This window comes from Massilia sp. Masssp93, from assembly GCF_059491295.1.
Map to the genome: position 1 here is coordinate 4529361 of NZ_CP168502.1, position 57671 is coordinate 4587031.

44 protein-coding genes and 1 pseudogene (2 of these 45 cut by a window edge) are annotated in these 57671 nt (G+C 65.8%); 13 read left to right on the forward strand and 32 right to left on the reverse strand.

Features of this window, described 5'->3' with window-relative positions; all coding sequences use genetic code 11:
* From ACEN9Q_RS18585 to ACEN9Q_RS18600, 4 genes are all read left to right on the forward strand, one after another.
* Window positions 1-1005 carry the 3' portion of a YjgN family protein gene (locus tag ACEN9Q_RS18585; RefSeq protein WP_495625591.1) on the forward strand. The gene continues 105 nt to the left of window position 1, outside the view, so the window shows 1005 of its 1110 coding nt (coding positions 106-1110); the start codon falls outside the window, past its left edge; it ends in the stop codon at window positions 1003-1005.
* Window positions 1006-1015: 10 nt separating this feature from the next.
* Window positions 1016-2065, forward strand: a complete 1050-nt coding sequence (locus ACEN9Q_RS18590; protein WP_056443092.1) for a M48 family metallopeptidase — start codon at window positions 1016-1018, stop codon at window positions 2063-2065.
* A gap of 252 nt (window positions 2066-2317) precedes the next feature.
* Complete coding sequence (locus ACEN9Q_RS18595) at window positions 2318-4012, forward strand: methyl-accepting chemotaxis protein (RefSeq protein ID WP_495625592.1); 1695 nt, start codon at window positions 2318-2320, stop codon at window positions 4010-4012.
* 102 nt (window positions 4013-4114) lie between these two features.
* Window positions 4115-4516, forward strand: coding sequence for a PRC-barrel domain-containing protein (locus ACEN9Q_RS18600; RefSeq protein WP_495625593.1), 402 nt, complete (start codon window positions 4115-4117; stop codon window positions 4514-4516).
* A gap of 14 nt (window positions 4517-4530) precedes the next feature.
* Here the strand turns inward: ACEN9Q_RS18600 and ACEN9Q_RS18605 are convergent, their stop codons facing one another.
* Genes ACEN9Q_RS18605 through ACEN9Q_RS18615 form a run of 3 tightly spaced genes read right to left on the reverse strand, consistent with a single transcriptional unit; the run spans window position 4531 to window position 11203 of the window.
* Complete coding sequence (locus ACEN9Q_RS18605) at window positions 4531-7188, reverse strand: molybdopterin-containing oxidoreductase family protein (protein ID WP_495625594.1); 2658 nt, start codon at window positions 7186-7188, stop codon at window positions 4531-4533.
* Entirely contained in the window at window positions 7188-7916 is a 729-nt protein-coding gene (locus ACEN9Q_RS18610) for a 4Fe-4S dicluster domain-containing protein (RefSeq protein WP_056443103.1), read from the reverse strand. The genes ACEN9Q_RS18605 and ACEN9Q_RS18610 overlap by 1 nt, the downstream gene beginning before the upstream one ends.
* A 56-nt stretch (window positions 7917-7972) precedes the next feature.
* Window positions 7973-11203, reverse strand: a complete 3231-nt coding sequence (locus tag ACEN9Q_RS18615; RefSeq protein WP_495625595.1) for an error-prone DNA polymerase — start codon at window positions 11201-11203, stop codon at window positions 7973-7975.
* A 78-nt stretch (window positions 11204-11281) separates the two neighbouring features.
* On the opposite strand from ACEN9Q_RS18615, the gene ACEN9Q_RS18620 reads away from it, so the two are divergent.
* Both ACEN9Q_RS18620 and ACEN9Q_RS18625 read left to right on the forward strand, forming a co-directional pair.
* A complete protein-coding gene (locus tag ACEN9Q_RS18620) occupies window positions 11282-12064 on the forward strand; it encodes a PhzF family phenazine biosynthesis protein (RefSeq protein WP_495625596.1) in 783 nt (260 codons plus the stop codon).
* Between the two features lie 46 nt (window positions 12065-12110).
* The gene (locus ACEN9Q_RS18625; protein WP_056443108.1) at window positions 12111-12494 is read left to right on the forward strand and encodes a VOC family protein; all 384 of its coding nucleotides are present in this window, start codon (window positions 12111-12113) and stop codon (window positions 12492-12494) included.
* 2 nt (window positions 12495-12496) lie between these two features.
* On the opposite strand, the gene ACEN9Q_RS18630 is transcribed toward ACEN9Q_RS18625, so the two are convergent.
* Window positions 12497-12895, reverse strand: a complete 399-nt coding sequence (locus ACEN9Q_RS18630; protein WP_495625597.1) for a VOC family protein — start codon at window positions 12893-12895, stop codon at window positions 12497-12499.
* Window positions 12896-13095: 200 nt separating this feature from the next.
* On the opposite strand from ACEN9Q_RS18630, the gene ACEN9Q_RS18635 reads away from it, so the two are divergent.
* Window positions 13096-14424 (forward strand): IS4 family transposase, encoded by a 1329-nt coding sequence (locus tag ACEN9Q_RS18635; protein WP_495625598.1) that lies wholly within the window; start codon window positions 13096-13098, stop codon window positions 14422-14424.
* Window positions 14425-14492: 68 nt separating this feature from the next.
* On the opposite strand, the gene ACEN9Q_RS18640 is transcribed toward ACEN9Q_RS18635, so the two are convergent.
* Window positions 14493-15461 (reverse strand): threo-3-hydroxy-L-aspartate ammonia-lyase, encoded by a 969-nt coding sequence (locus tag ACEN9Q_RS18640; protein ID WP_495625599.1) that lies wholly within the window; start codon window positions 15459-15461, stop codon window positions 14493-14495.
* Window positions 15462-15587: 126 nt separating this feature from the next.
* Here ACEN9Q_RS18640 and ACEN9Q_RS18645 point away from each other — a divergent pair, with 126 nt between their 5' ends.
* A complete protein-coding gene (locus ACEN9Q_RS18645; protein ID WP_495625600.1) occupies window positions 15588-17972 on the forward strand; it encodes a TonB-dependent receptor plug domain-containing protein in 2385 nt (794 codons plus the stop codon).
* 181 nt (window positions 17973-18153) lie between these two features.
* Here ACEN9Q_RS18645 and ACEN9Q_RS18650 read toward each other — a convergent pair whose 3' ends face one another.
* The 4 genes from ACEN9Q_RS18650 to ACEN9Q_RS18665 form a co-directional block, all read right to left on the reverse strand.
* A complete protein-coding gene (locus ACEN9Q_RS18650) occupies window positions 18154-19473 on the reverse strand; it encodes an ATP-binding protein (RefSeq protein ID WP_056443115.1) in 1320 nt (439 codons plus the stop codon).
* Between the two features lie 7 nt (window positions 19474-19480).
* Complete coding sequence (locus tag ACEN9Q_RS18655; protein WP_056443118.1) at window positions 19481-20143, reverse strand: response regulator; 663 nt, start codon at window positions 20141-20143, stop codon at window positions 19481-19483.
* A 170-nt stretch (window positions 20144-20313) separates the two neighbouring features.
* Window positions 20314-21831, reverse strand: coding sequence for a Do family serine endopeptidase (locus ACEN9Q_RS18660; RefSeq protein WP_056443120.1), 1518 nt, complete (start codon window positions 21829-21831; stop codon window positions 20314-20316).
* An 82-nt stretch (window positions 21832-21913) separates the two neighbouring features.
* Window positions 21914-22069 carry a hypothetical protein gene (locus tag ACEN9Q_RS18665; RefSeq protein ID WP_495625601.1) on the reverse strand — a complete coding sequence of 52 codons (156 nt, stop codon included), beginning with the start codon at window positions 22067-22069 and terminating at the stop codon, window positions 21914-21916.
* Between the two features lie 89 nt (window positions 22070-22158).
* On the opposite strand from ACEN9Q_RS18665, the gene ACEN9Q_RS18670 reads away from it, so the two are divergent.
* Window positions 22159-22284: a hypothetical protein gene (locus ACEN9Q_RS18670; RefSeq protein ID WP_495625602.1), complete on the forward strand. Its 126-nt coding sequence runs from the start codon at window positions 22159-22161 to the stop codon at window positions 22282-22284.
* 184 nt (window positions 22285-22468) lie between these two features.
* On the opposite strand, the gene ACEN9Q_RS18675 is transcribed toward ACEN9Q_RS18670, so the two are convergent.
* The 3 genes from ACEN9Q_RS18675 to ACEN9Q_RS18685 form a co-directional block, all read right to left on the reverse strand.
* Window positions 22469-23905: a glycoside hydrolase family 30 protein gene (locus tag ACEN9Q_RS18675; protein WP_495625603.1), complete on the reverse strand. Its 1437-nt coding sequence runs from the start codon at window positions 23903-23905 to the stop codon at window positions 22469-22471.
* An 86-nt stretch (window positions 23906-23991) separates the two neighbouring features.
* A complete protein-coding gene (ppk2, locus tag ACEN9Q_RS18680) occupies window positions 23992-24912 on the reverse strand; it encodes a polyphosphate kinase 2 (RefSeq protein ID WP_495625604.1) in 921 nt (306 codons plus the stop codon).
* 148 nt (window positions 24913-25060) lie between these two features.
* Window positions 25061-25540 (reverse strand): Hsp20 family protein, encoded by a 480-nt coding sequence (locus ACEN9Q_RS18685; RefSeq protein WP_495625605.1) that lies wholly within the window; start codon window positions 25538-25540, stop codon window positions 25061-25063.
* A gap of 222 nt (window positions 25541-25762) precedes the next feature.
* Between ACEN9Q_RS18685 and ACEN9Q_RS18690 the strand changes: the two genes are divergently transcribed.
* Window positions 25763-27670 carry a M61 family metallopeptidase gene (locus tag ACEN9Q_RS18690; protein WP_495625606.1) on the forward strand — a complete coding sequence of 636 codons (1908 nt, stop codon included), beginning with the start codon at window positions 25763-25765 and terminating at the stop codon, window positions 27668-27670.
* Window positions 27671-27748: 78 nt separating this feature from the next.
* The gene (locus ACEN9Q_RS18695) at window positions 27749-28519 is read left to right on the forward strand and encodes a UCP032817 domain-containing protein (protein ID WP_495625607.1); all 771 of its coding nucleotides are present in this window, start codon (window positions 27749-27751) and stop codon (window positions 28517-28519) included.
* Window positions 28520-28587: 68 nt separating this feature from the next.
* On the opposite strand, the gene ACEN9Q_RS18700 is transcribed toward ACEN9Q_RS18695, so the two are convergent.
* Together ACEN9Q_RS18700 and ACEN9Q_RS18705 are read right to left on the reverse strand one after the other, a co-directional pair.
* Complete coding sequence (locus ACEN9Q_RS18700) at window positions 28588-29223, reverse strand: CatA-like O-acetyltransferase (RefSeq protein WP_495625608.1); 636 nt, start codon at window positions 29221-29223, stop codon at window positions 28588-28590.
* On the reverse strand, window positions 29216-29992 hold the full coding sequence (locus ACEN9Q_RS18705; protein WP_056443148.1) for an alpha/beta hydrolase family protein: 777 nt from the start codon (window positions 29990-29992) through the stop codon (window positions 29216-29218). Before ACEN9Q_RS18705 ends, ACEN9Q_RS18700 begins: the two co-directional genes overlap by 8 nt.
* A 134-nt stretch (window positions 29993-30126) precedes the next feature.
* On the opposite strand from ACEN9Q_RS18705, the gene ACEN9Q_RS18710 reads away from it, so the two are divergent.
* Together ACEN9Q_RS18710 and ACEN9Q_RS18715 are read left to right on the forward strand one after the other, a co-directional pair.
* The gene (locus ACEN9Q_RS18710; RefSeq protein WP_495625609.1) at window positions 30127-30321 is read left to right on the forward strand and encodes a YqaE/Pmp3 family membrane protein; all 195 of its coding nucleotides are present in this window, start codon (window positions 30127-30129) and stop codon (window positions 30319-30321) included.
* A 139-nt stretch (window positions 30322-30460) separates the two neighbouring features.
* Window positions 30461-31420: a hypothetical protein gene (locus ACEN9Q_RS18715; protein WP_495625610.1), complete on the forward strand. Its 960-nt coding sequence runs from the start codon at window positions 30461-30463 to the stop codon at window positions 31418-31420.
* A 20-nt stretch (window positions 31421-31440) separates the two neighbouring features.
* Here ACEN9Q_RS18715 and ACEN9Q_RS18720 read toward each other — a convergent pair whose 3' ends face one another.
* From ACEN9Q_RS18720 to ACEN9Q_RS18805, 18 genes and pseudogenes are all read right to left on the reverse strand, one after another.
* The gene (locus ACEN9Q_RS18720) at window positions 31441-32082 is read right to left on the reverse strand and encodes a hypothetical protein (RefSeq protein ID WP_056443156.1); all 642 of its coding nucleotides are present in this window, start codon (window positions 32080-32082) and stop codon (window positions 31441-31443) included.
* A gap of 68 nt (window positions 32083-32150) precedes the next feature.
* Entirely contained in the window at window positions 32151-32984 is an 834-nt protein-coding gene (locus ACEN9Q_RS18725; protein ID WP_056443160.1) for a carbohydrate ABC transporter permease, read from the reverse strand.
* A complete protein-coding gene (locus ACEN9Q_RS18730) occupies window positions 32981-33853 on the reverse strand; it encodes a carbohydrate ABC transporter permease (RefSeq protein WP_229412728.1) in 873 nt (290 codons plus the stop codon). The genes ACEN9Q_RS18725 and ACEN9Q_RS18730 overlap by 4 nt, the downstream gene beginning before the upstream one ends.
* 2 nt (window positions 33854-33855) lie before the next feature.
* The gene (locus ACEN9Q_RS18735) at window positions 33856-35148 is read right to left on the reverse strand and encodes a sugar ABC transporter substrate-binding protein (protein ID WP_495625611.1); all 1293 of its coding nucleotides are present in this window, start codon (window positions 35146-35148) and stop codon (window positions 33856-33858) included.
* A 139-nt stretch (window positions 35149-35287) separates the two neighbouring features.
* On the reverse strand, window positions 35288-37510 hold the full coding sequence (bglX, locus tag ACEN9Q_RS18740) for a beta-glucosidase BglX (RefSeq protein ID WP_495625612.1): 2223 nt from the start codon (window positions 37508-37510) through the stop codon (window positions 35288-35290).
* Window positions 37511-37570: 60 nt separating this feature from the next.
* A complete protein-coding gene (locus tag ACEN9Q_RS18745; protein ID WP_056443171.1) occupies window positions 37571-38875 on the reverse strand; it encodes a sugar MFS transporter in 1305 nt (434 codons plus the stop codon).
* A gap of 15 nt (window positions 38876-38890) precedes the next feature.
* On the reverse strand, window positions 38891-39865 hold the full coding sequence (glk, locus tag ACEN9Q_RS18750) for a glucokinase (RefSeq protein WP_495625613.1): 975 nt from the start codon (window positions 39863-39865) through the stop codon (window positions 38891-38893).
* Window positions 39862-42360 (reverse strand): glycoside hydrolase family 3 protein, encoded by a 2499-nt coding sequence (locus ACEN9Q_RS18755; RefSeq protein ID WP_495625614.1) that lies wholly within the window; start codon window positions 42358-42360, stop codon window positions 39862-39864. Before ACEN9Q_RS18755 ends, glk begins: the two co-directional genes overlap by 4 nt.
* 143 nt (window positions 42361-42503) lie before the next feature.
* Entirely contained in the window at window positions 42504-44024 is a 1521-nt protein-coding gene (locus ACEN9Q_RS18760; protein ID WP_495625615.1) for a tryptophan halogenase family protein, read from the reverse strand.
* A gap of 76 nt (window positions 44025-44100) precedes the next feature.
* Entirely contained in the window at window positions 44101-47127 is a 3027-nt protein-coding gene (locus ACEN9Q_RS18765; RefSeq protein ID WP_495625616.1) for a TonB-dependent receptor, read from the reverse strand.
* A gap of 445 nt (window positions 47128-47572) precedes the next feature.
* Entirely contained in the window at window positions 47573-48601 is a 1029-nt protein-coding gene (locus ACEN9Q_RS18770) for a LacI family DNA-binding transcriptional regulator (protein ID WP_056443182.1), read from the reverse strand.
* A gap of 13 nt (window positions 48602-48614) precedes the next feature.
* Window positions 48615-50156: a tryptophan halogenase family protein gene (locus ACEN9Q_RS18775; RefSeq protein ID WP_495625617.1), complete on the reverse strand. Its 1542-nt coding sequence runs from the start codon at window positions 50154-50156 to the stop codon at window positions 48615-48617.
* 479 nt (window positions 50157-50635) lie between these two features.
* A complete protein-coding gene (locus ACEN9Q_RS18780; RefSeq protein WP_056443189.1) occupies window positions 50636-50968 on the reverse strand; it encodes an H-NS histone family protein in 333 nt (110 codons plus the stop codon).
* A gap of 168 nt (window positions 50969-51136) precedes the next feature.
* Window positions 51137-51328: pseudogene (locus ACEN9Q_RS18785) on the reverse strand (IS481 family transposase); the annotation flags it as partial.
* Window positions 51329-51440: 112 nt separating this feature from the next.
* On the reverse strand, window positions 51441-52916 hold the full coding sequence (locus ACEN9Q_RS18790) for a Y-family DNA polymerase (protein ID WP_056443192.1): 1476 nt from the start codon (window positions 52914-52916) through the stop codon (window positions 51441-51443).
* Window positions 52846-53556 (reverse strand): translesion DNA synthesis-associated protein ImuA, encoded by a 711-nt coding sequence (imuA, locus tag ACEN9Q_RS18795; protein ID WP_495628974.1) that lies wholly within the window; start codon window positions 53554-53556, stop codon window positions 52846-52848. The genes ACEN9Q_RS18790 and imuA overlap by 71 nt, the downstream gene beginning before the upstream one ends.
* A 570-nt stretch (window positions 53557-54126) precedes the next feature.
* Window positions 54127-55203: a porin gene (locus ACEN9Q_RS18800; protein ID WP_495625618.1), complete on the reverse strand. Its 1077-nt coding sequence runs from the start codon at window positions 55201-55203 to the stop codon at window positions 54127-54129.
* A gap of 31 nt (window positions 55204-55234) precedes the next feature.
* Window positions 55235-57671, reverse strand: the 3' portion of a protein-coding gene (locus ACEN9Q_RS18805) for a hydantoinase B/oxoprolinase family protein (RefSeq protein WP_495625619.1). 1235 nt of this gene lie beyond the right edge of the window; only the last 2437 of its 3672 coding nucleotides appear in the window; the start codon falls outside the window, past its right edge; it ends in the stop codon at window positions 55235-55237.

A 57671-nucleotide genomic window follows, 5' to 3' on the forward strand; every position in this document is an offset into this window, starting at 1 on the left:
GTGGCCACGCTGGGCATCTACTCGGCCTGGGCCAAGACGCGCCGGCTGCGCTATTTTTACCGCAACACCCAGCTGGCCGGCGCCGCCTTCGACTTCCGCGGCGATCCGAAAGCGATCCTGCGCGGGCGCGTCCTCGCCGTGGCGCTGCTGGCCGCCTACCACTACGCGTTCGGGTTCTCGCTCAAGGCCGGCGTCGTCACGGTCGCGCTGCTGCTGGCCGGCCTGCCCTTCATGATGCGGTCCGCGCTCCGGTTCCGCCTGGCGAACACGGTGTACCGCGGGCTGCCGTTCGGCTTCGCCGGCGGCATCAAGGAAGCCTATCTCGTGTACTTGCTGCCGGTGGCGATCTTCGTGCTGCCCGGCGCGCTGGTGGCGCTGATGCCCGGGCGCCCCATCGCCGGCTCGGTGTTCCTGCTCTACCTGTGCTGGCCGCTGATGCACGGCGCCATGAAGGCCTACCAGCACAAGCACCTGATGGCCGGCGACCAGCACGCCGCGTTCGCGCTCGGCACGGCGGACCTCGCCAAGCCGTACGTGCGCGCCTTCCTCTTCGGCCTGGGCCTGCTGGTGCTCATCGGCGCGGCCTTCGCCCTGGCCGTCGTCCTCCCGCGCGGCCACGGATGGAAGAATGCCGCCGCCTTCCTGCCAGCCATCATCGGCCTCGTGATCGGCTACGTCTTCCTGCTGCTGAGCGGCCCCTACATCATGGTGCGCATGAACAACCTGGCGTGGTCCGCGACGTCGTTCCCCGGCGTGCGCATCACGTGCGCGATGCGGGTCTGGCCCTACCTGCGCCTGCAGACGGTGAACGTGCTGCTGACCCTGTTGACCTTCGGCCTGTACCGCCCGTTCGCCGTCGTACGCACGTGGAAATACCGCGTGGCGCACGTGAGCATCGAGGCGCCGGACGGCTTCGAACAGGCCGTGCTGGCGGCGCGGCGTCGGCCCGTGGCGGCGGCCGGCGACGGCGTCGCCGATTTCCTCGGCGTGGACCTGTCGTGGTAAAGGGGCAAGCATGATCGCGGCACATTTTTTCGATGGGCACAGCGCCCGCCTGCAACCGGTCGGCCTGGACGTGCGCGCCGGCCACCTGCACGTCGACGCGCCGGGGTTCGAGCGCAGTTATCCGTTGGCGGCCGTCGTGCTGGCCGAACCGTTCGACAACGCGCCGCTGATGCTGCGCCTGGCCGATGCGACGTGCGAAGTGCCGTGCGGTCCGGATCGCCAGGCGCTGCTGGCCGCGCTCGGCTACCGCAGGAGCGGCGTGGAACGCTGGCAGGCGCGCTGGCCGGCCGTCCTGCTCGCGCTCGTCCTGCTGCTGGCGCTGCTCGGCGCCGGCTTCGTCTGGGGCGTGCCGGCCGCGGCGGACTACATCGGCGCACGCCTGCCGGCTTCGGTCGACACGACCCTCGGCCGGACCGCGCTCGCAGGCATGGAAGCGCAGCACATGCTGGCGCCGTCGCGCCTGTCCGACGACCGCATCGCCGCCGTCAAGGCCCTGCTGCCGCGCGCCCTGCCCGCGCACCCGCGCGTGCCCGTGCGCCTGCTCGTGCGCGCGTCCGATATGCTGGGCGCCAACGCGCTCGCGCTGCCGGACGGCACGATCATCGTCACGGACGGGATGGTGCGCCTCGTGCTGGACAAGGACAATGCACTCGACGACACCGGCAAGGCCCGGCTGCTGGGCGTGATCGGCCACGAAGTCGGCCACATCGAACGGCGCCACGCCACCCGCGCCATGACGGGATCGTCGCTGACGGCGGCCGTGTCGGCCGCCCTGTTCGGCGACTTCAGCGCCGTCGCCGCCGGCGTGCCCGCCGTGCTGACGCAGATGCAATACTCGCGCGCGATGGAACTGGAGGCGGATGCGTACGCGGTCACCGTCCTGCGCCGCAACGGCCTGGCGCCGGACTGTCTCGCGGACGCCCTGCGGGCGCTGGAGCGCCAGCAGCCGGGGCAGGACAAGCTCCCGCGCTGGCTGAAGCGGCCGATGACCTATCTGTCGACGCACCCCGCCACCGCCGAGCGCATCGCCCGCCTGCAGGCGGCCGAAGCCCGTCCCTAACGCCTGTTGTCACTCTCGCCACTGCGCCATATCACGCCTGCCGCACATTCTTAATTGTGATGCATGAAGCTGTCACCTGCCGACAACAATATAGCGGTAACAACCGTCCATTTCGGCTAAAAAATTCCCATAAGTAACAAATTTTGCCCCTCCATAAGTAGAATCCAAATCGGGGACAGTGACCGGAATGGCCCCCGGGCCGGGCCGCCGGCCGCGTACAACAATCACGCTTGATCAGTTAGGAAGAATCATATGGGCTTTCTCGCCAACATGAATATCGCGAAACGTCTCGGTGTGGGCTTCGCCCTCGTACTGGGCCTGACTCTCGTCATTGCGACCGCCGCCGTGTGGCGCCTGAATGCGATCGCGGACGCCACTCGCGCGATGATGGCCGTGCCGCTGGCCAAGGAACGCATGTTGACGGAATGGCATATGCAGACGTTCGCCGCCGTGCGCCGTACCGCCGCGATCGTCAAGAGCACGGACCCCAGCCTGGTCGAATTCTTCAAGGCCGACGGCGTCAAGACGGCCACCCGTTCGACCGAACTGGTCAAGCAAATCGAGCCGCTGCTCGACGGCCCGGAAGAGCACGCGCTGTTCAACCGCATCGTCGAACTGCGCAAGGCCTACACGGATTCCAAGGTCAAGGCGATCAAGGCCAGGGCCGACGGCGACGCCGAGGCGGCGGAGCGCATCCTGAACCAGGAATACGTCCCGACGTCGGATGCCTACGAAGGCAAGCAGGGCGAAATGGTCAAGATGCAGCAGGACCGCATCGACGCCATCGCCCGCAAGATCGACAACGCCAACCGCAACAGCGCACGCATGATCATCGTGCTGGCCGGCGTGGCCGTGCTGTTCGGCGCCATCTGCGCGTGGCTGCTGGCGCGCGCCATCGTCGACCCGATCCGCCAGGCCGTCGACGTGGCCGAGAAGGTCGCGGGCGGCGACCTCACCCAGCGCATCGACGCCACCGGCACGGGCGAAACGGCCGCCCTGCTGCGCGCGCTGCGCCACATGAACGACGGCCTCGTTTCCATCGTCTCCCAGGTGCGCAGCGGCACCGACACCATCGCCACCGCGTCGGCGGAAATCTCGGCCGGCAACATGGACCTGTCGAGCCGCACCGAACAACAGGCCGGCTCGCTCGGCACGACGGCCAGCACGGTCGAGCAGCTGACGGGCACCGTGCGCCAGAACGCGGACAATGCGCGCCAGGCCAGCCAGCTGTCGATCGCCGCATCGGACATCGCCGTGCAGGGCGGCGCCGTCGTCGACCAGGTGGTGCAGACGATGGGCGCGATCAACGATTCGTCGAAGAAGATCGTCGACATCATCAGCGTCATCGACGGCATCGCGTTCCAGACCAACATCCTCGCGCTGAACGCGGCCGTCGAAGCGGCGCGCGCCGGCGAGCAGGGCCGCGGCTTCGCCGTCGTGGCGGGCGAAGTGCGCACGCTGGCCCAGCGTTCGGCCGCGGCCGCGAAAGAAATCAAGCAGCTGATCGTCGATTCGGTCGGCAAGGTCGAGGACGGCACCAAGCTCGTCGACCAGGCCGGCATGACGATGAGCGAAGTGGTCGACAGCATCCGCAAGGTGAGCGACATCGTCGCCGAGATCGCCAGCGCCAGCGGCGAGCAGAGCACCGGCATCGAACAGGTCAACCGCGCCATCGCCGAAATGGACTCGTCGACGCAGCACAACGCCGCCCTCGTCGAGGAATCGGCCGCGGCCGCCACTGCCCTGCGCGACCAGGCCGACAAGCTGGCCGAGGTGGTCAGCCTGTTCCACCTCAGCACGCAGGCCGCGGCCGCGCCGAAGGCCGTGGCGGCGCCCGCACGTGCACAGGCACGCGCCGTCGTGCCCGTGCCGGCCCGCGCCGGCGCCGGCAAGCCGGCCCCGGGCCGCGCTGCCGCTGCCGCCGCCGAGGAGTGGGATACCTTCTGAGGCCGTCCGCGCCCCGCCGTGCGCGTGCGTCCGAACTGAACCGCCGGACTCGGGTTATCCTTCTGCTTCCCGACAGGAAGGCGCCAAGGAGAGGAGGCAGAAATGTCCTACGAGGAACGCGATGATTACGGCATGTACAGGAACAAGCACGGCAAGGGGCCCGGCCCCGAACTGATGGGTGCGAACACCCTGATCGGCGACCACGTCCACAACCTCCAGAACGAGCACCTGGGCGTCATCAAGGAATTCATGGTGGACATGCGCACGGGCGCCATCGCCTATGCCGTGATGTCGTCCAGCCGCTTCCTCGGGCTGGGCGAAAAACTCTTCGCCGTGCCCTGGCAGGCGCTGACGCTGGACGCCGAACACAAGCGCTTCACGATGGACATCCCCAAGGACCGCATCGACAACGCGCCCGGGTTCGATACCGACCATTGGCCCGACATGGCGGACACGCGCTGGATGGGCGCGGTGCACGCGTATTTCGGCACGCAGCCGGCCTGACCAGCGCGTGCCCCCTACACCTTGCGCACGCTGCAGACCGTGTCGAACCACGCCTGCATCCCGACCAGCGGCGCCGGATTGACGGGCAGGATGGCGTTGATGTTCACGCCGTTGCCCCTTCCTCCATTGCGCTGATCCCACCACACACCGTTCTTCAGGTCGTCGACGCGCGGCGCCGGGCCGAGGCCCTTGCGCGTGGCGGCCTGGCTTGACGCGTCGAGGACCGCGTCGCGCACGCCCGCGCGGCCCTGCGCGGCGCGGCCGCCCATCTGCCAGCCCAGCGAGTTCGACACGGCCAGCACCTTCGGATGGATGCCGTCGGTGACGAACACGCGGATGCGCGCGTGGCCCACGACCTGCTCCCCGCCGGCCGGTGCCGCCTTGAAGGCGGCGTCGCCCCGGGCGCCCGAATGCGGCCGGTAGGTCGTCAGTTCCACCATGTCGCCGGATTTCACGCCGATCCGCGCGGCGACCTGCGGGTGCATCCACATCGGATTGTCGTGCACGATCTCGGACAGGTATTTCTGCGCCGCCGTGCGGCCCTGCGTGTGCACGTTCCATTTGAAGGTCGTCAGGACGAAGCGGTCGTCGGCCAGCCTGTCGAGTCCCGGCACATGATGAAATGCCGGCATGCCGTCGTCCGCGATGCCCGCCTGCGCGGCCACGTGCGCCACTTCCGGCGCGAGGATCTCGAAGCGGCGCGACGGCGTCGCGAAGCCGCGCATCGGCTCGCCCTTCACCATCAGGCCGACGGCGCGCTCCTTGCCGGCCTTGTCGGCCTTGTCGGCCTTGAGGATGCGGCCGTCCGCGTCGACGCGCGTGCCGGCCAGCTGCTCCGCCGCGAGCTTGCGCCGGTAGACCTCGTAGGTCTTGGGCTGGCTCGTGTCGACGTGCACGCCGTAGTGCTTCATGTAGTCGAAGCCGGACGCGAAGGTGCGGCCGTCCGGCCCCGTCGTCGGCAGCTTCGAACATTGGGTGCGCACGTAGTCCTCGTGCGTGCCGAACGCGAAATACTTCGCCTGTTCCGGCGCGAGGCGCCTGCCGACATTGAACAGCACGTCCGGGAAGGACACGGCTTCGCCCGGCGGCGGCACCATCGGCTGGCGCAGCATCACGTAGTGCTGCAGTTCGAGGTTGTTGCGGATGTCCATGCCCCAGCGTTCGAGATAGGTCGCATCGGGCAGGATCAGGTCGGACCAGTGCGCCATCTCGGAATACACGATGTCCGAGCAGGCGTGGAACGGGATCAGGGTCTCGTCGCCGAGGACACGGGTGGCCGTCGCACGGCCCTCGGGCCACGTCATCGGCGAGACGATCGTGTAGCTCAGGTAGACGTCGAGCTTCGCGCGGCCCTGCTCGAGGTAGTCGTACACGACCTGGCCGACCTTCATCCTCTGCCAGCGGTTCGCCAGCGGCCACTCGGGCGGATCTTCGAGGTCGGTGCGGACCGCGACCTTCGGCGGCGCGGGCTGCGGCGCGGGATACCTGGCCGGCGCCAGCTTTTCCTCGAGCCCGTAGCAATACCCGCCCGGCTTGCCGACCGAGCCGACCAGCGCGTTGAGCATCACGACGGCCCGTTCATTATTGAAGCCGTTGTAGTGGGCGCCCGTGCCGCGGTTGGTGAAGGCGGCGACGGCCGGGCGGGCGCGCGCGAACTCGATCGCGATGCGTTCGATGTCGGCGGCGGGCACGCCTGACTGGGCCTGCGCCCACGCCGGCGTGCAATCCTCGAGCCAGGCGCGCAATTGCGCCTCGCCGGGCTGCACGAAGTCCGCGACGAAGGCGCGGTCGTGCAGGTTCTCGCGCAGGATCACGTGGGCCATTGCCAGCGCGATCGCGCCCTCGGTGCCCGGATGCGGCTGGAACCATTCGTCGCTGCGGCCCGCCGTGTTCGACATGCGCACGTCGAACGTCACCAGCTTGGCGCCGTGGTCGAAGCGCGCCTTGACGACGCGTTTCACCAGGTGCAGGCCGCCCTGGTGCGCCTCGTAGAAATTGGAACCGAAATTCAGGAAGTAGCGGCAACGCTCGGCGTCGATCGATTCCCAGTCGGTCTCGCCCAGGCTCACGTAATTGGCGGCGCGCTTGTTCGACGAACACAGGGCGCGGTGGTTCAGCAGCACGGGCGAGCCGATCGCGTTCAGGAAGCGCGCGAACTCGGACGCGTAGCGCGAGCGGCCCTGGTGGATCGCGACGCGTTCCGGATGCCCGGCGGCGATGCTCTTGCGGATGCGCGCCGCGATCTCGTCGTACGCCTCATCCCACGTGATGCGCTTCCACAAGCCCTCGCCGCGCTTGCCCACGCGCTTGAGCGGGTACAGCAGGCGTTCCGGATACGTGTTGATCGTCGGGCCGCTCTGCCCCTTCGCGCACGTCATGAAGTTGCCGAGGTTCGGGTCGAGCGGATTGCCGCGGATCTTGACGACCTTGCCGTCCTCGACGAAACCCTCGATGCCGCACACGGTGGAGCAGTTCAGGCACACGCTCTTGACCATCGTGGCCTTGCCGTAGTCGATATGGCGCTTGCGCGCCGTGCCGTCCGCGTCGATCGCGTAATTCAGCGGCTCGGCGACGCCCGCGGCGGCATCGCCGGGGGTCAGCAGGATGGTCTCGCCGACGGCCAGCGTGGCCAGCGCCCCGAGGCCGGACTTGAGAAAATGGCGGCGCTCCATCACTTGCCTCCCTTCGTACCGTGCTTCGCGTTGCCGACGGCGGTGCCGTAGTCGGCGCGCAGCTCGGCCCAGGTGTCGATCTCGTAGGTGAACGGATCGTGGTTGCGGCCTTTCGGCAGCTTGTTTTCGACGGCGCGCGGCACGACGGTGCCGATGCCGCGGTAGTGCACGGCGGGCCGCGTGTGTTCCTGCGGCTTGAGCACGGCGAGTTCGCCCTTGTGCTTCGCGTTGAAACGGCTGATGGCGCTGCCCGGGTCGTTCAGGTCGCCGAACGCGAACACGTCGGCGGGACACGCCTCCACGCAGGCCGGCTGCATGCCGGCGTCGAGCCGGTGGCTGCAGAAGTCGCATTTGTCCGCCACCTGCGCCACCGGATCGATGTGGATGGCGCCGTACGGGCAGGCGGCGATGCAGTCGCGCGAACGGTCGCACTTGTCCACGTCGATGCGCACGACGCCGTCAAGCCCGCGGCTGATCGATTCGGTGGGGCACGCCTTGAGGCACGGCGCGTCCTCGCACTGCATGCACAGGGTAGGCAAAAAGGCGCGCCGCAGCGCGTCCTTGCCGGCGGCGTTCTTGCCGTGGAAGTCGTGGTAATAGACCTTGGTGCGGAACATGCCGAGGTAGACCGAGTTCTCGACCTTGCAGGCGACGGAGCAGGCGTGGCAGCCGATGCAGCGCTCGGTGTCGATGGCCAGGCCCCAGTGCGGGCTTTTTTCAGGTGTCATGTCGTGGGTGGAATCGTGGACCGCGCGGGCGCGAAACCCGTGATGATAAACGATCGCTAGCAAAAATCCCGGCTGCGCGCATCCAGCTTGCCCAGCCAATCCGACATGTCGACGAGCCGCTTGGCCACGAGGTGCCGCACTTCCCCTTCGCGCTGCCACACGCCGTACACGCCCAGCAGCGACGCGTTCAGCACTTCGCGCCGCTGCTGCTCGACGAGCTGCGGCCAGACGATCACGTTGATGTTCCCCGTCTCGTCCTCGATGGTCAGGAACAGCACGCCCTTCGCCGTGCCGGGGCGCTGGCGCACGGTGACGATGCCGCAGGCACGCGCCAGCTGGCCGTTCTGGAAGTCGTGCAGCACGTCGGCCGGCAGGAACCGTCTGGCCAGCAGCCGCTCGCGCAGCAGCGCCAGCGGATGGCGGCCCAGCGTGAGGCCCTGCGCGCGATAGTCGCCGACGATCTCCTCGCCCTCCTTCGGCGCGGCCAGGACCGGCACCTCTTCGACGGGCGTCGTGGGGCGCAGCAGGTCCTTGTCGGGCACGCCGCCCGCCGCCTGCCACAAGGCCTGGCGGCGGTGGCCCGCGAGCGGCCCGAGCGCATTGCCGGCGGCGAGCACCTGCAGGTCGCCGCGGTCGAGCTGCGCGCGGCGCGCGAGGTCGGCCACGTCGGCGAACGGACGGATCGCGCGCGCCATCTCGATACGGTCGGCCGCGTCCTGCCCCATCCCGCGCAGCATGTGCAGGCCCAGGCGCACGGCCGGCTGGCTGCGCGCATTGTCGGCACACTGCGCGTCCGGCTCTTCGAGCGTGGACTCCCAGCCGCTCACCGTGATGTCGACGGGGCGCACGTCGATGCCGTGGCGGCGCGCGTCCTGCACGAGCTGGGACGGGCTGTAGAACCCCATCGGCTGGCTGTTCAGCAGCGCGCATAAAAACGCGGCCGGTTCGTGGCACTTGAGCCAGGAGCTGGCATAGGCGAGCAGCGCGAAGCTGGCCGCGTGCGATTCCGGGAAGCCGTATTCGCCGAAGCCCTGGATCTGCTGGAAGATCTGCTGCGCGAACGCCATGTCGTAGCCGTTCCTTTGCATGCCGCCCACGATGCGCTGGTAGTAGTGTTCGAGGTTGCCCTTTCTCTTCCACGCGGCCATCGCGCGGCGCAGCTGGTCGGCCTCGCCGGGGGTGAAATCGGCGGCGAGGATCGCCACCTGCATCACCTGTTCCTGGAAGATCGGCACGCCCAGCGTGCGTTCGAGCGCCAGTTTCATCTTCGGACTCGGATACACGACCTCGTTCTTGCGCTGGCGCCGCTGCAGGTACGGGTGGACCATGCCGCCCTGGATCGGCCCCGGGCGCACGATGGCGACCTGGATCACGAGATCGTAGAACTCGCGCGGCTTCATCCGCGGCAGCATGCTCATTTGCGCGCGCGACTCGATCTGGAACACGCCCACGGTGTCGGCGCGGCAGATCATGTCGTAGGTCGCCTTGTCGCCGTGCGGGATGTCCTGCATCTCGAACGTCGTGCCGTGGCGCAGCCCGACCAGGGCCAGGCAGCGGCGCAGCATCGACAGCATGCCGAGCGCCAGCACATCGACCTTCATGAGGCCCAGTTCCTCGAGGTCGTCCTTGTCCCACTGGATCACGCTGCGGTCCGCCATCGCCGCGTTCTCGATGGGGACGAGGCGCGACAGCTTCCCGCGCGCCATCACGAACCCGCCCGGATGCTGCGACAGGTGGCGCGGAAAGCCGAGCAGGCGCTGGGCCAGCGACGCCCATTGCTGCGACAGCGGCGCGGCCGGATCGAGTCCGCTCTCGGCCAGGCGGTTCAGCAGGTCGGCCTTGCCGTCGAACCAGTGGTGCTGCTTGCAGACCTTGTCGACGATGGCGAGGTCGACGCCGAGCGCGCGGCCGCTGTCGCGCAGCGCGCTCTTGGGCCGGTAGCTGATGACGACGGCCGCCAGCGCCGCGCGGGTGCGGCCGTATTTCTGGTAGATGTACTGGATGACTTCTTCGCGGCGCTGGTGCTCGAAGTCGACGTCGATGTCGGGCGGCTCGTTGCGCTCCCTCGAGATGAAGCGTTCGAACAGCAGGTTGCCCCGCGCCGGATCGACTTCCGTGATGCCCAGGCAGTAGCACACGGCGGAATTGGCGGCCGAGCCGCGGCCCTGGCACAGGATGTCCTGCGAGCGCGCATGGCGCACGATGTCGTACACGGTGAGGAAGTAGTGCTCGTAGCGCATCTCGGCGATCAGCGCGAGTTCGTGCTCGATCTGCCGCTGCACGCCGGCCGGGATGCCGCCTGCGAAGCGCCGGTGCGCCCCGATCCAGGCCTGCTCGCGCAGATAGCTCGCGGCCGTGTGGCCGGGCGGGACCACCTCGTCCGGATATTCGTAGCGCAGCTCCTCCAGCGAGAACGTGCACGCCCGCGCGATGCGGACCGTCTCGTTCAGCGCCGCGTGCGGGTAGATGTTCGCCAGGCGCACGCGCGAGCGCAGGTGCTGCTCCGCGTTCGGCGCGAGCTGGTAGCCGCATTGCGCCACCGGCTTGCCGATGCGGATGGCCGTCATCGTGTCCTGCAACGGCTTGCGCGAGCGGACGTGCATCGTCACGTGGCCGCAGGCGACGATCCTCATGCGGTGCTGCCAGCCGACTTCCTCGATGGTGGTGCGGTGTATCTCGTCGAACGCGCGGTGCAGCAGGTTCAGGCCGATCCACGCGCGGCCCGGGAACGTCTGCGCCATCCACGCGACCTGCTCGTGCAGGCGGTCGACGTCTTCCGGCAGGTGGCCGGGATACGCGGGCAGCAGGATCGCCAGGCAGTCCGGCATGCCGCGCAGGTGGGCGAGGTCGCCCTCGGGCGCGTCGAAGTCGGACGGATACAGCAGATAAGTGCCCTTCCCGCCGCGCGTGCGCCCCAGCGTGATCATCTCGGACAGGTTGCCGTAGCCGTCGCGGTTTTGCGCCAGCAGCACGACCGACGGCCCGCGGCCGCCGTCCGGATGCCGCAGGTGGAAATGGGCGCCGACGATCAGGGGAAGCTGCGCGCGCTTGGCCTCCGCATGCGCGCGCACGACGCCGGCCAGCGAGCACTCGTCCGTCAGCGCCAGCGCCGCGTAGCCCAGCTGCACGGCGCGGTCGACCAGTTCTTCCGCGTGCGACGCGCCCTGCAGGAACGAGAAATTCGACAGGCAAAACAGTTCCGCATAGGCCGGCAAGCCCGCCGCTGCGCCGGCAGCGGGATCGCGCGCGGGCGGCGCTGGACGGGTCGGCGGCGGAAAATCTGGCATGGTAATTTCGCTAAAATGGTGTAGTATGCAATACTGTACATAAACACAGTATAGCCAACGAACCCGACCCTGCCAAATATGCACATCCATTCCTTGCGCTGTTTCGGTGCCCGTCCCGGTACCGGCAACCCGGCCCTCGTCGTCGAAGACGGCGAGCAGGACGCCGATGCCCGCCTGGCCCTCGCGCGCGCGCGCGACACGACCTGCGTCTTCATCGACACCGGCGCCGACGGCGTACTGTCCGTCGATTATTACTATCCGCACAAGCGCAGCCCGCTGTGCATCCACGCGACGCTGGCCGTGGCGGGCGTGCTATTCGCACGCGCTCCGCACGCCGGCACCATCGCCGTGCGCACGGCGGCCGAAGGACAGGAACTGGAACTGGTGCGCGCCGGCGGCGACTATTTCGTCCGGCTGTCCGCGCAGCAGGCAGCGGCGCAGGACGTGACCGCCGACACCGCCGCCGCGCTGCTGGGCGTGCCCGTTGCGTCGCTGGCCACGCCGCCGCGCGTGGCGTCGGTCGGCAGTCCCAAGCTGCTGGTCAAGGTGGCGGACACGGAGGCGTTGTACGGCCTCGCACCCGACCTCGCGCGCATCGCCGCGTGGGGCAAGGACACCGGCATCAATGGCATCTATGCCTGGTGCCGGCGCGACGACGGCACGTTCGAGGGCCGCAACTTCAACCACCTCGACCCCAGGCTGGAAGACAGCGCGACGGGCGTCGCGGCCGGTGCGCTGACGGCACTGCTCGGACTGGGCATGCGGCTGCGCCAGGGCCGCGCGACCGGCGGCGATTGCCTGATCCGCACGCGTACGGAAGGCCACACCATCCTCGTCGGCGGCGCGGTCGAAACGATTTGATTCACAGGTGTCGTACCCCCCAACCCACTGCATCAAGGAGACCGAAATGGAACGAAACGTCGTAGGCTGGTTCGAAATCTATGTGGACGACATGAAGCGCGCCCGCGCTTTCTATGAAGCCGTATTCCAGGTGACGCTGTCCAACCTCGCGCCGGAAGGAGACGCCTCCGGCCTGCAGATGTGGGCATTCACGGGCGACCCGAACGCCGGCGGCGCGGCCGGCGCGATCGTGTACATGGAAGGCTGCAAGGCGGGCGGCAACAGCACGATCGTGTATTTCAGCTGCGCCGATTGCGCCGTCGAAGCGGCGCGCGCCGTCGCGAACGGCGGGCGCATCTTCAAGGACAAGTTCTCGATCGGGCAGTACGGCCACATCGCCCTCGTCCACGATACCGAGGGCAACATCATCGGCCTGCACTCGATGAACTAAGGTCAGGCCTGGGGCGCCATCCAGGCCAGTTCCCAGATATGGCCATCGAGGTCCTCGAACCCGTGGCCATACATGAAGCCATGATCCTGCGGCGGCCGCGGCGCCCGGCCGCCGGCCGCGACGGCTTTCGCCACCAGGGCGTCGACTTCCTCGCGGCTCTCGCAGCTCAGGCAGACCAGCACCTCGGTCGCTTCCTTCGCCTGCACGATGGGCTTGTCGACGAACGTCTTGAAAAACGGTTCCGTGAGCAGCATCGCGTAGATGCTGCCGTCCGCGATCACCATGCAGGCGCCGCTTTCGTTGGTGAACTGGGGATTGAACGTATAGCCCAGCGCATTGAAGAACGCCTTGGATTTGTCCAGGTCCTTGACTGCCAGGTTGACGAAGATCTGCTTGTTCATGATGCCTCCTGCGTGGTGGTGAGCGTGTTGGTGAAAGTGGATGCCGCATGCCTACGACGGATGAGGCATCGCGAAATCGACAACGCCATCAAAAAATTTTTTAGACAACCGGGGTCAGAGCCTAATGCCGTTAAGTTAAGCGGCAAGTTCAGCAACGATCGCTTGTAAACGAGGCCGCGGGCTGTTAACCTGCGGCCTTCATGTTATCTGAATCCTTGCCACTTGTTACTGTCGACTTGGCAGCCCCTGACTGGAGGCGGCTGGGCGAGCATCTTCCCGCCGAGTGGATCGAGGCGGCACTGAACTATTCTGGCAAGGCCAGCATCCGCCAGCGGCGTTTGCCCGCGCAGCAGGTAGTATGGCTGGTGATTGCGCTGGCCTTGTACCGGCACCGATCAGTACGTCAAGTGCTGGCGGAACTGGATTTGGCTTTACCGGACCTGGAGGACCGCTGTGTGACCGATAGCGCCGCAACCCAGGCGCGGCAGCGGCTTGGCGAGGAGCCGCTGGCCTGGTTGTTCGCCGCCTCGGCCCGGCGCTGGCACCAGCAGGATGAGCAGCGGTATCAGTTCAAGGGCCTGCAACTTCTTGCCATGGACGGGACCACACTCAAGCTGGCCGACAGTTCCGAAAACCGGGACCATTTCGGCGCACCGCATTACGTGGGCGACGCCACTGCCAGCTATCCCCATGCGCGTTTGGTCACATTGTGCGTGCTCGATACCCAACTCGTTCTGGCGGCGGGTTTTGGCACTTACCGTCAAAGCGAAATCACCTTCGCACGGGACCTATTGGCGGATATCCCCGACCACTCATTAACGGTCTTCGATCGCGGCTTTCTGGGAGCCGAACTACTCTGCAAGCTCAGCGGTAATGGGCAAGAGCGCCACTTTCTGGTGCCAGCGAAGGCCAACACGCGCTGGACCCTGATCGAAGGCGATGAGAAAGACGGCGTGGTGGAGATGAAAGTCTCAGCTGCAGCACGCAAACGAGATCCGGACCTGCCCGCACACTGGCGCGCACGGGCCGTTCTGACGCCTACGCCGCAGGGGCGGCTCGTTTATCTTTTGACTTCGCTGCTGGACCGTCGACGCTTTCCTGCCGATCAATTGCGCCAATGCTACGGCCGGCGCTGGCAAATCGAGACGAGCTACCGCGAGATCAAGCAATCCATGATGGGCATGGCGCTGAGCCTGCGCAGCCTGAGTGTGGAATCGACCCGACAAGAGATCTGGGGCACGCTTCTCGCGTACAACCTGGTACGCCTGGAAATGGCGCGCACCGCTGAACAAGCCAAGTGCGCCCCTAGTGATATCAGCTTTGTGTTCGCCTTGTCAGCATTTCAATTCGAGATGCAGCATGTCGCGGCCTTGCAGGCCCAAGGAAACATACCTGGCGTCTTGAAACGTATGCGTGAAAGGATGCTACTCGAACTGAATGTCTACCGACCCGGCCGAAAGTTCGACCGGGTCACTAAAGCCAAGCCCCAGCGTTATCCCGAGCGCCGCCTTCGAAAAACCTTAACTTAACGGCATTAGGGTCAGAGCCCGAATTTTGGAAATTGCCCAAAATCGGGCTCTGACCCCGGTTTGGGGCATCACCCGGCCAGGAAGCCGCCCAGCCGCGCCAGGTCGATGTTCCCGCCGCTGACGAGAATGCCGACCTTCTTGCCACGCAAGTCATCCTGCATGCGCCGCGCCGCCGCGAACCCGAGGCAGCCCGTCGGTTCGACGACGATCTTCATGCGCTCGGCAAAGAAGCGCATGCACTGTACCAGCTCATCGTCGGTCGCCGTCAGGATGTCGTCGACGTCGCGCCGGATGATCGGGAACGTGATGTTCCCCAGGTGCTGGGTCTGGGCGCCGTCGGCGATGGTCTGCGGGGTGTCGATGTGCACGATCGCGCCGCTGCGGAACGATTGCTGGCCATCGTTGCCGGCCTCCGGTTCCACGCCATACAGACGGCAATCCGGCGCCAGCGCGCGCGTGGCCAGCGCGGAGCCGGACAGCAGGCCGCCGCCGCCCAGGCACACGAACAAGGCGTCCAGCGGCCCGGTTTCCTCGAACAATTCCTTCGCGGCCGTGCCCTGCCCCGCGATCACGTCCGGGTGGTCGTACGGCGGGATCAGCGTCAGCCCGTGTTTCTGCGCCAGGTCGCGGCCGATCTGCTCGCGGTCTTCGGTATAGCGGTCGTACAGCACGACGTTGCCGCCGTAACCGCGCGTGGCGGCGACCTTGGCGGCGGGGGCGTCCTGCGGCATCACGATCGTGGCCGGAATGCCGAGCAGCTGTGCGGACAGCGCGATGGCCTGCGCGTGGTTCCCGGACGAGAACGCGACGACGCCGGCGCGGCGCTGCTCGGGCGTGAACTTCATCAACGCGTTGTAGGCGCCGCGAAATTTGAACGCGCCCATGCGCTGCATGTTCTCGCACTTGAAATAGACCCGGGCGCCGAACGCCGCGTCGACGGTACGCGAGGTCAGCACCGGCGTGCGGTTGGCAATGCCGGCGATGCGGGAAGCCGCCTGGACGACATCGTCATAGGTAGGGAGCGGAGGCAGGCTCATCCTGTTTTCCTTTCGGGTTGATCGGTGGCTGGCATTCTAATCCTTCCTGTTGTACATATGAGACGTTCAAATGGTTGCCTCCTTGGAAATTCTTTAATATGCAATTTTTCCCTCGGAGCATACCCCTTGAAACTTACCCCGATCCGCCAGTCCATCCTGCTCGGCTTGTACGGCAGCGCGGCCCTGGCTTTCGCGCCGGCCGCCTTCGCACAAAATGCACAGGCCACCGCCGGCACCGACGTCCAGAGCGTCACCATCGTCGGCTCGCGCCGCGTGGGCAACACGTCGTCCACCGATACCCCGGTTCCCGTCGACTACATCCCGCTGACCAAGGCCGCCGAGCAAAGCGGCCAGTTCGACCTGGCCCAGACCCTGGCCAACATCTCGCCGTCGTTCAACTCGACGCGCCAGACGGGCGCCGACGGCGCCGACCTGATCGACTCGGCCGCCCTGCGCGGCCTCGGTTCCGACCAGACCCTCGTGCTCGTGAACGGCAAGCGCCGCCACACGACGGCCCTCGTGAACCTGTTCGGCGCGCGCAACCGCGGCAACACGGGCACCGACATGAACGCGATCCCCGTGCTGGCCATCAAGGACGTGCAGGTGCTGCGCGACGGCGCCGCCGCACAATACGGCTCGGATGCCATCGCCGGCGTCATCGACGTCGAGCTGCGCAAGGACCTCGGTTGCGAGGCCGTGACCGGCTTCGGCGAATACTCCAGGCACGACGGCAAGAACTGGCTGGCGTCCGCGTACTGCGGCGTCGCCCTCGGCGGCGGCGTGCTGGGCATCACGGGCGAATACTACGACCGCGGCCGCTCCAACCGCTCCGACCCGGGCAGCCTGCGCATCATCGGCGATACCAAGTCGAAGAACGAGACCGTCTATGTGAACGGCGAATTCCCCGTCGGCCCGGGCAAGCTGTACCTGACGGCCGGCGCCCAGACCCGCGACGCCTCGTCGGCCGCGTGGGCGCGCGGCGGCGTCGGTTCGGACGACATCCCGTCGCGCAACTCGGCCGCCATGTACCCGGACGGCTTCGTCCCGTTCATCAACGGCGACATCGACGACCGCTACGGCATCGTCGGCTACCGCACCCGCATCGGCGAATGGGCCAGCGATTTCTCGCAGACCTATGGCTACAACCGCATGCGCTACAACATTGCGCACACGCTCAACGCGTCGATCGCGAACCTGGACCTGATCAACGGCGGCAAGGGCGTGAGCCCGTCGCAGTTCGACGCCGGCGGCTTCTCGTTCCGCCAGCTGACCTCCAACGCGGACTTCAGCCGCTTCTACGACGACATCCTCGGCGGCCTGAACGCCGCATTCGGCTTCGAATACCGCAAGGAGAACTACCAGATCTTCGCCGGCGAGCCGGGTTCGTACAACGACGTCGACGGCCTGGGCTTCGGCGGCAATGCCGGCAGCCAGGGCTTCCCGGGCTTCCAGCCGGGCGACGCCACCTCGCGCGACCGCCACAGCTCGGCCGCCTACCTCGACTTCGAGGCGGACATCGCTCCGCGCACCAAGCTGCAGGCCGCGCTGCGCCACGAGAAATACTCCGACTTCGGCTCGACGACGACCGGCAAGCTGGCCGGCGCCTTCAAGGCCACGGACGACCTGCTGCTGCGCGCCTCGGCCAGCACCGGCTTCCGCGCGCCGTCGCTGCAGCAGGTCTACTTCTCGTCCACGTTCACCGACTTCGTCGCCGGCGTGCCGATGGACGTCGTGCTCGCGCCGAACGGCGGCAAGGTCGCCAACGCGGCCGGCATCCCGAAGCTGCATGAAGAGAAATCGAAGAGCTACACGCTGGGCGCGACGTGGACGCCGACGAAGGCCGTCTCCGTCACGGCCGACCTGTACCACATCCAGATCGACAACCGCATCGTGCTGTCGGGCCGCTTCGACGCCGACAACTACCCGGCCCTGGGCGCCACCCTGCAAGCGCTGGGCGTGGGCCAGGCGCAGTTCTTCGTGAACTCCGTCGACACGCGCACGCAGGGCCTGGACCTGACCGCGTCGCACCGCACGACCGTGGGCGGCGGCAAGTTGAACACCTACCTCGCCATGAACTTCAGCAAGACCGAAGTGACGGGCGTGCACGCCCCGGCCGTGCTGGCCGGCTACGAGGACGTGCTGCTGTCCGACCGCGAGCGCCTGTTCATCGAACAGGGCGGCCCGCGCCGCAAGGCCACGCTGGACTTCGACTACACGCTCGGCCAGCTGGAATCGGATTTCCGCATCATCCACTACGGCCCGCAGACGCTGGGCACGTTCGATGGCCCGCCGGTGCCGAACCAGTACTACAAGTCGAAGACGTCGGCCGACCTCGCGTTCACGTGGGCGTTCAGCGACAAGACCAAGCTGACCGTCGGCGGCACGAACATCTTCAACGTGCATCCGACCCAGCAGAATCCGGACGAGACGGACAACGGCTTCAAGTATGAAAGCGTGCAGTTCGGCCTGAACGGCGCGGCGTACTTCGCGCGTCTGTCGCACAAGTTCTGACCGCATGGTGGGCGCGGGGTGCCGGCAAGTGACGGTCGCGTCCTGCCGGCGTCCGCGTGGGCTCGGGGAGCCCACCCTACGTAGCACAACGCCGTAGGGTGGGCACCCTGTGCCCACGCGTGACGCAACGTCGTAGGGTGGGCACCCTGTGCCCACGCGTGACGCCAACATATCGCAAGCGTTACGCCGGAAACGTGACGGTCGCTTCCAACCCGCCCAAGCGCTTCGATTCCCCGAGCGCCAGCGTCGCCCCATGCCGCTCCGCGATCGACTTGATGATGGCGAGACCGAGCCCGCTGCCCGCCGCGTCGCTGCCCGGCACGCGATAGAAACGGTCGAACACGCGCTCGCGTTCCGCCGGCGGGATGCCGGGCCCGCTGTCTTCCACGGTCACGCGCACGCCGTGCGATTCCGCCACCACCGACACGTCGACCGTGCCGCCGTGCGGCGTGTACTTGATCGCGTTGTCGACCAGGTTGCGCAGCAGGATCATCAGCGCGTCCGGCTGCCCTTCGACCTCGGCGGCGTCCGCGCGCGGCAGGCCCAGGTCGATGCCCTTGGCCTGCGCGACGCCCGCCATGTCGGCGACGGCACGCTTGGCCGCGGCCGCGATATCGATCCGCTGGCGCGGCGCGACGCTCGCCTCCTGGCGCGCCAGCACGAGCAGCTGTTCGACCAGGCGCGTGGCCCGTTCGATGCCGGCCGTCAGGCGGCCGACGGCGACGCGCTTCGCGTCCGGGCTGTCGGACCGCTCCAGGCTCTGCACCTGCAGCTTCAGCGCGGCGAGCGGCGTGCGCAGCTCGTGCGCGGCGTCGGCCACGAAATGCTGCTGGGCGTCGAATGCCGTGCGCACGCGGCCGAACAGCAGGTTCAGTTCCTGCACGAGCGGACGCACCTCGTCCGGCAGGCCCGCTTCCGACACGGGCGACAGATCGTCCGCCTGGCGCGACGCCACCTGCTTGCGCACGCGCGCGACGGGTTCCAGCGAACCGCTGACGACCCACCACACGACGAGCATCAGGATCGGCATCATGACGGCGATCGGCCCCAGCGTGCGCAGCGCGAGGTTGCTCGCCATGCTGCGCCGCACGGCCAGGTCCTGCGCGACCTGCACGGTCTGGTTGTCGGTCTGGATCGAGAAGATGCGGTACGTCGTGCCGTTCGCGCGCACGTTGGAAAAGCCCAGCACGGCGCGCTGCGGCAGGTGCGCGTGCGAGGCGCTGCGGAACACGCGCACGCCGTCCGGCGACCACACCTGCACGACGAGATCGTCGTTGCCGCTGATGGGCGCATCGGCGTTCGCGTCCTCGGCGCTCGTCAGCGGCACGCGCGAACGCAGCGACAATGCCATCTGCTGCATGTGGTAGTCGAAGATCTGATCGGCGTCGTTGAGGGCGGTGCGGTAGGCGATCGACGCCTGCGCGACGGCCGCGATGGTGATCGCCGCCAGCAGGAACCACAGCAGCCGCCCGCGCAGGGAATGCGTGACCCTCACTTTCATGGGACCCTCACACCTTGGGGACCATATAACCCACGCCGCGCACGTTCTGGATCAAGTCGCTGCCCAGCTTCTTGCGCAGGCCGTGGATATAGACCTCGACGGCATTGCTGGACACTTCGTCGCGCCAGCTGTACAACTTTTCCTCGAGCTGGGCGCGCGACAGCACGGCGCCGGGCCGCGCGACGAGCGCTTCCAGCACGGCCCATTCGCGCGCCGACAGCACGACCGGCTGGCCGTCGACCAGCACTTCGCGCGTGGCGGGATTGATGGTGATGTTCTTGTACTCGAACACGGGTTCGGCACGCCCGGCGGCGCGCCGCAGCAACGCGCGGATGCGCGCCAGCAGTTCGTCGAGATCGTAGGGTTTGAGGACATAGTCGTCCGCGCCGGCATCGAGCCCGGCGATGCGCTGCGAGACGGCGTCGCGCGCCGTCGCGACCAGCACCGGCGTGCGGTCCTTGCGCGCACGCATCGCGCGCAGGACCTCGAGCCCGTCCTTGCGGGGCAGGCCCAGGTCGAGCACGACGAGGTCGTAGTTCTGGTTCTGCATCAGGGCCGTGTCGGCCATCTCGCCGTCCTTGACCCAGTCGACGGCGTAGTGCTCGGCCCTGAGCAGGTCGAGCACCACTTCGCCGATCATCGTATCGTCTTCCACCAGCAGCAGCCGCATCCAATCCCCCGATTCTCAGAAACCCTGCCGATTTCAAACGTCAATGTAAGGAACCTCGCAAAACCGTCGCGAGCGGCCGCAGGTTTGGTCGAGAAGCGCAGCTGTACGAGGAGTACAGCGAGCATCGCAGACCAAACCTGCAACGCGCAGCAGGTTTGGCGACGTTCCGGTCAGCCGATCGGCACGGGGATGAAGATTTTGTCATCTCCGCGCTGAACCAGCAAGGCCACCGACTTCGCGGACTTCCTGACGACGTCGCGCACCTGGCCCACCGAGCTCACCGGCTTGCCGTTCACGGCCAGCACGACGTCGCCCGGCTGCACGCCGGCCACCGCCGCCGCGCCGGCCGCATCCTCGACCAGCAGGCCGGCCGCGATGCCGGACTGGTTGCGCTCGGACGGGTCCAGCGGACGCAGGGACAGCCCCAGCTTGGCGCCGTTGTCGATGCCGGCGAGGTTGTCGCGGCTGGCCGGATCCGGCTTGTCCTTGGCGTTGGCCAGCGTGGCGTTCAGCTGCACGATTTTACCGTCGCGCCAGACGTCCAGCGCCAGCTTGTCGCCCGGCTTGGCCACCGACACGATGGCCGACAGGTCGCCGCCCGTGATGAGCGGCTGGCCGTTGACCTTGCGGATCACGTCGCCCGCCTTGAGGCCGGCCTTGTCGGCCGCGCTGCCGCGCTCGACGTTCGACACGAGCGCGCCGTCCGGCGACTGCAGCTTGAACGCATCGGCGAAGCCCTGGCTGACGTCCTGCAGGCCCACGCCCAGCTTGGCGTGCTGCACCTTGCCGGTGGCGACGATCTGGTCCTTGATGCGCACGGCGACGTCGATCGGGATCGCGAACGACAGGCCCTGGTAGCCGCCCGTCTGGCTGTAGATCTGCGAGTTGATGCCGACCACCTCGCCGCGCGTGTTGAACAGCGGACCGCCCGAGTTGCCCGGGTTGACGGCGACGTCGGTCTGGATGAACTGCACGCCGTTCTGGTCGATGTTGCGGCCCTTGGCGCTCACCACGCCGGCCGTCACGGTCGACTCCAGGCCGTACGGCGAACCGATCGCCAGCACCCATTCGCCGACCTGCAGGTTGCGCGTGTTCCCGAGCGGGACGACGGGCAGGTTTTTCGCATCGATCTTCAGCACGGCGACGTCGGTCTTCGGATCGGAGCCGAGGACTTTCGCGCGGTATTCGCGGCGGTCCTGCAGCTTGACCGTGACTTCGTCGGCGTCGCGCACCACGTGCGCATTGGTCAGGATGACGCCGTCCGGGCTGACGATGAAGCCCGATCCGGCGCCGTAAACGAGTTCCCCGCGTCCGCCGCCGCGCGGTTGCTGCGGCTGGAAGCGGCGAAAGAATTCGAAGAACGGATCGTCCTCGTCGAACTGCGGCATCTGGCGTTGCGACACCTTGGTCGTACCGACGACGCGGATGTTCACGACGGCCGGGCCGTTGTGCGAGACGATCTGGGTAAAGTCGGGCAAGGCCACGCCGGCCGGATTGCCCGCCACCGGCGCCGCGGTGGCGGCGACAGGGGCCGGCGACGCCGGCACGGTTGCGACGGCCGCGGCGGCGGTGGCGTCCTTGTGTTCGACTGCGATCGCACCTACCGCTCCGCCAATGACACCGGCCGCACACAGGGCCAGCGTGAGACGTTTTGCGGTGATGGCAGTAACGGTACCTTGGTTAGGCATTGACGTGCTCCCGGATTGGAAAGTGGTTTGAAGACTGCGCTTTTCGTAGGGAGTATATTGGCGCAGCAGTCTTAGACCTTCCTTAAAAATCGGCAGGCCGCGCGGACGCCCGGGAGGTTGTGCGCCGGCGCTTGGCCACCGAGGCACGCAGGCTCACGCTGACCGCGAAGGTGCGCGTGACGGGGCGGCTGAAGCCGTAGCACAGGTTGAGGAGTTCGGCGATGCCGTTCTTCGTCATCTCGCGCCAGGGGATGTGCACGGAGGCGAGGCGCGGCGCCGAATAGGCCGCGGCGGCGCGTCCCCGGGGCCGACGAAAAGTCGCGCTCCGTGATCAAGACGGCGCCCGTGTCGATGGCGGCGTCGGCCAGTTCGGCCATGAAGCCGTCGATGCGGTCGACGTTGTCGGCGACCGTCATCGGACCGGCGATGACGGCGATCTCGCGGTGCGCGTGATCGAGCAGCGCGCGTGCCGCCAGCCGGCCGCCGCGGCGGTGGTCGACCGTGAAGCACTGAGCCTTGCTTCATGTCTCCAGCATCGTTGTGATGGTGCGGGAGTCAGAAACGTTGCCAAACCAAGCCGCATGATTGTCGCGATTAAAATCCGAGGTCAAGACGTGGCGTGCGCGCGCAACGCGCGTCAGGGCGCGGCGCGCCAGGTGAACGTCGCCACGCTGGCGGCCGGCAGCGTGTAGCGGAAGCCCTGCGTGCCCACGCGTACCGCGAGCGCGCGCGGCTGCGCGGCGCCGTTCGCCACCAGCAGCGCGAACGAGCCGTCCGGGTTGGCGAACGCCACGTTGTCGTCGCCGCTCGAGGCGATGCGGCGCGCGCCCGGCAGCACGAAGCGGCTGGCGTGGGCCAGCGCGTAGTACTCGACGTTGCGCGTGACGGCGCCGGTGGCCGCATCGATGGTCACGACGCCGCGGCAGTTCGCGCAGCCGCCCAGGTGCGGGCCGTCGTGCGCATCCAGCGCCAGGTTCCAGAACAGGACGCCGCGCGCCCAGTTGCGCGTCGTGTCGATGACGAGCGCCTTCGCGAAATACTGCAGGTTCTTCGCCCAGTCCGGCGACCAGCGCCCGCCCGAGCATTCGGTGAACCAGGTGTCCTTGGCCGGGAACAGGCCGTGCAGCCGGCCCTGCGCGCGCACGTCGCCGCCGTAGCAGTGCCACGCGATGCCGCTCACGTACCGCGCCGCCGTCGGATCGGACAGCACGATGGCCGGCGACTCCGGCTCGTCCCAGTTGTGGTCCCAGTCGAAGATGGCGGTGCCCGGATGCGACTTCGCCAGCAGCGGCCCGAGGTGGCCGCCGATGAACGCGGCGCGCTTGAACGGATCGACGCGCATGCCGGGATAGTCGTCCGGCTCGAAGTGCGGTTCGTTCTGCAGGGTGAGCGCCGACACGGTCACGCCCGCGGCCTGCATCTCCGCGAGGTAGCGGTCCAGGTAGCGCGCGTAGGCGTCGAACGCTTCCGGCTTCAGCGTGCCCTTCACGAGGCTGTCGCTCGTCTTCATCCAGCCCGGCGCGCTCCAGGGCGACGCCATTACCTTCAAGTGCGGATTGATGGCCAGCGCCGCCTTCACGGTCGGCAGCACGGTGTCCCGCTGCGGCGCGAGCGAGAAGTGCGCGAGCCGCGGGTCGGACTGCCCCGGCGGCATATCGTCGAAGCTGTAGTGGGTGCGCGAAAAGTCGGAGGCGCCGATCGTCAGGCGCGTGAACGACAGGCCGATGCCCTCGCCCTCGCGGCCGAACAGGCGGCGCAGCAGCGCGTCGCGCCGGGGCGGGTCCATGTGCTGGATCAGGTACGCCGACGCATCCGTGATGGCCGCGCCGAAGCCGGCGATTTCTTGATAGCGCGTGGCCGGATCGACGGTGATCGTGGCGGCGCCGGGGTCGGCGGCGTTGTTCGCCTCCATGCGCGCATCGGCGGCGCGCGCGAGTAATCGTGACTGGTCGCCGGTGGTGATCCAGGCCTGCACCTGCGCGGCGGCGGCGCCCGGCGCCAGCGCAGCGAGAGCAACGAAGGCGGCGGCCCACGGCATGGACAGGATACGACGGCGGTCGAACGGTTGCGGCATGCGGCATCTCCTCGAATTGGAAACGTTGCCAACCTGGCCGCGCCAACTATAGCAGCTGTGTTCGCGAAGTCAACGGGAGCGAGGGATCAATACACGTCGGGGACGATGATCGTTTGCGGCACGGGACGCCGCACGTAGTCGTCGTGGTACTCGCGTTCGGGCAGCTGGATCGAAGGCCGGTCGACCTCCTCGTACGGGATCTGCCGCAGCAGGTGGTGGATGCAGTTCAGGCGCGCCCGCTTCTTGTCGATGCCCTGCACGACCCACCATTGCGCTTCCGGGATGTGGGTGCGCTCCAGCATGATTTCTTTCGCCTTCGTGTACTCTTCCCAGCGGCGGCGCGATTCCAGGTCCATGGGGCTCAGCTTCCACTGCTTGAGCGGATCGTGGATGCGGCTGAGGAAGCGCGCGTTCTGTTCCTCGTCCGAGATCGAGAACCAGTACTTGATCAGCTGAATGCCCGAGCGCGCCAGCATGCGCTCGAATTCGGGCACGGTCTGGAAGAATTCCTCGTACTCGGCGTCCGTGCAGAACCCCATCACGCGCTCGACGCCGGCGCGGTTGTACCAGCTGCGGTCGAACAGGACGATCTCGCCGGCCGCCGGCAGCTGCGACACGTAGCGCTGGAAGTACCACTGCGTGCGTTCGCGGTCGTTCGGCGCGGGCAGCGCGGCCACGCGGCACACGCGCGGATTGAGGCGCTGGACGATGCGCTTGATGGCGCCGCCCTTGCCGGCCGCGTCGCGGCCTTCGAACAGGATCACGATCTTGTGCCCCGTGTGCACGACCCAGTCCTGCAGCTTGACCAGTTCGGCCTGCAGGCGGAACAGCTCGCGGAAGTAATGCATGCGCGCTTCCCGCTCCGCGTCGGTCTGCGCGTGGGCCGGCAGCAGCGTGTCCGGATCGAGGTCGCGGTCGTCCAGTTCCAGCTCGAGTTCCTCGTCGTAGCTGTCGGCGATGTCGCGGCGCACGCGTTGCACCAGGTCCGGATGGTCGGTATGTCGCATGAGGGTGGCGGGCTCGGAACGGTGTGGAGGACGTGCCCGACTATAAAGAGCGGATGTGACGGCAGCGTGACCGGTGCGCGCACGCATGACCGGTAAACGACAAAGGCGCCGAAGCGCCTTTGTGTCAAGCGGTCACGCGATTACGCGATTACGCGGCGTGCTGCTGCTGCTGGCCCGGTTGCTCCAGCACCTGCACGTTGTCGGTATTGCCGTTGGCATCGGCGATCGCGATCTTGCGCGGCTTGAATGCTTCGGGCACTTCGCGCACCAGTTCGATGGTGAGGATGCCGTTGTCGAAGCCGGCGCTGACGACCTTCACGTGGTTGGCCAGCTGGAAGCGCTGTTCGAAATCGCGCTGGGCGATGCCGCGGTGCAGGAAGGTGCGCTGCACGTCGTCCTTCTGTTTGCGGCCGGTCACGAGCAGGGTGTCGCGTTCGGAGGTGATCTCGATCTCGTTGCGGGTGAAACCGGCGAGCGCCATCACGATGCGGTATTTGTCCTCGGAGACCAGTTCGATGTTGTACGGCGGGTAGCTCGGCGCGGTTTCGGCGCGTTGTTCGAGCAGGTTCACCAGGCGGTCGAAGCCGATGGCGGAACGATACAGGGGAGACAGGTCAAAAGTACGCATGATTCGATATCCTCTAAAAAGTACAAGCGATAAGTTGACGGACCTCATCGTGAGCATCCGTTGGAACCAATCTAATGGCCCCCTGCTCCGTTTTCAAGCCGTACAAAATATCTTTTTTATGATCACTTCTAAAATTTTGTTTGGATCGCTGCCCGCCGGAATTCCGCCCTGGCGCGCGGTGCTACACTCGGCCGTTTGTATCCATTCCCTGGGTTTCAGCCAATGACCGCTTCCAAGTTCGCTTCCACCGTCTCGGCCGCCGCGCTCGCGCTGGCGCTGGCCTTCCCGGCGCATGCCGGGGTTCCCGCCCCCGTCGCCCAGCCCTACCCCGGCACCATCGTGCTGAACGTCGATGCGACCGATCTCTCGCAGCAGATCTTCCGCATGCACATGACGATCCCGGTGAAGCCCGGCCCCCTCACCCTGCTGTATCCGCAGTGGATTCCCGCGAACCACGGCCCGAACGGCCCGATCACCCAGCTGGCGGGCCTGAAATTCACGGCGAACGGCAAACCGGTCGAATGGGCGCGCGATCCGGTGCAGGTGTACGCGTTCCACCTGGTCGTGCCCGAAGGCGCGACGACCCTGGAAGCGGAATACCAGTACCTGTCGCCGCTGGACGGCGGCCAGGGCCGCATCACGATGACGGACGATATCCTCGGCGTGCAGTGGATCTCGACCACGCTGTACCCGGCCGGATATGTGGCGCGCGGCATCGACGTGCAGGCCAACCTCAAGCTGCCGGCGGGCTGGCAGTACGCCACCGCGCTGGAGACCGACAACCGCGCCGGCGACGAGGTCCATTTCAAGACGAGCGACCTGGAGACGCTGATGGACTCCCCGCTGTTCGCGGGCCGCTACAGCAAGCGCTTCGACCTCGACCCGGACGGCAAGGTGCGCGTGACGCTGAACGTCTTCGCCGACCATCCGGAAAGCCTGGAAGCGAAACCCGAGCAGATCGCCGCGCACCGCGCGCTCGTGCAACAAGCGTATAAACTGTATGGTTCGTATCACTACGACCACTACGACTTCCTGTTCGCGCTGTCCGACGAATTCGGCGGCATCGGCCGCGAGCACCACCAGTCCAGCGAGAACGGCGTCAAGCCGGGCTATTTCACCGACTGGGCCAAGGGCGAGTCCGGACGCGACCTGCTGCCGCACGAATACACGCACTCGTGGAACGGCAAGTTCCGCCGTCCGGCCGGCCAGGACGTCCCCAACTTCAACACCCCGATGGACAACGAGCTGCTGTGGGTGTACGAAGGCCAGACCCAGTACTGGGGCAATGTGCTGGCCGCGCGTTCCGGCCTCGTCTCGGCAACCGGCGCGCGCGACGCGCTGGCCGCGATGGCCGCGCGCTACGACAGCGTCGCGGGCCGCGCGTGGCGCGCCGTGCAGGACACCGTCTACGACCCGATCCTCAACGCGCGCCGCCCGCTCGGCTGGCCGAACTGGCAGCGCAGCGAGGATTACTATGTCGAGGGCATGCTGATCTGGCTGGACATCGACACGCGCATCCGCGAACTGTCCGGCGAGCGCCGTTCGCTGGACGATTTCGCACGCGCCTTCTACGGCGTGAACAACGGCAGCCACCTGCCCGCGTTCTACACGTTCGACGACGTCGTCGCCACCCTGAACAAGATCCAGCCGTACGACTGGGCCGCTTTCCTGCGCGCGAAGCTGGACGGCCACGGCCCGGGCGCCCCGCTGGACGGCCTCGCGCGCGCCGGCTGGAAGCTCGTCTACACGGACACGCCGACGGACTACATCAAGGGCTACGACGACCGGAATAAATCGCTGGACCTGACGTATTCGCTCGGCTTCACGGTCGCCCAGGATGGCGCGGTCCGCAACGTCGTGTGGGACGGCATCGGTTTCCGCGCCGGCCTCGCCGCCAGCACGACCGTCATGGCCGTCAACGACCGCGTGTACAAGCCGGAGCTGCTGAAGGCCGCGATCAAGGACGCGAAGGACGCGAAGGAGGACAAGCCGATCCGCCTGCTGGTCAGGAAGGGCAACGTGCTGCGCACGATCGCGCTCGACTACCGCGGCGGCCTGCGCTACCCGCGCCTGGAACGCATCCCGGGCACGCGGGACCGCCTGGAGACGATCTTCGCGGCGCTGAAGTAAGTTATAGACGCAAGTCATCGAACTGTCATGAAAACCTCCTAAGCTGAACGTGCCGGCAAAGCACAACAAGGAGGCGATATGGGATGGCTGAACGAACTGCGCGCCGCACGGCTGCGGCGCGCTTCTCCCTGGCAGGCCGCGCTGGCGGACCTGCCGGCGGAGTTGGAGAGTTTCTGGCGCCACCACGCGCCGCGCGAATATGAAGGCATCCGGACGGATGCCTTTTTTTTCACCCGCGCGACGGAAGGCTTGCTGCGGTTCTTCGACACGGTGCGGCACAGCGGCCGGTCCTGCGCCCTCCCTTCGAACGCGGCGGATTCGGTGTGGCACGCGTGGCTGCGCCAGAATCCGATCGGGCTGGAACGCTTCTGCCGGCGCCATTTCGGCAGCGCGATACCCCACGTCGAACGCGCCGGCCTCGCATCGAACGCCCTGCTGCACACGTTCGCGGCCTGCTGCGCGCGTGACGGCGTCAATCCGGGCGCCATGCGCATCCCGGCACTGTTCGCGCTGGACGCCGACCTGCGCATGCCGGGCGGGCACGGCTACTGGAACCGCGCCGGCGAGATCCGCTACGCGCGCCTGAACGAACGTGGCCGCGGCATGTGGCGCGCCATGCCGCATCCGGAACTGGGGCTGGCGGCCCTCGTGGCACACGGTCTGGTCGCGCCGCAGATCCTCGCCGCGCATGAACGCCGGCGCGCGCTGGCGACGGATGACAGTTCCTGTGGCGGCATGGCGTTTGCCGACGGCGACGCGGGCGGCGATGGCGGCGCAGGCGACACGTGCGGCGACGGCGGCGCGGGCGACGGCGGCTGCAGCTGCGGCAGCAGTTGCGGCAGCGATTGAGGCGGCGATTGAGGCGGGCGTGACTTTGAACCGTCATCCCCGCCTGCGCGGGGATGACGCGGTCATGCTCAGCGGATGATCTCCGCCAGCTCGGCGGCCACCTGGCGCCCCAGCAGGTGGATGTGCCAGCCGTCGACGAAGCCGTGATGCGCCTGCACGGAAAACGGCAGTTGCAGGCCGTCCGGACCGTCCCGGAAACGGCCCCAGGCCAGCGACGGAATGTCCGGCGTGGCCAGTGACGCCATCGGATGCTGGATCGAGGTGAAGTCGAGCCACGGCATGCAGGTGACGAACACCTGGTCCTTCGCCTCGCGCGGCGACATCGTGCGGTATTTGATATTCAGTTCCGCCATGTTCGACGCCGCTTCCCGCGCCGCCTGGCCGCGCGCGACGAATTCGCGCACGTCGTCGGTCCAGTCGAACTGGGCGAAGTTCAGATCGCCGTGCTGGTTCATCACGGTGAACGACGGCACGAGGCGGTCGATGCGGATCACCTCACCGTCCACGACGCGGTAGCGGAAGTTCTCGACCTTGAGCACGGCGCGCAGCACGGCGCACAGCATCACGTGAAAGGGCGCCAGCGCCTGCGCCTTGCACCAGGGCCGGAAATCCGGCACGTCGAGCGTGAAGCACAGGTTGACCGCGGGGCTTTCCATGCGGTCGAAGAAGTCGAAGCGGTCGCGCCGCCGTTCGAAGTCATGCATGCGGCGCCTCCGATGCGAGGTAGCGCACGCTCCAGGCCGAGATGACGCCGGCGACGTACGCCGCGTCCTCGCGCCGCGAGATCAAATGGTCCATGCCGTCCAGCGACACGAAGCTTTTCGGATGTTGCGCCAGTTCGAAGATGCGGGTGGCGTTGTCCATGCTGACGGTGTCGTCCTGCGGCGCCTGCATCACGAGCAGCGCGCGCCCGAGGGTCGCGATTTTCTCGTGCAGGTCGTGCCGGCCGGCGTCCTCGACGAACTGCTGGCGGATGTTGAAATCGCGCCCCGCCAGCTTCACGCGCGCCTCGCCCTGCCGGGCGATCGTGTCGAGGTGCTCGGACAGCAGCTTGTTCACGACGTAGTGCGGATCGCTGGGCGCGGCGATCGTCACGACGGCCCGCGCTTCCGGCACGCGCCGCGCCGCCGCCAGCACGGCCGCGCCGCCCAGGCTGTGGCCGATCAGGAGCCTGGGGGCCGCGAATCGCTCGCGCAGGTAATCGGCGGCCGTGACGAGGTCCTCGACGTTGGATGAAAAATTGGTGTCGGCGAAATCGCCATGGCTGGACCCGAGGCCGGCGAAGTCGAAGCGCAGCACGGCCACGCCGAGCGCCGCCAGCCCGCGCGCGATGTGGGTGGCGGCCAATACGTCCTTGCTGCAGGTGAAGCAGTGGGCAAAGATGCCGTAGGCGCGCGGGGTGCCGGCCGGGGCGTCCAGCTTGGCGGAGATCCTGCCGTGCGGGCCGGGGAAGTCGATACGTTCGGTGAGCATGGTGTCCGTTGCGGAAATCGGTGACAGACGCATTGTGGAACAAGCCGGGAATGTTTGCTTGAACGGGTGGGAATGCGTGAGCTTTCGGGACGATGAAATTGCTATGCTGGGCGCTCGACTCAAGGAGAAAACGCATGCGCCTCATTATTGCCCTGGTCCTGCCCTGGCTGACCTTTTTCACGATCGGCCGTCCGGTCGCCGGACTCATTTGCCTGATCCTGCAGCTCACCGTGATCGGCTGGCTGCCGGCCGCGATCTGGGCCGTGTATTCGCTCAGCCAGTACAAGACCGACCAGAAGATCGAGCGCGCGCTGCGGCAGCGCGCCTGAGCCGTTCATGCGTCGCCCGATATTGTCATGCGCCGCGCGCGTTGCCCTTTGCCCGGGACTGGCCGGTTGCGCATCGCTGCAAGACGCGATGAAGTGCTTTCCGGGCATGGACAGCCGGCCGCTGTGCGGCCTGTAATCGATGAAGAAAGCGATCGGCTTCCTGCTTTGGCTGGCCGGGCACGTCGTCAATGTCCTGACGTTGGCTGGGGCCTGCGTCTATCTTTGGGGCGTCGTCGTCTGGATGCATGCCCCGCTGGTGGGCGCGCTGGGCGTGACCGCCGCGATGGCGTTGCTGCCCCTGGCGCTGGCCTGGGTGTGCAGGACGATCGGCAAGCGCCTGTGGAAGAATCTCCCCGCGGGCGCGCCCTCGCCCTCGCGCGCCAGACGCTGGCTGCTCGCCGGCGCCGGCATCGTCTTCGTCGGCGCCTGCGGCTCGCTCGTGCGCACCGGACTGGTCGAGCACCAGTGCAGCGTCGAGCGGTCGCGCACCTGGGCGACGCATGAGGCAGACACGCGCAGGAACGGTTTCGAGCGTGTCTGCCCGGGCGACCTGGCACGTTTCGATATTTCGTTCAAGTCGCTCGCGGCAAGCACCCGCAAGCTGGCGTTCACGCCGGTCGATCTGACGCACACGCCCTTCGCGCGGTTCGAGAGCCTCGGCGGCCGGGCCGAATCCGTTGGCGACGTGCCCTCGCGCCTGTACCGCGGCTTCCGCATGCCGGACGGGCACCGGGTCACCTTGTTCGAACACGATATGTCGGCCGACGGCAGCCGAAGCTGGCGCAATCCCAGGGACGAACCGGAGCGCATCAACGGTTTGCCGGCCAGGCTGGTGGTCCTGGAAGACAACACCGGCACGGCCGTCTCGCTGCTGTCGTGGTTCGAGGGCCGGCGCGGTTACCAGCTCTGGATCGATGCCAACGGCGCGCGCGTCCCGCTGCGCGGCCAGTTGTTCGCGCTGGCGGCGTCGCTGCCGCACGCCGTGCCGGCCTGTCCCGACGAGCCGCCGCCCAAGCCGGTCGACGAGCCCATGCCCGAGGTGCTGACCCGGACGCAGGCGGATGCGCTGGCCGACGGGAGCAAGCGGCCTTGCAGGTGACGGCGCGGCGGGCGTGAACGTCAGTCGTTCAGGCCGAGCGCTTCCCACCCCTGCGGCGTGAGCTTGACGTACAGCTTTTCCTTCTGCGTGCGCTCGCCGTCGACGGTCCGTCCGAGGACGGGGAACGCCTCCTTGACCTGCGGCTTCCTGGCCCACGCGGCCACGTTCGACAGCGTGTACGTGTAGATCACGCTGGATTCCTCGTGGTCGCCCACCTTGGCCGGGTCGGCCCAGCGCACCACCTTGTCCAGCGACTTGCGGCCCCAGCACAGGCGCGGCTGCTTCTTCGCGTCCGCGCGCAGGTAGGGCTTCGCGGCGTCGGTCATCGTGTAGCGCCTGACCTTCACCTTCAATCCGTTCGGCTTGCCGTCGACAAAGGTGCCGGGCAATTCCATGTCCTCGCCCCTGGCCAGGCCCGCCGCTTCCAGCGCCGCCATCTGGCCGGCGACGCCGTCCGGGTACAGCTTCTGCTGGCGCAGGTCGGTTTCGTACACGTCGACCGGCCAGGTCACGGGGTCCAGGCACATGTCGCCCTTCTTGTCGAAGTACTGGGTGACGGTGACGGTGAAATTCTTGTCGTTGGCGGAGGTCTTGCTGCCGCAGGCGGACAGCGCGGCGGACAATGTCACGCCGAGGACCAGGGAAATGGCGATCTTGTTCATAGTAATTTTATTGTACCAAGGCTTGGAGACTGTCGGTCGCCGCTCATCCGGACAAGCCGCCGCGCCTGTCACCCCTTCACGCTTCCGATCAACAGCCCCTGGAGGTAATAGCGTTGAAGCCCGAGGAACAGCAACAGCACCGGAATGACGGTCAGAACCGAACCGGCCATCATCATTTCGTTATCATGGCCGTGCTCGCGTGCGAGGGACGCCAATGCCACCGGAAGCGTGTAGTGTTCGTTCCCGGCCAACACGATCAATGGCCACATGAAGTCGTTCCAGCTGGCGAGGAAGCTGAAGATCGCGAGCGTGACGAGAATGGGCGCCAGCAGGGGGAGGACGATCGAGCGAAAGATGCGGAATTCGCTGGCACCGTCGATGCGCGCGGCTTCCAGCAGCACATCGGGAATCCCGAGCGCGTACTGGCGCACGAGGAAAATGCCGAAGATGCCGGCCATCGAAGGAATCAGCACGCCGAGATACGTGTTGACGAGGCCGACACTCTTCAACATGAGAAAAAGGGGCAACATGGTGACCTGCCCCGGAATCACGAGTACGCCGAGCATCAGCCTGAAGATACGATCGCGCCCGGAGAATCGCAACTTGGCGAATGCATAACCCGCGGCGACGTTGAACGTGAGCGAAAGCAGCGTCGCCGCAGTCGCCAGCAGCACGCTATTGAGCAGGTAGCGTCCGATATCGTGGTGATCGAACAGCTCGCGGTAATTCCCCAATGTCGGGTGCGCGGGCAAGAGCGGCGGCGGGAAGGTGCTCGCCTCGCCGGGCGCCATGAAGGACACCGACAGCATCCAGGCCAGCGGAAAGAGGGTCAATGCCGCGCCACAGAGCAGTAGCGCGTTTATCAGTCCGGCCTTGAGCCCCCACGCGGCGGCTGGTTTCATTGTTCTTCTCCAAACCGCGTGAATTTCAGCTGCAGCAGCGTGATCGAAAACATCAGCAGGAACAGCATGAACGCGATCGCCGATGCGGATCCGATGTTCCACCACTTGAAGCCCTGCTCGTACATGAAATACAGCACGGTCACCGTGCTTTGCATGGGTCCACCTTCCGTCATGACGTAGGGCTCGGCAAACACTTGAAAGTAGCCGACCGTGGTCAGGATACTCACCATCACAATGGTCGGGCCGAGCATCGGCAGCGTGATGTAGCGGAACCGCGCCCAATTGCCGGCACCGTCGAGTTTTGCGGCGGCGTACAGGTCCCCGGAAATGCTTTGCAGGCCGGCGATGAAAATGATCATGTTGTAGCCAAAGTTCTTCCAGACGCTGAACACGATAATCGCGAACATCGCCCAGTGCGGATCGCCGAGCCAGTCGACCTTCGGCATCCCGAGTGCGCCGAGAACATAATCGATGTACCCGTAGCGCGCATGGAACAGGTAACGCCAGATCACCACGACCGCAACGAGCGATGTGACGACGGGCGCGAAGAGCGCCGTGCGAAAAAAGGATTTGAAGCGTGCGACCTTCGAATGCAGCAGCATGGCGGCGGCCAGCGATGTCGCGATCGACAAAGGCACGCCGACGACCACGAAATACAACGTGTTGCCGAGCGCTTTCCAGAACAGCGGCGTCTGCAGCAGGTCGACGTAGTTGCGCAGTCCGACAAAGCGCAGGTTCTTGAGGCTGGCGAGCGCATAGAGATCGAAATCCGTCAAGCTGATGGCGAGCGCCGCCAGTGCCGGCAGCAGGAAGAACACCGCAATGGCGATCAAGGCCGGCGCGACGAAGCACCATGCCGCACGTTCCATTCTCATGGCATGTGCCCGTGATCGAGCATCCAGCGCCGCTTTTCCAGGATCCGGTCGACGCGCGCGTCAAGTTCCCGTGCCGCCTCGTCCACGGTCAGGCCGCCATGCACCATGACTTCGGCCACCAGGCGCATTTCGGTGGCAATGCGCGCCCATTCCGCCACTTTCGGGGGCGACTTCACACGCTCCAGCTGGTCGCGGAACGCGCGCGCGTAGATGTCGCCCGCGAGCGTCGGATCATCCCAGGCGCTGCGGCGCGGCGGCAGGTCGCCGATGGCATGGAACAGGCGGCGCTGTATATCGACGCGCGAGAGGAATTCCACGAGTTGCCAGGCAATATCCTTGTGCCTGGAGCTGCGGAAGATCGCGAAACTGGCGCCGCCGGCGATCGACGCCCCTGGGCCGTTCGGCCCGGGTAACGCGGCCGTCATCCAGCGGTCTTGCAGACCGGGAGGCAGGCGACGCTTGAATTCGCCGATGTTCCACGGACCGGAAATATAAAAGGAATAATAGCCGCGGCCGAACTCATTCCACACGTTGGACACCTGGCCGGTGGCCAGCCGCGGCGCCCAATTGCGCTGGAAGGCGTCGTTGTAGAACTGCAGTGCGCGCCGAAAACCGGCGCTGCGGAAGTTACCCCAACGTCCGTTGGCACGCAGCAGCGGTTCATCCTGTTGAAGCGCGAGTGCAAGCAATGGCTCGAATTCGTCCGTGGGCAACAGCACGGCAAAATTGTCCTGGCCGACCGCCGTTTTGACGGCGGCCATGGCTCGCTTCCACTCGTCCCAGTCCCTGGGCGGCGCGGCGTACCCCGCCGCGGCCAGGATGTCCTTGCGATAGAAGATCAGCCGCGTATCGACATACCACGGGATGCCATACAAACGGTTGTCCACGCGATTCGAGTCCCATATCCCGGGAAAATAATCTTCCTTTGAAATGGCGCTCGATGCCGCAGCCCGGTCGTCGAGCGATTCCAGCGCGCCGAGGGCGACGAATTCCGGTATCCAGGTATTGCCCAGCTGGCAAATATCGGGACTGGCGTCGCCAGCGAAAGCCGTCATCAGCTTTTCATGTGCCGATGCCCACGGCAGTTGCTGGATGTCGATCCGTATGCCTTGATGGGTGCGCTCGAATTCGTCGACGAAGTCCTTGATGACCTCGCCCTCGCGGCCCATGGTCCAAAAACGAATCACCGTCACGTCGGATACGGCCCGGCCCCGGCCCGCCATCAGGCAGGCGGCAAGCACGAGCGACAACACGAGCAGGAACTTCGGCAAGGAGATGGCAAACCTCATTTCGCTGGATTCGGCCAACCGCCGCACTGTCGCAAACGCCCGGGCAGTGCGGCGCAGGGCTGTTGGGGATTTTACGTCAAGCGGAATTGCTTGAGTAATTCCTAGCGCCCTGCGGAAACGAAAACAGGCCGGCGTCCTGCTAGCGAACGTACTTGAACGTGGATCGCAGCCGAATATCGTCCGACGATGCACCGATCATCAGGTCGAATTCGCCGGGCTCGGCATCCCAGCGCAACGCCGCATTGAAGAAGGACAGGCTTTCCTTGTCGATCGTGAATTCCACGGTCCGCGTTTCGCCCGGCGCCAGCGCCACCTTTTGAAATCCCTTGAGTTCCTTCACCGGCCGCACCACGGAGGCAACGCGATCGTGAAGGTATAGCTGAACGACCTCCTGGCCCGCCACCTTGCCGGTATTGGTAAGCTGCATGCTGACCTTCAGTTTGTCGTTGCCATGCAGCGTGTCGCGGTCCAGTTTCAGATCGCCGTAACCGAACGTCGTATAGCTCAAGCCGAAGCCGAACGGGAAACGCGGCAAATTCACCAGGTCGATGTAGCCGGACACCCATTCCGTCGTCGTCGGCGTCGGTGCCGGCCGGCCGGTATTGAAATGGTTGTAGTAGATCGGGATCTGGCCCACGCTGCGCGGGAAGGTCATCGGCAGCTTTGCGCCCGGGTTCACGTCGCCGAACAACACGTCGGCCACCGCGTTGCCCGCTTCGCTGCCCAGCCACCACGTGTACAGGATTGCGGGTGCGTGGTCGGCCACCCAGTCGAACACGAGCGGGCGGCCGGCGTTGATCATGACCACCACCGGTTTGCCGGTCGCGACGATGGCCTTGATCAGATCCTCCTGCACGCCCGGCAGGGTCGGATTGGCCCGGCTCCGGGATTCGCCGCTCATGTCCCAGCGTTCGCCGACGCCGATCACCACCGCGTCGGCCTCGCCCGCGACCCGGACGGCTTCGGCAAAACCCGAACGGTCTTCGCCGTCGATGTCGCTGCCCTTGGCATAAAGAAGCGTCGTGTCCTTCCCCAGCTTGGCGGCGACGCCATCCCACGTCGACACGGCCTGGTGTGCATAATCGACGCCGGGCACCGTGACGGACCAGAAGCCGTGGTTCTCCACGCCCTGCTTGACCATCGGACCGATGAGGGCCAGCTTCCTGACCGACTTGGACAAAGGCAGCACGGCGCCGTCGTTTTTCAGCAGCACGATGCTTTTTGCCGCGATGTCGCGGGCCGCTTTGCGGTGTTCCGGATTATTCAGCGCCGCACGTTCGCGCTCGGGGTCGCTGAATCTATAAGGATCGTCGAACAGGCCGAGTTCAAACTTCTTGCGCAGGACGCGGCGCACGGCGTCGTCGACGTCGGCCAGCTTGACCTTTTTCTCGCGCACCAGCTGCACCAGATCGGCCTGGTAGGCACCGCTCTGCATATCCATGTCGACGCCCGCATTCAGCGCGATCCGCGCCGCGTCCTTGTTGTCGGCCGCATAGCCGTGGTCGACCATTTCATCGACGGACCTCCAGTCCGACACGACAAAGCCGGTGAAGCCCCACTTCCCCTTCAGGATATCGCGCAGCAGATGGCTGTTGCCCGTAGCGGGAACGCCATTCAGGTCATTGAACGACGTCATGAACGTCGACGCGCCGGCATCGAGCGCCGCCTTGAACGGCGGCAGATAGGTTTCCCACAGCATGCGCTCGCTCATGTCGACGCTGTTGTAGTCGCGCCCGCCGACCGCCGCGCCATACGCCGCGAAATGCTTGACGCACGCCATGACGGCGTCGACGTCGCCCAGCTGCCTGCCCTGGAATCCTTTCACGCGCGCGGCGGCGACCCGCGACGCGAGATAGGTGTCTTCGCCGGCACCTTCCATGACGCGCCCCCAGCGCGGATCGCGCGCGATATCGACCATCGGCGCGAAGGTCCAGTGGATGCCGCCTGCCGCCGCTTCGGTGGCGGCGACGCGGGCGCTGTGCCGGATCGCGTCGAGATCCCAGCTGGCCACCTCGGCGAGCGGGATCGGAAACGTGGTCTTGTACCCGTGGATCACGTCCATGCCGAACAGCAGCGGTATCTTCAGGCGCGATTGCAGCGCGAGTTCCTGGTACTGGCGCGTGCTGTTCGTGCCGACGACGCTGAACACCGAACCGACCCGGCCGCTGCGTATCCCTTCGCGCACATTGGACTTGATGGCGACGGGCCCCGTGGCTTTCGACTCCGCCGAGTATTGGGTCAGTTGGCCGACTTTCTCCTCGAGCGTCATTTGTTTCAGCAGTCGTTCCACGCGCCGGTCGACGTCCTTCGATTCGGCGCCATGGGCCACGTTCACGCCAACCGCAAGCAATAGCGAAAGCACGATGGTTCCTGCCCGCATAGTTTTAATCATGAATACTCCGTGTTGATTTTGTATCCGGCTTCAGTCCCGGCCTGCCTGGTACATGCCGGCATGTACGATGCCGAAATAGAGGATGAACGTGTAGCACGCGGCCGGAACCAGGAACGACCCGTGCAGGCCGATGCTATCGGCCGCGACACCCTGTGCGAACGGGACGAGCGCCCCGCCGACGATCGCCATGCACAGTACGCCCGAGGCATGCCCGGTCAGGTTGCCGAGCCGATGCAGTGCCATGCTGAAGATCGTCGGGAACATGATCGAGTTGAACAAGCCGACGGCAAGGATCGCCCACATCGCGACATGTCCGTGGCTGAAGATTGCCGTCAGGATGAACGCGATCGCGCACGCGGCGTTGAACGCCAGCGTCTTGCCGGGACTGATGCGGCGCATGACGGCGAATCCGATGAAACGCCCGATCATGGCGCCGCCCCAGTAGTAGCTGACGTAGTGCGCCGCCGCGGCGGGCGTCAGGCCGGCCACCGTGCTCTCGCCCAGAAAATTGATCAGGAAACTGCCGATGCTGACTTCGCCGCCCACATAAACGAAGATCGCGATCGCGCCGAGCACGAGATTGCGATGGGACAGGAGCGCGCGCAAGCCGGCCGGCGCCGCATCGTCGTGATGGACGATCCTGGGCAGGCGCGCCGCCGCGAACAGGATCGCCAACAGGAGCAGCGCGCCCGCGAGCGCGAGATACGGGCCCTGGACCGTGGCGGCCTCCCTGGCCCGATACAGCGCCTGCTGCGCCGCGGGCAGCAGATGGATCCGGCCGGCGTCGAGCGCGCCCGCGCCCGACAGGATCAGCATGCCGCCAAGCGTCGGCGCGACGGTCGTTCCCAGCGAATTGAATGCCTGGGTCAGCGTCAACCTGCTCGAGGCCGTGCGTGGATCGCCCAGCGCCGTCACGTAGGGATTCGCGGCGACCTGCAGCGTCGTGATGCCGGCGGCAAGCACGAAGAATGCGAACAGAAACAGCGCATAACCGCGCGTGGCGGCCGGATAGAACAAGGCACATCCGGCCGCGGCGATCACGAGCCCCGCGACGGCGCCGCTTTGATAGCCGATTTTCCGGATCAACATACCGGCCGGCAGCGACACGATGAAGTACGCGCCGAAGAAGCAGAATTGCACGAGCATCGCTTGCACATAGCTGAGCGTATAGACCGCCCTCAGGTGCGGGATCAGGACATCGTTCAGCGACGTCAGGAGACCCCACATGAAAAACAGGATGGTGACGATGACCAGCGGTCCCGTGCGCTTGTGCGACGTCCCGGCGACATCGTTCGGAACCGTTGCGGTGGTGGATGTATTTGACGCAAAACCCATATCGAGCTCCTGTGATTATTGCTGGCCGGCCAAACGCGCGGCGAGCATGGCCGAGATGCCGGGAAAGGCCGGATACTTCTCGGTGATCAGATAGGTCGGAATCGGCGCCACGAAGGAATGCATGCGCCCCTTGTCCTCGAACCGCGCACGGAACGGCGATCGATCGAACAACTCGCCGAAGCGCGGGACGATGCCGCCGCCGATGTACATGCCTCCGGTGGCGCCGAACGCGAGCGCCACGTTGCCGGCGACCGTGCCGAGGATGGCGCAAAACCGCATCACCGCCTCGACACACGAGGCGCTGTCGCCATCGAGCGCGGCGCGGGTAATGTCGTGTGCCGGAAGGTCGCTTCCGGAAAGCACGCGATGGATCGCCTCCAGTCCCGGGCCGGACAGCAGGCGCTCGCAGGAGACATGCCCGCGCCCGTTCCACAACGCGCGCAGGATGTCGACCTCGACGTCGTCCGTGGGCGAGAACGTCGCGTGTCCGGCTTCGCTCGGCAACGGGGTCCAGCCCGGACCGGTCGGGATCAGTCCGGCCACGCCAAGTCCCGTGCCGGGACCGATCAGTCCCAGGGGACGCCCGCGCCGGCCCACACCGCCGCCCACTTGCCTGACCTGCCCGGAATCGAGATGCGGCAGCGCCATCGCCAGCGCCGCGAAGTCGTTCTCGACGAGCAGCGTTTCCAGTGCCGCGTCCGCGCGCAGGGCCGCGACCGAGAAACTCCAGTTCCTGTTCACCATATTGACCACGTCGCCGTCGACCGGGTTGGCGATCGCGATGGCGGCGTGGCGCACGCGTCCATACGTGCCGACGATATCGGCCACCTGTGCCAGGTAGGCCCGGATCGCCGCGTGCAAATTCTCGAAGTCGTCGCAAGGAAGCACCGTGACGGCCCCGATCGACCGCGGTCCGGTCTCGAGCGCGAAGCGCGCGTTGGTCCCGCCCACATCCGCCAGCAGGCGCGGCCCATCGTCATAGGGTTTCATCGGATCTCCTCGCAACGCAGCGCGTCCTTGTCGTTGGCGGCGCCGCCGACGATCCGGATATTGGTGAATGCGGCGGCAAACGGCCCGTCCGTCGCGATCCCGAACAGCGCGTCCACCTTCGTCAGGTCGGCCCCTTGCGCGACGAAGCAGGCCAGCGGAATCTTGACGGTGGCCCTGGGCAGCGTTGCAAGTCGCTTGAACACGTCCGTCAAGTTCACTTCGCCTGCGCATTTCCCGCCGCAGCCGAGCGCCATCGTGACCTTTCCGGTCGGCGCCATCTTGACCGAGGTGTCGAACTGGAGCACGCCATCCTTCGTGGCGAAGTCGGGGAGCGCCATGGCCGTCGACGGCCGCGCTTCGATGCGCCCGGCGCCCGTCCAGGTCACCAGCTTCGCATCCTGCTGCGTGTTGACCTGCACGGTGTCGACCCGGATGGTCGGCAGCACGACGGCCTTGTTCAAGTCGGAGCCCAGCGCGACGCGCTGCGCACCGCTGACGACGTACAACGGCCAGGTCGCATGGTCGGCCTGGGTGAAGATCGGATAGGCATTGCTCGCGCCGCAGCCGCCGGCCGGATAGCGAACGTCGAGCTTGCCGACGGTCTTCGTGCCGCGGTAATTCAGCCCGTATCCGCGCGCGAACAGGGTGTCGTGACCGCTGCGCGCCGCATCGATGCTTGCCTGGCATGCCGATCCGGGCCAGGTGAACGACAACGTGCCGTTGAAGTCATGGGCGATCCTGCCTTTCGCGTCGCGGAACAGGACATCGGCCACGCCCTTGCCTTCGGTACCCGGCAACCACGCCATGACAAAACTGTCGGACAAGTTCATCAGGTCGTTGACGTACAGCGGGCGGCCGGCGACGAATACCGTGACCACGGGTTTGCCCTTGCCCGCGACCGCCTGCAGGACGGCGAGATCGCCGGGATAGCGGCTCGTGTGGCGCAACGTTCCCGTCGCGCCGATGTCGCCGGCGCCTTCCGCGTACGGCGTCTCGCCGATGACGGCGATCACGGCGTCGAATCGGGACGCGTCGATACCGGACGCGTCGGCGCTGTAGGTGACGTTGGACCTGCCGACGGCCTCGACGATGCCGGCCAGGATCGTATCGCCGTTCGGAAAATCGCTGTTCCGGTTGTCGGTTCCCTGCCACGTCAGCGTCCAGCCACCGGTCTGGTTCGGCAGGCTGTCGGCACTCTTGCCCACCACCAGGACCCGGCTGCCGCGTGCGAGGGGCAATGCCGCGCCATCGTTCTTCAGCAGGACGAGCGATTTGCGTACGGCTTCGCGCGCCAGCGCCCGTGCCTGCAAGGCATCCTGCTTGCCGGCGTAACGGTTGTCCGACGGCTTCCTGCCGAACAATCCTGCACGCAGCTTCACCCGGACGATGCGCGTCACCGCATCGTCGATGCGCGACATCGGGATCTCGCCCTTCCTGACCTGGTCGGCGGTATTGGCGATGAAGGCTTTCCAGTCGTCCGGCACCATGACCATGTCGATGCCGGCATTGATCGCCTGGGCGCAGCTTGCGTTGCTGCAGCCGGCCACCTGGCCGATGCCGTTCCAGTCGGAGACGACGAAGCCGTCGAAGCCCATCCTGGTCTTCAGGACGTCGGTGAGCATGGCCTTCGAACCATGCATCTTGCCGTAGTCCACGCCGGCTGCGACGTCGTCCCAGCTGTTGTAGGACGCCATCACGGTCTGTGCGCCGGCCGCCAGCGCGCCGTAATAGCCCTGGCCGTGGATGTTGATCATCTGCGCCCGGGTCGATTTGTTGTCGCCCTGGTCCTTGCCGCCGTCCGTGCCGCCGTCGCCGATGAAATGCTTGGCGGTCGCGACGACGTTGCCGTCCGCGGCAAACGTGCCCTGCAATCCCTGCACGTAGGCCCGGGCATACGCGTTCACCAGCGTGCCGTCCTCGGAAAAGCTCTCGTAGGTACGGCCCCAGCGAACATCCCGCACGACGGCGAGGGTCGGCGCAAACACCCAGGCGATGCCGGTCGCACGGGTCGCCTTGGCGACCGCGGCGCCGATCCGGCCGACGAGGCGGCTGTCATGGGCCGCCCCGAGGCCGATATTGTGCGGGAACTGGGTCGCGCCGAAGACATTGCTGTTGCCATGAATCGCATCGATGCCCCAGATGACGGGCACCTTGGCTTTCATGTCGGTGGACACCGACGCCTCGTAATAGCGATCGGCCAGGGCCAGCCACGCCGCCGCGGTCGCATGCTTGTTCCCGCCCGGCCAGCTGCCGCCGCCATTCAGTATGGAGCCGAGATAGTAGCGGCGTACATCGTCGGGCGATGCCGTCTTGATCTCGGCCTGCGTCATCTGGCCGATCTTCTGTTCGAGCGTCATGCCCGACACGATGGCCGCCACCCGGGCTTCGAGTGCCGGGTCGGCAGCGATTGCACTCTTGACGCGCGGCCAATCGGAGAGCTGGACCTTGGGCGGGTCCGCAAGCGCGGTGCTCGCGGATAAGGAAGTGAGCGCCAAGGTTGAAGCAAGAATGGACTGTCGTATTTTCATGGTTAAGGTAAAAGGGTTCGGCGCCGCGTCATCCGTGGATGGCGCACAAACGAGCGCGTGCAATGGCGAGACGGGGCACGAGCGGCGCGTGAAAGACCGGGGGCCGGCGCCTACGCCGGCACGGCGAGGCCGGCAACGAGATCCGCATGCATCGGCATGGTGGCCACGCAACGGCGCACGACGTCGCGGACATCATCGGCAAACGCCTGCAGGCGCTGCAGCGGATGGATATCGCAAACCGGGTGATACCCGCTCGGGACCAAACCCTGTCCGAGCATGACCTGCACCCAGCTCGCTTCGCGGAACAGTTCCATCTCGGTCCGATAGACCCGCGCATTGGTGGCGAACAGCGCCATCTTTTCGGCCAGCGTGTCGGGGATCGGCATCTGCCGGCAATAGTTCCAGAATGGCGAATCGGCGCGCGTCGTGAGCTTGTAATGCAGGATGATGAAGTCGCGGATTCGTTCGAGTTCGAACTGCGTCTGGCGGTTGTACACGGCGATGTCGGCGGCGTCGAGGCCTGCATGAGGAAACAGGTCCATCAACCGGGTAATCGCCGACTGGACCAGGTGAATGCTGGTCGATTCCAGCGGCTCGACGAAGCCGCTCGACAAGCCGATGGCAACGCAGTTGCCGACCCAGGTGCGCTTTCTGCGGCCGGCGGCAAACCGGATCAATCGCGGCTCGGCCAGCGGCTTGCCGTCGAGCGTACTCAGCAGAACATCGGCCGCGTCGCCGTCCTGCATGAAGGCGCTCGAATACACGTGGCCGTTGCCGATGCGATGCTGCAGCGGTATCCGCCATTGCCATCCCGCGGACCGTGCAGTCGAACGCGTGTACGGCGACGGTGGCAAGGCCGGTTCCGACGGCACGGCAAGCGCGCGATCGCACGGCAACCAATGCGACCAGTCCTCGAAGCCGGCCGCGCAGGCTTGCTCGATCAGCAGCGCGCGCGCGCCGGAACAATCGATGAACAAATCCCCTTCGATCAGCCTACCACCGGCCAGGCGCAGGCCCGCGATGTTGCCGTTGTGCGGATCGCGCAAGACTTCGTCGATACGGCCTTCGGTCCGCACGACGCCCTGCTGCTCGGCGCGCCGGCGCAAATAGCGGCCGTACCGATTCGCATCGAAATGAAATGCATGGCCAATCTCGCCAAGCGGCGAATGCGCCATGTCCGGCCGCGGCCGCATGAAGCGGCCTTGGCGGGCCGCTACCGAATTGACCGAGTAATCCGCGAAATCATGAGCGAGCCCGGCCTTGCGCAAGCGCAGCCAGTACTGATGGAACGGCACCCCGTCGATCGGCCGCCCGACGTCGCTGAACCCGTGAAAATATCGGCTGCCCGGGGCGCTCCAGTCGACGAATTCGATACCGAGCTTGAACGTGCCCTTCGTCTCCCGAAGAAACTCGTCTTCGCTGATGCCCAGCGCGGAATTGAATGCCCTGATCGCGGGAATCGTTCCCTCGCCGACGCCGACGGTGCCGATCTCCTCGGATTCGACCAGTTCGATCTCCCAGTGTTGACGCCCTTCGTCGCGCAGCAGGAGTCTGGACAGCGCGGCCGCAACCATCCATCCCGCCGAGCCGCCGCCAACGACGACGACGCGCCGCAATTGTTTCAGTGACATTGTTATCCCCAGGTAGAGTGACCGTCTGTCGGCAATACCTTGCGGGCTGCCGACAGACGGGCGCGGTAAGGCGGCGTCAGTGGAACTTGTAGTTCATCCCCAGGAGGAATTGCCGGCCGTAGATGTTGTAATCCTTCGGCTGCACGATGCCGCCAAAGCCCGTACCGTCCTGGACAGTGCGATCCGGCGCATTGGTGACATTCCCGACCTGGAACATGAGCTGCAGGCCCTTCGCCGCGCCGCCCTGGATTTCGTAGCTTGCCTGCAGGTCTACCTTGTTCGAGGCAAGTGTCCGGTTCAGGAGGGTGGACCCGAACAGGTACGCGTATTCCCCTCGATAGTCCGAACGGTAGCGGTCATTGATGCGGAATGAGTAGCCATTACGTTCGTAGTACAAGGTCAGACCGCCAACCCATTTCGACAAGCCAGGCAGCGTTTGCCAGGAATCCGTCGAATTCGGACCGCTCGGCTTGATGGAGCTGTCGGTAAAGGACGCCGTAGCGATCGCGCCGAACCCCGCCAGCATGGGATTCACGAGTTCACCGTCGAGTGTTGCGCTCAATTCGGCCCCGCGCACGCGGCCGCCGTTTCCGTTCGCCTGGGTCGAGTAGGTACCCATATTCGTCACCGGCACAATCGCGGGCGTCGGATTGATATAGCCGCTGAAGTCGTAAGGAATGGTGGAGTTGTAGATGTAGCTGTCCAGCTTTTTGTAGAACAAGGCCCCCGACACATAGCTGCGCTTGCCGAAATACTGTTCAAGAGAGATGTCGAGCGATTTCGCGCGCCACGGTTGCAGCTTCGGATTGCCGCCGCCGCCCGACCACAGGTGCGTATTGAGGTCCACGCCAACCCCGGCGGCCGCATTCATGTCGTCGATGCGCGGACGCGCCATTGTTTTTGCAGCACCCAGGCGGAGCTTGCGGTCGCCCCCGATGTCGGCAACCAGGTTCAGGCTCGGCAGGTAGTCGTTGTAGTGCGTGCCAGGATCGATGGTGCCGATGATGTATCCCGCGCTATCGAACGCATAGGCGGTGGAATCCTGCCTGGTATGGATCGCCTGCACGCCGACATTGCCGTGCAGGGGAATGCCGCCGATCGCGGTGTCGATATCCAGCTTGACGTACGCGGTCGAGACCTTTTCGTGAACGCCGAACGTCTTGCCATCGTCGCCGCCCGGTCCGAGACTGGGATTCAGCACCATGTTGTAGAAATTGGCCGCGACGGCGTTGACGTCATAACTCAATACCGACGGTACGCCCACAAAATCGAGAGAAGTCGGCGTCGTCAGGACCGACGACGGCAGCTGCCGCGCCACTATCCCGTCCTTCACCCTCGCAAAATCAGTATGGAAATTGCGCGTCTTGTCGCGGCGCGACAGATTGATACCGAAATCGATTTTGTCGAATATGCTCCACTCGACGTCCCGCGTGGCCTGCAGGCGGAGCGCGCGAATGGTGTCTTGCTGTACGTTGTATTGCTTTCTTCCCAACTGGGGCGTGCCGACACCGCCCCAGCCGACCGGATCGCTCAACAAGATTGTCGTGGGATCGGATAGCGAGTTGTGGAAGGAGAAGGTCGGGAATCCGGAACCGGTAGGCGTGACGAGGTCGAACGTCGGCGACGTGGTCGCACCGGCGTAGGTCTCGAACTGGCTCTCGGCGCGGTTGGCGCTCGAGTAACTCAAATCGGCGGTCGCGCGCCATTCGCCTATCCTCTTGTCGATGTTCCATCCGGCCGATTTAAGCGCGTCATCGCGTGTGTTGTAATCGTTGCGAACAACGCCGTTGGTGACGAAGTTGGACGTCACCGAGGTGACGACCGGCTGCCCGCCGGCGTCGGTTGTGCCGACGTTACTGAACGTGCTGCCAGGGTAGCCCCAGCCGTCGCCCAGGCTACCCATCAAACCGCGCATCACTTCGACGTTCTTGAACTTCGAGTAATACAAGTCCAGCGAACTGTGCAGATCGGTCCCCGGCTTGTACTCGAGCGACGCCATCAGTCCATTCCGCGTGTCGTTCCGCGAAATCGATTCGGCCTGGAAGCCGGACAGATAGTAGGCATTTCCCGGACTCGTTCCAGCGATGGGACGGCAACCCCAATCGGTCTGGTGCGCTATGCAATTCGAATCCGTCTGCCATCCCCAGGCCTGATAGCCGTGCTGCTGTCCAGGCGCATCGAGGTGCGCAAATCCGACGGCGAGGCCGATGGTGCGGTGCGCGAACTGGTCGATATACGAGATACTGAAGCGCTTGCCGTTCGCCGACGTTCCGCCGTACCCGTGATTGAGATCGCCGAGAGAATTGTGCTCGCCGCGGATATTCAGTGCGAACGTACGCTCGCGGAATGCGAGCGGACGCACCGTATTCAGGTCGACCGTTCCCGACAAGCCCTGCCCGAGCAGGGCCGCGTCCGGCGTCTTGTAGACGACGACCGCCGAGATAAGCTCGGCGGGATATTGGTCGAATTCCACGCCGCGATTGGTGCCGACCGATGCCTGCTCGCGGCCGTTAAGGACGGTGCCGGCAAAATCGGGCGCCAGGCCGCGAATCGCGATGACTTGAGCACGACCGTTGACCTGCTGCGCCGCCAGGCCCGGCATGCGTGCCATGGCTTCCGCGATACTGATATCCGGCAGCTTGCCGATATCCTCGGACGTGATCGCTTCAACGATCGAGTCGGAATTCTTCTTTTTGCTGATCGAGCCTTCGATACCGGCACGAATGCCCGTCACGACAACGGACTGCACATCGGATGCCCCTTGCGGCTGGCCAGAACTCGCATTGTCCGCCTGCTGCGCCAGTGCTGGCGCCTGGATCAGCGTCAAAGTCCCGCCGAGCAGACCGGCGCACACCGCGGCAATCGGCCGTAAGCGAAAGCGCGTCGGTTCTGCGGACTTCTTGACTGTTTGATACGTTCCGGCGCGTTTGGACAAACGGCCCTGTGTGGTAGGCATAACCCTGTCTCCTTCGGTATTGATATTGGTGTTACGGCAGATGACCAGAATCGCGGCGTTCGGGCCGGCCGTTCGCCCGGCCGGCAAATCGCTTGCGGCGCCGGACATCTGCATTCCGGCACCGTGTTCACGTTTTACTGAATGCATGATTGGAATGCATTCCATTTCTTCCCAAGATTACCTGCTTGCGATTTGTCGTCTTAACGATTATCGAAGCGTCGTGCCAATATTCGAAAGGCGGCTGTCGGCCAGACCGCAAGAACGATCGATCGGATCGTCGGCCTCGCACCCTGCGATCGAGGCAGCTTCGAATTGGAATGCATTCCACTTTTGATCGAATGCATACGGCGGTCTCATGTCATGCAAATGACGGCTGCTTTCGCATCTTGCTTTCCGGATGCAACACAACCGTCATGGAAATCGAAAGAATCGAAACATTTGCCAGCATCGCCTATGAAAACCAGTCGCTCTGAAGTCAGAATGGAATCGATTCCAATATTAGTGATCAGTATAGATATATATTCTCTTCCATGTCAATGCCAGCGATGCAGCCTGTCGTTTTCCTGAGAGTCCACCGGCGCCTGCCCGACGACTAGGCTTGTGCCGGCCCCACGTCCGGCGCTTTTGCCAGGGAGTCGCGATATGCCATACTGATCGGAAAGCTCCGTGCGACCGGCCGCCTCAAATGGTAACAATGGTTGAGCAAGGCGTTGACCGCGCTGATGACGACCTCCCGCCAGGGAACATGCACGGTCGTCAACCGCGGCGCCAGGAATTCGGCGAGCGGCGTGTCGTCGTAACCGACGACCGAGACGTCGCGCGGCACGGCAATACCCGCTCCATGAAGATACGATAGCGCGCCGACCGCCATTTCGTCGTTGGCGCAAAAGAGCCCAGTAAACTTGTATCCGGACGCCAGGAGTTCCCTCGCCCCATCCCGGCCGCCTTCGGTCGTAAAGTCGCGCTCCGTCATCCATATGGCCGACACGTCGACGCCATTGCCCGCCAGTTCCGAAAGAAACCCGTCGACGCGCTCGACGTTGTCGGGAGAAGTCGACGGGCCTGTGATAACGGCGATCCGACGATGGCCATGGTCCAGGAATGCGCGCGCCGCGAGTGCGCCCCCTTGCCGGTGGTCGATCGCAAAACACTGATCGGGGATACCGTTCAAATGTTGATTCATGACGACCATGCGGGACTCTTTCTTGACGAACGCGAGGATATCCTCGTCCGAGAGCGCACCGGTCATCACGATGATGCCGTCGCAGCCGCGTGCCAACAGGAATTCGATGCCGTCGATCGCCTGGCGCCGCCCGTCACCGGCCCCCGAGCCGAATGCAATGACCGTGTTCAGGCCGACTTCCCGCAACACCATGTCGATCGCTGAAAGGATGGGCGTGAAAAACGTCCCCTTCAGCGCCGGGATGTAGACACCGATCATCTTCGACGATCCGGACAGCAGTGATCGCGCCGCGTGCGACGGGCGATAATCCAGCTGCTCGATCGCCTTCCTGACGCGTTCGAGCGTCGCCGGCGACACCGAACCTTTCCCGCTGACGACACGCGACGCCGTTGCCACACCAACGCTCGCAAGTCGGGCAACATCCTTGATCGTGGCCACGATTTCCTTGAAATTAATTAACCGATCCGGAACGCTGGACCGGATTCGCCGTCGATGCGGCACAGTGCTTGCGAATGAATTCCGCATGCGTGGGCATGACATCCACACATTTTCGGATGACTGCCCGGACATCGGTGACGAATTTGCGGATGTCGTCTTGCGAGCGCTGATCGACCAGGGGATGATAGCCGCGTGGCCGGAGGCCCTGGCCATGCATCACCTGCAACCAGCTGACGTCGGTAAACAATTCCTCACCCGCACGCAGGATTCTGCCGTGGCCTTGGAACAGGTCGATCTTGTCCTGCAAGGTTGCCGGAATCTCCATGTCCCGGCAATAAGCCCAGAACGCTGAATCTGTCCGCTCATTCAGCTTGTAATGCAAGATAAGGAAATCGCGGATTCTTTCGTATTCAAAGTCGACCTGGGCATTGAAGGCATCGATATCGGCACTATTGAACGTCTTGTCGGGGAAGAATTCGACCAGACGCGCGATTGCCGTCTGAATCAGATGAATACTGGTGGATTCGAGTGGTTCGAGAAAACCGCCCGCCAATCCAATCGCTACGCAATTCTTGCTCCATCCCTTTTTCCGCTTGCCTGTGGTAAAGCGAATATGGCGCGGCGCCGCGAGCGGTTCGCCGTCGAGATTGCTCATCAAAATCTCTTCGGCCTCCTTGGGGGCCATGAAATCGCTCGAAAAAACATGGCCGTTCCCGATCCGGTGCTGCAACGGAATACGCCATTGCCAACCGGCCGCACGTGCGGTCGAGCGCGTGTACGGCAACAAGGGGTCGACCGACGCACAGGGCACGGCAATCGCGTGATTGCACGGCAACCAATGGCTCCAGTCCTCGAAGCCGGTGTGCAAGGCCTTTTCGATCAGCAGGCCGGCCATGCCGGAGCAATCCACGAACAAATCTCCGGCGATCCGGTCGCCATTCTCCATGACGACCGCCTCGATGAAGCCATCCCCGGCACGCAGGCGCGTGTCGACGATCCTTCCTTCGATACGGACGACGCCGCGCGCTTCGCTATAACGACGCAGATATCGGGCATACAGGCCGGCGTCGAAATGGAAGGCGTAGCCGATGTCCGCGACCGGCGAGTCCGGGGCGCTCTGGATGTCGCGCATGAACTTGGCATGACGCGGCGCCAGCGTATTGATCGAGAATTCATCGAGATCGGGCGCCTCGCCAGCCTGGTGCAACTTCAGCCAATATTGATAGAACTTGAGTGGGCCCAGATCCCGCCCGATCTTGCCGAAGCCATGGAAATATGACTCGCCGATGTTTTTCCAGTCGACGAATTCGATTCCAAGCTTGAACGTGCCCTGGGTGTTGCGGATGAAATCATCTTCATCAATGCCGAGCGCATGATTGTAATTGCGGATATTCGGGATGGTGGCTTCACCGACGCCGATCGTCGAAATTTCGTCGGATTCGACCAGGCGCAGGCGATATCCATCCGGCAGCAAGCGCGACAAGGCGGCAGCCGTCATCCAACCGGCCGTACCGCCCCCGACGATCACGACGTCCCGTACGCGATTACCGTCCATATGCTCCCCTTCAATCCACTACAACGATTGCATTCCGCCGCGCTGGCCAGTGAGGCATCCCCAATGCAGGCATCAGTCAAAAACCACATTGTAAGCCGAAAATTGGAATCGTTCTCAATTTTTTCTTCACTATAGCAAGAGCATTTTCCGGTGTCAATTTGACACACCTGGAGCGGACGTTGCCGCATGCGGTCGTAGCGAAAAAAAGACGATACCTGGTCGAGAAGAGCGTGGGTGCATCGGCGACAGCTGCAGGACATCCGCCAGGGGCTCAGCCCGGGATGTAGCGTTGGACACGGGCATTACGGGCATCCGAGGACGCATCCCGGCCAGGTGCAACGTGATGCAGGAGGGTGAAACGGCACGCCCGGACGCCGGCGGCGTCGCCCTCGGGACTGGACGCGCCATCCGGAGGCCGGTGCCGACTGCACGAGGGCACGGATTTAACGTTCGATGTCGTTACGGAGTGCAGGCATGCGTCATTGGATACGGAAGTCGTCGAGATTGCGGCCGTTCGCCAGCGCCTCGCCGACCCACTTCGGTTGCCGGCCTCGGCCAGTCCAGGTTTGTTGGCTGTCGGCGGGATTGCGATACCGTGCCTGAACCGTTCCTGCCTTGCCTCCCTTCGCTTTTTTCCCGGTGGTGCCAAGCAGTTCTTCCACCGACAGGTTCAAGCCCTGTGCAATCGAAAGGATTTGCTCGCGCGCTTTTCCCAGTTCCTGCCGATGACGCTCCGTGATCTCTTTTTCGACGTCGTATCCCAGTCTCTTGAGTTCGTTCAGGCTGTAATTCGACAGATCGATCTTTGCCATTTTCACTTCCTTTTCAGTATGGATTGGTAAGCTCGTGTGCCATGAATTCTACTATAGCCAACAAGGCGAAGATCGTTACCGAGAAACGCGGCATATCAGGAAAGATTCCCCGGGATGAGTTAACAAGCCAATTCGAGGGGTGACGATCCAATACGCAGCAGCGAATGCCTAAGTGTCGAGTCCCGTTTGATCGTAGACGCGTTTGACGAATAATTCAGGCCGCTTCTTCTGCCATTCCTTGAGTGCCAGGATGGGCGCTTTGGCGTCAAGTGCGCGCTGTGGTATGTGGTGGTTGTACAGCTTCAAATAGTTCAGCAAGGTCGTCTCCGGATCGGCTTTGCTGTCGAAACGGGTTTGCTGCAGCAGTTCATTGTATGGGCACAGCGCACGATCACATTCACTTCATGGATTTTTGCAAAGAGTGGGACCCCGCGTGGCCGGATGTCGTGTTGGCGCGGGCACCGCACACTGCTTAACCGAACAACCCATGCAAATACCACCTCGGCTCCCGCTCATCGATACCGATGCGTTCCCGATACACCCAGTACAGCGTGTGATCCTGCCCCTCGGCGATGAAATAGTCGCGCGTTTCCGGGCCGTCCCACCAGCCGCCCTCGATGCGCTCGGGGGTCGAGGCCACCCGCAGCGGCGAGCCGTAGAACGGGCGGCGGTCGCGCATCAAGAGCGCGATCGGGCGGGCCAGCAGCCACGTCGGACGCGGCAGGCTCAGCACGTCGGGCGGCAGCTGGGCGTTGCGCGCCTTGTCGCTGACGTTGTGCTGGACCGGCACCCAGACGTTGGCCTGCTCCGGGCGGTAATCGGCCAGCGGCAGCGGCTGCAGGACGTTGTCCGGCCCCAGGCGCGCCGCCAGCAGTTCCAGCATGCGCATGCGGTCTTCCTCGCTGCCGCCCGGTTCGGGGAACAGCGAGGCATTCGGCGGCGCCATCGGCCGCACCTGCACGGCTTCCAGCACGAGGCCGATCACGGGCGCGTCCAGCGTCAGCCTGGCGAGGCGTTCCCGGAGCAGGCGCACCAGGTGCTCGTCGCGCCACGCCGGCTCGGCCAGCACGATCTCGATGCCGGTCGGCGGGCATGCCACCCTGCCCCGTTCGTGCTCCAGCCGCAGGACGATGCGCTCCACCGCCAGCTGGCGCGCGCACAGCCAGCCGGTCAGCTGCAACAGCAGGCACTGGGCGCCCGCCAGCAGCAGCCCGGCGTCGTCGATGCGGTCGTACAGTTCCAGGCGCGCGCGGAAGGTCTCGGGCGGCGCGATCCATGTGTGCAGCTCCGAAGTGAGACCGTAGGCGGCATCGAGCAGGTCGAGCAGGTCGCGTCCGCAGCGCCGCTGCAGGCCGGGGCGCGGCAGGCGGCGCAGGTCGCCCAGCGTATGGCAGCCGATGCCGTCGAACCAGTCCGCGAACGGACGCGCGGGCGGCGCCAGCAGCACGGCCAGCCGGTCGAGCCGGCGCAGCAGCGATTCCATCCGCACGGCGCGGCCCGCGTTCGCGCGCGCCAGCAGCCAGGCCCCGCGCGCGGTGGGCGCGCACGCGAGCGAGGCCGTGAAGCCCAGCGCGCGCACGTTCGCGTGCACGCGCCGGCACAGCGCGCGGATGCCGCCGAACAGGCGCAGGCTGGCGCCGACATCCATCAGCAGCGTCGCTTCCGCGCCCTCCGTCACCTGCGGCGTGTACTGCAGCAGGGCCAGCGCCACCGCCTGGCGCGCCTCCGCCTCCAGCGCCGGCGCGCGCGCGTGGAGGCGGGCGTCGGGCAGCAGCATCACCACGCCGCCGCGGCGCATGCCGACGCGCACCCCGGCGCCCATTGCCTCCTGCGAGGCCACCAGCACGCGCTCCTGTTCGAGCACGACGCTGCCGGCGTCAGTGGACCAGCTCGGTGCGAACACCTCGAGCGGTAACCGGGGCAGGTGCAGTCCGATCCACAGGCGCATGGCGATTGGGCAGGTAGGAAGTCAATGGAAGGAACAGGGTCGCGTCGCGCTGCGGTCCGCGGCGTTTCACGAAACTGATGTCGATGCCGCCCGACTGGGGCCGCAAGGCGAGACGCAGCGGCGCCGGCGACGCGTCCTGGCCGGCCGCCAGCGGCCGCATCATGAAGAACAGGGTCTCCCCCGCCTGCGCCGCCAGGTGCAGCCGGCGCAGGTGTTCGCCACGCACGTGGTTTTGCCAGAACAGCAGCGCGCCGCAACTGCCGCTGCGCAGCACCTGTTCCGCCGCCCACAGCGCATCGGCCGTGCCGCCGGCACGCAGCCAGATCAGTTGCGAAGGCTGCACCCCGAGCGAGGCCAGCGCCAGCGCCTGGGGCGGATGCGGCGGCTGCAACAGCACGACGCGCCGCGTTGCCACGGCCGCCAGCGCGGGACGCAGCAGCCGCATTTCGCCGATGCCGGGCTGCGGCAGCAACAGGTCGACCAATGTTCCGGTCGGCCAGCCGCCGCCGGGCAGGTGGGCCGACAAGGCGAGATGGCCGGTATCGATGCAGCGCGTGTCACCACGCGCCAGCTGCGAGGCAAGCCAGAGCGACGGATGCAAGGACTCCGGCGCTGCAGATATTGAACCTGAGCAATTCATGTTTGATGCGAAGAAATACTGTATAAACATACAGTACTATTCTCATCAGGTTTTGGCAAGGTTAATCTTCTTGAATGGTAGGGTGGACAGCTCCACCGAAACGCTTGTGTCGCTACGACGCCGGCGCTGTCCACGCGTAACGCTTGCATGGCCAGCTCGTAGGGTGGGCTCCCCGAGCCCACGCGGAAGCAGACCACACGCAAACATCCACGTGGGCGGAGGCCGCCCACTCTACGGCTTTCGCGACGTTCGTAGGGTGGGCTCCCCGAGCCCACGCGGAAGCAGACGGTACGCAAACGTCCACGTGGGCGGAGGCCGCCCACTCTACGGCTTTCGCGGCGTTCGTAGGGTGGGCTCCCCGAGCCCACGCGGAAGCAGACCACACGCAAACGTCCACGTGGGCGGAGGCCGCCCACTCTACGGCTTTCGCGACGTTCGTAGGGTGGGCTCCCCGAGCCCACGCGGAAGCAGACCACACGCAAACGTCCACGTGGGCGGAGGCCGCCCACTCTACGGCTTTCGCGACGTTCGTAGGGTGGGCTCCCCGAGCCCACCATGTAGCATCACCGATCAAAAGGCATGCCGGATCCCGAGATCGACGGCCCCGTTCCCCGATCCCCCTTCGATGGAGCTGCCGACCGTGTAGCTTGCCCCGTGCCGGTTCACGATGTGCGCGATCGCGGCATACAGCTCGGTCCGGCGCGACAGCGCATAACGGTAGCCCAGCGCGTACTGGCTCGCGTCCTGGTCGAGCGCGGTGCGATCGTCCTTGTGGATCCACGACACCATCCACGTGTGCGGGCCGGACGGGATCGTCGCGCCGATGAGCACGTCGCGGCTGTCGCTCGATGCGACCGGCACGCCCGCCCTGCCGTACGGGTTCGCCGTATTGCGCAGCAGGGAACTGTTCGGGCCCTTGTTCACGCCGTACGCGACATGCGCCTTCACGAAGCCGAAATCGTAGACCGCGGCCAGCACCGTGTTCTTCGCATTGCCGGCGTTCCTGACCGCCGCCGTGCCGTTGTTGCGGTTGTGGTAGCCGAGCCGCGCGTGCAGCGGGCCGGCGTTGTAGTCGAGCGCACCGCCGAATTGCCGGCCCGCCGCGCTGTCGCCCGCCACTTCGCCGGCGCCGTACACGACTTCCGCGCTCACGCCGCCGACGCCGGGCGATACGTATTTCAGCGAATTGTCCATGCGGCTGGTCGAGTTGCCGGTCGGGGCCATCAGGTTCTTCGTGTCGCCCGCGTAGCCGGAGCCGAACGGATCGGCCAGCACCACCGTCAGGTATTGCGGCGTGTACTGGCGGCCCGCCGTCAGCGTGCCGAAGCCGCCCTGCAGCCCCACATACGCCTGGCGTCCGAACAGCAGCCCGCCCTGCCCCAGCGCGCCGGTATCGGCCTGGAAGCCGCTCTCCAGCAGGAATATCGCGGCCAGGCCGTCGCCCAGTTCCTCGCGCCCCTTGAAGCCGAGCCGCGAACCGGCGCCGACGCCGCTCGTGATCTTGGTGACGTCGCCGGCGCTGCCGCCGGTTTCGCGCACGACGGCGACGTCGACCAGGCCATACACGTTGACCGACGAGCCGTCGGCGGCACCAGCGTCCATGCAGATCGCGGCCAGCACGCCGGCACACAGGATTGTTTTCATCATTGTCTCTTTCTCGTTATGGTTATGGTTGTGGTTATGCGGGGATGCCGTCATGGAGCGTGGCGACGGCCGCCGGTGTTTCCCGCGCCGGGGGCGCATACCCGCCGCCGCCCGGCGTCTCGATGACGAACACGTCGCCCGCGCACATCTCCGTGGTCGCGACGAAGCCCAGTTCCTCGACCTTGCCGCCGGCCCGCACGACGTAGTTGCGGCCGCACCTGCCGGGCTCCCCGCCCGCCATGCCGAACGGCGGCACGATGCGGTTGTTCGACAGGATCGACGCCGTCATCGGCGCCAGGAAGCGGATCCGGCGCACACCGCCGTTGCCGCCGTTCCAGCGTCCGTGGCCGCCGGAATCCCGTGCGATCTCGTAGCTGTCCAGGCGCACCGGATAGCGCCACTCGAGCACCTCCGGATCGGTCAGGCGCGAGTTCGTCATATTGGTCTGGACGACGTCCGTGCCATGGAAGCCGTCGCCCGCCCCCGAGCCGCCCGCGATGGTCTCGTAGTACTGGACATCCTCGTCCCCGAACGTGAAATTGTTCATCGTGCCGGGCGACGACGCCTGCACGCCGAGCGCGCCGTACAAGGCGTTCGTGATGCAGCTCGACGTCTCCACGTTGCCGGAGACGACGGCCGCCGGGTAGCGCGGATTGAGCATCGAGCCTGCCGGGATGATCACGTTCAGCGGCTTGAGGCAACCGGCGTTGAGCGGGATGTCGTCCTCGACGAGCGTGCGGAACACGTACAGCACGGCCGCCATGCAGATCGAGCTCGGGGCATTGAAATTGTTGTCGAGCTGGGGCGACGTGCCGCTGAAGTCGATGTCGGCCGTGCGCGCGGCGTGGTCGACGCGGATCGCCACCCGGATCACGGCGCCGTTGTCGAGCCGGTACATGTAGCTGCCGTCCTTGAGCGCGCCGACGACGCGGCGCACGGCTTCCTCGGCATTGTCCTGCACGTGCCGCATGTACGCCTGCACGACCTCGAGCCCGAACTGGTCCACCATCTTGAGCAGCTCTTCGACGCCCTTCTGGTTGGCGGCGACCTGCGCCTGCAGGTCGGCGATGTTCTGCGACACGTTGCGGCACGGGTAGTCGCCCGACAGCAGCAGCGCCGCCGTCTCGCGTTCGCGGAAGCGCCCCGCCCGCACCAGCTGGAAGTTATCGATCAGGACGCCCTCTTCCTCGACCCTGCGGCTGTCCGCCGGCATCGATCCCGGCGCGATGCCGCCCACGTCGGCATGGTGGCCGCGCGACGCCACGTAGAACAGGATGTCCGTCCCCGCCCGGTCGAACACGGGCGTGATCACGGTGATGTCCGGCAGGTGCGTGCCGCCGTGGTAAGGATCGTTGAGCATGTAGACGTCGCCCGCGCGCATGCGTCCGCGGTTGGCCTCGATCACCGTCTTGATGCTCGCGCCCATGGAGCCCAGGTGGACGGGAATGTGCGGCGCGTTGGCGATCAGGTTGCCCTCGGCATCGAACAGCGCGCACGAGAAGTCCAGGCGCTCCTTGATGTTCACCGACACCGCCGTGTTCTGCAGCCGCAGGCCCATCTGCTCGGCGATGCTCATGAACAGGTTGTTGAAGACTTCCAGCATGACCGGGTCGGCCTCGGTGCCGATGGCCTTGCGGCGCGCGCGCGGCGCGACGCGCTGAAGCACGAGGTCGTCCTCCGCCGTGACCTCCGCCACCCAGCCCGGTTCCACCACGTTGGTGCCGTTCGCCTCGACGATGATCGCGGGGCCGGCGATGCGGTCGCCGGGCCGCGTCTGCGCGCGCAGGTACAGCGCGCTGTCGTGCCACTGGCCGCCCGAGTACACGGGCACCGTCTCGTGCGGCGCCAGCGGCGTGGCGCGCGGCCCAGGATCGGCGGCACGGGCGGCGGCGGCGTCGGTGTCGCCGATCGCTTCCACCGAGATCGCCTCGACGACGATCGTCTTGTCCGGCATGAGGAAGGAATAGCGCTTGCCGTACGCTTCCTCGAACTGCACCTGCATCGAGGCCACGCTGTCGTGCTGCACGATGATGACGGAATCCGTGCCTTCGTAGCGCAGGTGGGCCCGTTTGACGACGCGCACGGCATCGAGCGCGATGCCCTGCGCCAGCAGTTCTTTGGTCGCTTCCTGCGCCAGCGCGTCCAGCGCGGCACGCAGCCCGCCGTCGGCCAGCGCCGTTTCCATCGTCCGCTCGCGCATCGCCGTCTGGCTCGCGAGGCCCATCCCGTACGCGGACAGCACGCCGGCGAACGGGTGGGCGAAGATGCGGGTCATGCCGAGGGCATCGGCCACCAGGCAGGCGTGCTGGCCGCCGGCGCCGCCGAACGTGGCCAGCGTATAGTCGGTCACGTCGTGGCCGCGCTGGACCGAGATGAACTTGATCGCGTTGGCCATGCTGCCGACGGCGATCTCCAGGAAGCCTTCGGCCACCTCTTCCGGCGTGCGGCGCCGGCCGGTCTCGCGTTCGATG

Coding starts and splice junctions, on each gene's coding strand:
- ACEN9Q_RS18590 (WP_056443092.1), top strand. CDS start 1,016: ATGATCGCGGCACATTTTTTCGATGGGCACAGCGCCCGCCTGCAACCG.
- ACEN9Q_RS18595 (WP_495625592.1), top strand. CDS start 2,318: ATGGGCTTTCTCGCCAACATGAATATCGCGAAACGTCTCGGTGTGGGC.
- ACEN9Q_RS18600 (WP_495625593.1), top strand. CDS start 4,115: ATGTCCTACGAGGAACGCGATGATTACGGCATGTACAGGAACAAGCAC.
- ACEN9Q_RS18605 (WP_495625594.1), bottom strand. CDS start 7,188: ATGGAGCGCCGCCATTTTCTCAAGTCCGGCCTCGGGGCGCTGGCCACG.
- ACEN9Q_RS18610 (WP_056443103.1), bottom strand. CDS start 7,916: ATGACACCTGAAAAAAGCCCGCACTGGGGCCTGGCCATCGACACCGAG.
- ACEN9Q_RS18615 (WP_495625595.1), bottom strand. CDS start 11,203: ATGCCAGATTTTCCGCCGCCGACCCGTCCAGCGCCGCCCGCGCGCGAT.
- ACEN9Q_RS18620 (WP_495625596.1), top strand. CDS start 11,282: ATGCACATCCATTCCTTGCGCTGTTTCGGTGCCCGTCCCGGTACCGGC.
- ACEN9Q_RS18625 (WP_056443108.1), top strand. CDS start 12,111: ATGGAACGAAACGTCGTAGGCTGGTTCGAAATCTATGTGGACGACATG.
- ACEN9Q_RS18630 (WP_495625597.1), bottom strand. CDS start 12,895: ATGAACAAGCAGATCTTCGTCAACCTGGCAGTCAAGGACCTGGACAAA.
- ACEN9Q_RS18635 (WP_495625598.1), top strand. CDS start 13,096: ATGTTATCTGAATCCTTGCCACTTGTTACTGTCGACTTGGCAGCCCCT.
- ACEN9Q_RS18640 (WP_495625599.1), bottom strand. CDS start 15,461: ATGAGCCTGCCTCCGCTCCCTACCTATGACGATGTCGTCCAGGCGGCT.
- ACEN9Q_RS18650 (WP_056443115.1), bottom strand. CDS start 19,473: ATGAAAGTGAGGGTCACGCATTCCCTGCGCGGGCGGCTGCTGTGGTTC.
- ACEN9Q_RS18655 (WP_056443118.1), bottom strand. CDS start 20,143: ATGCGGCTGCTGCTGGTGGAAGACGATACGATGATCGGCGAAGTGGTG.
- ACEN9Q_RS18660 (WP_056443120.1), bottom strand. CDS start 21,831: ATGCCTAACCAAGGTACCGTTACTGCCATCACCGCAAAACGTCTCACG.
- ACEN9Q_RS18665 (WP_495625601.1), bottom strand. CDS start 22,069: ATGACGAAGAACGGCATCGCCGAACTCCTCAACCTGTGCTACGGCTTC.
- ACEN9Q_RS18675 (WP_495625603.1), bottom strand. CDS start 23,905: ATGCCGCAACCGTTCGACCGCCGTCGTATCCTGTCCATGCCGTGGGCC.
- ppk2 (WP_495625604.1), bottom strand. CDS start 24,912: ATGCGACATACCGACCATCCGGACCTGGTGCAACGCGTGCGCCGCGAC.
- ACEN9Q_RS18685 (WP_495625605.1), bottom strand. CDS start 25,540: ATGCGTACTTTTGACCTGTCTCCCCTGTATCGTTCCGCCATCGGCTTC.
- ACEN9Q_RS18690 (WP_495625606.1), top strand. CDS start 25,763: ATGACCGCTTCCAAGTTCGCTTCCACCGTCTCGGCCGCCGCGCTCGCG.
- ACEN9Q_RS18695 (WP_495625607.1), top strand. CDS start 27,749: ATGGGATGGCTGAACGAACTGCGCGCCGCACGGCTGCGGCGCGCTTCT.
- ACEN9Q_RS18700 (WP_495625608.1), bottom strand. CDS start 29,223: ATGCATGACTTCGAACGGCGGCGCGACCGCTTCGACTTCTTCGACCGC.
- ACEN9Q_RS18705 (WP_056443148.1), bottom strand. CDS start 29,992: ATGCTCACCGAACGTATCGACTTCCCCGGCCCGCACGGCAGGATCTCC.
- ACEN9Q_RS18710 (WP_495625609.1), top strand. CDS start 30,127: ATGCGCCTCATTATTGCCCTGGTCCTGCCCTGGCTGACCTTTTTCACG.
- ACEN9Q_RS18715 (WP_495625610.1), top strand. CDS start 30,461: ATGAAGAAAGCGATCGGCTTCCTGCTTTGGCTGGCCGGGCACGTCGTC.
- ACEN9Q_RS18720 (WP_056443156.1), bottom strand. CDS start 32,082: ATGAACAAGATCGCCATTTCCCTGGTCCTCGGCGTGACATTGTCCGCC.
- ACEN9Q_RS18725 (WP_056443160.1), bottom strand. CDS start 32,984: ATGAAACCAGCCGCCGCGTGGGGGCTCAAGGCCGGACTGATAAACGCG.
- ACEN9Q_RS18730 (WP_229412728.1), bottom strand. CDS start 33,853: ATGGAACGTGCGGCATGGTGCTTCGTCGCGCCGGCCTTGATCGCCATT.
- ACEN9Q_RS18735 (WP_495625611.1), bottom strand. CDS start 35,148: ATGAGGTTTGCCATCTCCTTGCCGAAGTTCCTGCTCGTGTTGTCGCTC.
- ACEN9Q_RS18745 (WP_056443171.1), bottom strand. CDS start 38,875: ATGGGTTTTGCGTCAAATACATCCACCACCGCAACGGTTCCGAACGAT.
- glk (WP_495625613.1), bottom strand. CDS start 39,865: ATGAAACCCTATGACGATGGGCCGCGCCTGCTGGCGGATGTGGGCGGG.
- ACEN9Q_RS18760 (WP_495625615.1), bottom strand. CDS start 44,024: ATGTCACTGAAACAATTGCGGCGCGTCGTCGTCGTTGGCGGCGGCTCG.
- ACEN9Q_RS18765 (WP_495625616.1), bottom strand. CDS start 47,127: ATGCATTCAGTAAAACGTGAACACGGTGCCGGAATGCAGATGTCCGGC.
- ACEN9Q_RS18775 (WP_495625617.1), bottom strand. CDS start 50,156: ATGGACGGTAATCGCGTACGGGACGTCGTGATCGTCGGGGGCGGTACG.
- ACEN9Q_RS18780 (WP_056443189.1), bottom strand. CDS start 50,968: ATGGCAAAGATCGATCTGTCGAATTACAGCCTGAACGAACTCAAGAGA.
- ACEN9Q_RS18790 (WP_056443192.1), bottom strand. CDS start 52,916: ATGCGCCTGTGGATCGGACTGCACCTGCCCCGGTTACCGCTCGAGGTG.
- imuA (WP_495628974.1), bottom strand. CDS start 53,556: ATGAATTGCTCAGGTTCAATATCTGCAGCGCCGGAGTCCTTGCATCCG.
- ACEN9Q_RS18800 (WP_495625618.1), bottom strand. CDS start 55,203: ATGATGAAAACAATCCTGTGTGCCGGCGTGCTGGCCGCGATCTGCATG.